Annotated in this window: 49 protein-coding genes (1 of these 49 running past the window's edge); 30 read left to right on the top strand and 19 right to left on the bottom strand. The window is 72.6% G+C overall.

Translation table 11 applies throughout. The features are described 5' to 3' along the window. Positions 1 to 262, bottom strand: the 5' portion of a protein-coding gene (locus tag ACTWP8_RS28180) for a CAP domain-containing protein (RefSeq protein ID WP_443324908.1). Its footprint begins 542 nt before the window's first position; the window shows 262 of its 804 coding nt (coding positions 1-262); the start codon lies at positions 260 to 262; its stop codon lies beyond the left edge, outside the window. 242 nt (positions 263 to 504) lie between these two features. Here ACTWP8_RS28180 and ACTWP8_RS28175 point away from each other — a divergent pair, with 242 nt between their 5' ends. Continuing rightward, the gene (locus tag ACTWP8_RS28175; protein ID WP_443324907.1) at positions 505 to 1965 is read left to right on the top strand and encodes an amino acid permease; all 1461 of its coding nucleotides are present in this window, start codon (positions 505 to 507) and stop codon (positions 1963 to 1965) included. Positions 1966 to 1995: 30 nt separating this feature from the next. Here the strand turns inward: ACTWP8_RS28175 and ACTWP8_RS28170 are convergent, their stop codons facing one another. Beyond that, entirely contained in the window at positions 1996 to 2865 is an 870-nt protein-coding gene (locus ACTWP8_RS28170) for an Fpg/Nei family DNA glycosylase (RefSeq protein WP_443324906.1), read from the bottom strand. 245 nt (positions 2866 to 3110) lie between these two features. Further along, entirely contained in the window at positions 3111 to 4421 is a 1311-nt protein-coding gene (locus ACTWP8_RS28165; protein ID WP_443324905.1) for an NAD(P)/FAD-dependent oxidoreductase, read from the bottom strand. Between the two features lie 285 nt (positions 4422 to 4706). Between ACTWP8_RS28165 and ACTWP8_RS28160 the strand changes: the two genes are divergently transcribed. Then, entirely contained in the window at positions 4707 to 7187 is a 2481-nt protein-coding gene (locus tag ACTWP8_RS28160) for a GH92 family glycosyl hydrolase (protein WP_443324904.1), read from the top strand. Positions 7188 to 7261: 74 nt separating this feature from the next. Here ACTWP8_RS28160 and ACTWP8_RS28155 read toward each other — a convergent pair whose 3' ends face one another. Further along, positions 7262 to 8404, bottom strand: a complete 1143-nt coding sequence (locus ACTWP8_RS28155) for a CapA family protein (protein ID WP_443324964.1) — start codon at positions 8402 to 8404, stop codon at positions 7262 to 7264. 89 nt (positions 8405 to 8493) lie between these two features. Then, positions 8494 to 10782, bottom strand: a complete 2289-nt coding sequence (locus ACTWP8_RS28150; RefSeq protein ID WP_443324903.1) for a hypothetical protein — start codon at positions 10780 to 10782, stop codon at positions 8494 to 8496. Positions 10783 to 11014: 232 nt separating this feature from the next. Between ACTWP8_RS28150 and ACTWP8_RS28145 the strand changes: the two genes are divergently transcribed. Next, positions 11015 to 11437, top strand: coding sequence for a DUF6343 family protein (locus ACTWP8_RS28145; protein ID WP_443324902.1), 423 nt, complete (start codon positions 11015 to 11017; stop codon positions 11435 to 11437). Positions 11438 to 11460: 23 nt separating this feature from the next. On the opposite strand, the gene ACTWP8_RS28140 is transcribed toward ACTWP8_RS28145, so the two are convergent. Further along, on the bottom strand, positions 11461 to 11931 hold the full coding sequence (locus ACTWP8_RS28140) for a DUF2267 domain-containing protein (protein ID WP_443324901.1): 471 nt from the start codon (positions 11929 to 11931) through the stop codon (positions 11461 to 11463). A gap of 158 nt (positions 11932 to 12089) precedes the next feature. On the opposite strand from ACTWP8_RS28140, the gene ACTWP8_RS28135 reads away from it, so the two are divergent. Beyond that, the gene (locus tag ACTWP8_RS28135; RefSeq protein WP_443324900.1) at positions 12090 to 12317 is read left to right on the top strand and encodes a DUF6480 family protein; all 228 of its coding nucleotides are present in this window, start codon (positions 12090 to 12092) and stop codon (positions 12315 to 12317) included. Positions 12318 to 12392: 75 nt separating this feature from the next. Here ACTWP8_RS28135 and ACTWP8_RS28130 read toward each other — a convergent pair whose 3' ends face one another. Next, complete coding sequence (locus tag ACTWP8_RS28130; protein WP_443324899.1) at positions 12393 to 14237, bottom strand: transketolase; 1845 nt, start codon at positions 14235 to 14237, stop codon at positions 12393 to 12395. 255 nt (positions 14238 to 14492) lie between these two features. On the opposite strand from ACTWP8_RS28130, the gene ACTWP8_RS28125 reads away from it, so the two are divergent. Genes ACTWP8_RS28125 through ACTWP8_RS28105 form a run of 5 tightly spaced genes read left to right on the top strand, consistent with a single transcriptional unit; the run spans position 14493 to position 18299 of the window. Then, a complete protein-coding gene (locus ACTWP8_RS28125) occupies positions 14493 to 16220 on the top strand; it encodes a sensor histidine kinase (protein ID WP_443324898.1) in 1728 nt (575 codons plus the stop codon). A 42-nt stretch (positions 16221 to 16262) separates the two neighbouring features. After that, positions 16263 to 16700 (top strand): roadblock/LC7 domain-containing protein, encoded by a 438-nt coding sequence (locus ACTWP8_RS28120; RefSeq protein ID WP_443314936.1) that lies wholly within the window; start codon positions 16263 to 16265, stop codon positions 16698 to 16700. Between the two features lie 2 nt (positions 16701 to 16702). After that, positions 16703 to 17077 (top strand): DUF742 domain-containing protein, encoded by a 375-nt coding sequence (locus tag ACTWP8_RS28115; RefSeq protein WP_443314937.1) that lies wholly within the window; start codon positions 16703 to 16705, stop codon positions 17075 to 17077. Next, the gene (locus ACTWP8_RS28110; RefSeq protein ID WP_443324897.1) at positions 17055 to 17657 is read left to right on the top strand and encodes a GTP-binding protein; all 603 of its coding nucleotides are present in this window, start codon (positions 17055 to 17057) and stop codon (positions 17655 to 17657) included. The genes ACTWP8_RS28115 and ACTWP8_RS28110 overlap by 23 nt, the downstream gene beginning before the upstream one ends. 45 nt (positions 17658 to 17702) lie before the next feature. After that, positions 17703 to 18299, top strand: a complete 597-nt coding sequence (locus ACTWP8_RS28105) for a GAF domain-containing protein (RefSeq protein WP_443324896.1) — start codon at positions 17703 to 17705, stop codon at positions 18297 to 18299. Between the two features lie 100 nt (positions 18300 to 18399). Here ACTWP8_RS28105 and ACTWP8_RS28100 read toward each other — a convergent pair whose 3' ends face one another. Continuing rightward, positions 18400 to 19635, bottom strand: coding sequence for an acyl-CoA dehydrogenase family protein (locus ACTWP8_RS28100; protein ID WP_443324895.1), 1236 nt, complete (start codon positions 19633 to 19635; stop codon positions 18400 to 18402). A gap of 607 nt (positions 19636 to 20242) precedes the next feature. On the opposite strand from ACTWP8_RS28100, the gene ACTWP8_RS28095 reads away from it, so the two are divergent. Then, a complete protein-coding gene (locus tag ACTWP8_RS28095) occupies positions 20243 to 22135 on the top strand; it encodes a hypothetical protein (RefSeq protein ID WP_443324894.1) in 1893 nt (630 codons plus the stop codon). A gap of 205 nt (positions 22136 to 22340) precedes the next feature. Continuing rightward, positions 22341 to 22832, top strand: a complete 492-nt coding sequence (locus tag ACTWP8_RS28090; protein WP_443324893.1) for a DUF6328 family protein — start codon at positions 22341 to 22343, stop codon at positions 22830 to 22832. Between the two features lie 30 nt (positions 22833 to 22862). Here the strand turns inward: ACTWP8_RS28090 and ACTWP8_RS28085 are convergent, their stop codons facing one another. Both ACTWP8_RS28085 and ACTWP8_RS28080 read right to left on the bottom strand, forming a co-directional pair. Beyond that, on the bottom strand, positions 22863 to 23660 hold the full coding sequence (locus tag ACTWP8_RS28085; protein WP_443324892.1) for a hypothetical protein: 798 nt from the start codon (positions 23658 to 23660) through the stop codon (positions 22863 to 22865). Positions 23661 to 23786: 126 nt separating this feature from the next. Continuing rightward, positions 23787 to 24566: a PaaX family transcriptional regulator C-terminal domain-containing protein gene (locus ACTWP8_RS28080; RefSeq protein ID WP_443324891.1), complete on the bottom strand. Its 780-nt coding sequence runs from the start codon at positions 24564 to 24566 to the stop codon at positions 23787 to 23789. Between the two features lie 104 nt (positions 24567 to 24670). On the opposite strand from ACTWP8_RS28080, the gene ACTWP8_RS28075 reads away from it, so the two are divergent. Next, a complete protein-coding gene (locus ACTWP8_RS28075; protein WP_443324890.1) occupies positions 24671 to 26317 on the top strand; it encodes an acyl-CoA dehydrogenase family protein in 1647 nt (548 codons plus the stop codon). Next, positions 26314 to 27159, top strand: a complete 846-nt coding sequence (locus ACTWP8_RS28070; protein WP_443324889.1) for a crotonase/enoyl-CoA hydratase family protein — start codon at positions 26314 to 26316, stop codon at positions 27157 to 27159. The genes ACTWP8_RS28075 and ACTWP8_RS28070 overlap by 4 nt, the downstream gene beginning before the upstream one ends. 165 nt (positions 27160 to 27324) lie before the next feature. On the opposite strand, the gene ACTWP8_RS28065 is transcribed toward ACTWP8_RS28070, so the two are convergent. Further along, positions 27325 to 27495 carry a hypothetical protein gene (locus ACTWP8_RS28065; protein WP_443314947.1) on the bottom strand — a complete coding sequence of 57 codons (171 nt, stop codon included), beginning with the start codon at positions 27493 to 27495 and terminating at the stop codon, positions 27325 to 27327. A gap of 412 nt (positions 27496 to 27907) precedes the next feature. Between ACTWP8_RS28065 and ACTWP8_RS28060 the strand changes: the two genes are divergently transcribed. The 8 genes from ACTWP8_RS28060 to ACTWP8_RS28025 all read left to right on the top strand — a co-directional run bounded on the left by ACTWP8_RS28060 (position 27908) and on the right by ACTWP8_RS28025 (position 35976). Beyond that, positions 27908 to 29485 (top strand): FAD-dependent oxidoreductase, encoded by a 1578-nt coding sequence (locus tag ACTWP8_RS28060; RefSeq protein ID WP_443324888.1) that lies wholly within the window; start codon positions 27908 to 27910, stop codon positions 29483 to 29485. A gap of 84 nt (positions 29486 to 29569) precedes the next feature. Next, on the top strand, positions 29570 to 30355 hold the full coding sequence (locus ACTWP8_RS28055; RefSeq protein ID WP_443324887.1) for a VOC family protein: 786 nt from the start codon (positions 29570 to 29572) through the stop codon (positions 30353 to 30355). An 84-nt stretch (positions 30356 to 30439) separates the two neighbouring features. After that, a complete protein-coding gene (locus ACTWP8_RS28050; RefSeq protein WP_443324886.1) occupies positions 30440 to 31906 on the top strand; it encodes an aminotransferase class I/II-fold pyridoxal phosphate-dependent enzyme in 1467 nt (488 codons plus the stop codon). Positions 31907 to 31943: 37 nt separating this feature from the next. Further along, complete coding sequence (locus ACTWP8_RS28045; protein ID WP_443324885.1) at positions 31944 to 32543, top strand: DUF1990 family protein; 600 nt, start codon at positions 31944 to 31946, stop codon at positions 32541 to 32543. A 10-nt stretch (positions 32544 to 32553) separates the two neighbouring features. Beyond that, positions 32554 to 33315 (top strand): DUF72 domain-containing protein, encoded by a 762-nt coding sequence (locus ACTWP8_RS28040; protein ID WP_443314952.1) that lies wholly within the window; start codon positions 32554 to 32556, stop codon positions 33313 to 33315. A gap of 23 nt (positions 33316 to 33338) precedes the next feature. After that, entirely contained in the window at positions 33339 to 33617 is a 279-nt protein-coding gene (locus ACTWP8_RS28035; protein ID WP_443324884.1) for an acylphosphatase, read from the top strand. A gap of 57 nt (positions 33618 to 33674) precedes the next feature. Then, positions 33675 to 35342, top strand: a complete 1668-nt coding sequence (locus ACTWP8_RS28030; RefSeq protein ID WP_443324883.1) for a Mut7-C RNAse domain-containing protein — start codon at positions 33675 to 33677, stop codon at positions 35340 to 35342. A 76-nt stretch (positions 35343 to 35418) separates the two neighbouring features. Then, positions 35419 to 35976 (top strand): glycoside hydrolase family 25 protein, encoded by a 558-nt coding sequence (locus ACTWP8_RS28025; protein ID WP_443324882.1) that lies wholly within the window; start codon positions 35419 to 35421, stop codon positions 35974 to 35976. Positions 35977 to 36049: 73 nt separating this feature from the next. On the opposite strand, the gene ACTWP8_RS28020 is transcribed toward ACTWP8_RS28025, so the two are convergent. Further along, on the bottom strand, positions 36050 to 36781 hold the full coding sequence (locus ACTWP8_RS28020) for a hypothetical protein (protein ID WP_443324881.1): 732 nt from the start codon (positions 36779 to 36781) through the stop codon (positions 36050 to 36052). Positions 36782 to 36994: 213 nt separating this feature from the next. Here ACTWP8_RS28020 and ACTWP8_RS28015 point away from each other — a divergent pair, with 213 nt between their 5' ends. The 3 genes from ACTWP8_RS28015 to ACTWP8_RS28005 all read left to right on the top strand — a co-directional run bounded on the left by ACTWP8_RS28015 (position 36995) and on the right by ACTWP8_RS28005 (position 41713). Next, positions 36995 to 39088, top strand: coding sequence for a SpoIIE family protein phosphatase (locus ACTWP8_RS28015; protein WP_443324880.1), 2094 nt, complete (start codon positions 36995 to 36997; stop codon positions 39086 to 39088). Between the two features lie 183 nt (positions 39089 to 39271). Then, positions 39272 to 40759, top strand: a complete 1488-nt coding sequence (locus tag ACTWP8_RS28010; RefSeq protein WP_443324879.1) for a glycoside hydrolase family 16 protein — start codon at positions 39272 to 39274, stop codon at positions 40757 to 40759. A gap of 15 nt (positions 40760 to 40774) precedes the next feature. Continuing rightward, positions 40775 to 41713: a DUF1996 domain-containing protein gene (locus ACTWP8_RS28005; protein ID WP_443324878.1), complete on the top strand. Its 939-nt coding sequence runs from the start codon at positions 40775 to 40777 to the stop codon at positions 41711 to 41713. 29 nt (positions 41714 to 41742) lie between these two features. Here the strand turns inward: ACTWP8_RS28005 and ACTWP8_RS28000 are convergent, their stop codons facing one another. From ACTWP8_RS28000 to ACTWP8_RS27970, 7 genes are all read right to left on the bottom strand, one after another. Beyond that, complete coding sequence (locus tag ACTWP8_RS28000; protein WP_443324877.1) at positions 41743 to 43143, bottom strand: NADP-dependent succinic semialdehyde dehydrogenase; 1401 nt, start codon at positions 43141 to 43143, stop codon at positions 41743 to 41745. Positions 43144 to 43226: 83 nt separating this feature from the next. Continuing rightward, complete coding sequence (locus ACTWP8_RS27995) at positions 43227 to 45365, bottom strand: aconitate hydratase (RefSeq protein ID WP_443324876.1); 2139 nt, start codon at positions 45363 to 45365, stop codon at positions 43227 to 43229. A gap of 15 nt (positions 45366 to 45380) precedes the next feature. Further along, positions 45381 to 46517 carry a baeRF2 domain-containing protein gene (locus ACTWP8_RS27990; protein WP_443324875.1) on the bottom strand — a complete coding sequence of 379 codons (1137 nt, stop codon included), beginning with the start codon at positions 46515 to 46517 and terminating at the stop codon, positions 45381 to 45383. Positions 46518 to 46556: 39 nt separating this feature from the next. Further along, on the bottom strand, positions 46557 to 48296 hold the full coding sequence (gene polX, locus ACTWP8_RS27985; protein ID WP_443324874.1) for a DNA polymerase/3'-5' exonuclease PolX: 1740 nt from the start codon (positions 48294 to 48296) through the stop codon (positions 46557 to 46559). 76 nt (positions 48297 to 48372) lie between these two features. Beyond that, the gene (locus ACTWP8_RS27980; RefSeq protein WP_443314962.1) at positions 48373 to 48642 is read right to left on the bottom strand and encodes a DUF1876 domain-containing protein; all 270 of its coding nucleotides are present in this window, start codon (positions 48640 to 48642) and stop codon (positions 48373 to 48375) included. 17 nt (positions 48643 to 48659) lie between these two features. Continuing rightward, on the bottom strand, positions 48660 to 50012 hold the full coding sequence (locus ACTWP8_RS27975) for a phosphoribosyltransferase family protein (protein WP_443324963.1): 1353 nt from the start codon (positions 50010 to 50012) through the stop codon (positions 48660 to 48662). A 123-nt stretch (positions 50013 to 50135) separates the two neighbouring features. Beyond that, on the bottom strand, positions 50136 to 50561 hold the full coding sequence (locus ACTWP8_RS27970) for an HIT family protein (protein WP_443324873.1): 426 nt from the start codon (positions 50559 to 50561) through the stop codon (positions 50136 to 50138). Between the two features lie 356 nt (positions 50562 to 50917). Here ACTWP8_RS27970 and ACTWP8_RS27965 point away from each other — a divergent pair, with 356 nt between their 5' ends. From ACTWP8_RS27965 to ACTWP8_RS27940, 6 genes are all read left to right on the top strand, one after another. Beyond that, positions 50918 to 51157: a hypothetical protein gene (locus ACTWP8_RS27965; RefSeq protein WP_443324872.1), complete on the top strand. Its 240-nt coding sequence runs from the start codon at positions 50918 to 50920 to the stop codon at positions 51155 to 51157. After that, the gene (locus ACTWP8_RS27960; RefSeq protein ID WP_443324871.1) at positions 51154 to 52536 is read left to right on the top strand and encodes a glutamine synthetase; all 1383 of its coding nucleotides are present in this window, start codon (positions 51154 to 51156) and stop codon (positions 52534 to 52536) included. The genes ACTWP8_RS27965 and ACTWP8_RS27960 overlap by 4 nt, the downstream gene beginning before the upstream one ends. A 105-nt stretch (positions 52537 to 52641) precedes the next feature. Then, complete coding sequence (locus ACTWP8_RS27955) at positions 52642 to 53775, top strand: amidohydrolase family protein (protein WP_443324962.1); 1134 nt, start codon at positions 52642 to 52644, stop codon at positions 53773 to 53775. 129 nt (positions 53776 to 53904) lie between these two features. Further along, positions 53905 to 54474, top strand: a complete 570-nt coding sequence (locus tag ACTWP8_RS27950; RefSeq protein ID WP_443324870.1) for a hypothetical protein — start codon at positions 53905 to 53907, stop codon at positions 54472 to 54474. Between the two features lie 91 nt (positions 54475 to 54565). Next, entirely contained in the window at positions 54566 to 55294 is a 729-nt protein-coding gene (locus ACTWP8_RS27945; protein ID WP_443324869.1) for a zf-HC2 domain-containing protein, read from the top strand. Between the two features lie 274 nt (positions 55295 to 55568). Further along, a complete protein-coding gene (locus ACTWP8_RS27940) occupies positions 55569 to 56183 on the top strand; it encodes a choice-of-anchor C family protein (RefSeq protein WP_443324868.1) in 615 nt (204 codons plus the stop codon). Positions 56184 to 56621: the final 438 nt, after the last annotated feature.

Raw genomic sequence — 56621 nt, 5'->3', positions numbered from 1 at the left:
TCGACTTCGACGGCGAAGCGGACGTGGTGCGGGGCACCGCCTCCTCGGCCATGGGGGACGCCGAGGAAGCGGCTCGATCCGCGGTGGTCCGTGCCTCGGCCACCGGCGCATCGCCGCCCGACTGCACGACCGCCACGCCCGTGCCGACCCCCGCGACGACCGTGAGAACTCCGGCCGTCAGGGCTATGCGGCGCACCGGCTGTCCCGCACGCGGGCGGCGGTGGGACGCCGTGCGCCGTCCATTGCCGTGCCGAGAGCTCATGGTGGTCGTCCTCCGTGGGGCTGTGGGGGTGCGGCGGTACCGGATCGTGTCCGGGCGCCGTCGCCGACCCTATGCGTCCCGATCGATTCCGATCATCATTCGGACGAGATCTTCAAGAACTCATAAGACTCAGCTCAGACATCGCTACGGATCACTGCCGCACAGAGCGAGCGCCGTCTTCCGTAGCCAGACGCGCTCCGCCATCATGAGCGGCCGTCAGCTGCCTACGGAGAGGACACATCATGGCCGGGCTTGGCGGTCCCCCCGGACGGAGTCCGGGGGAGGGACACGGCGTACTGCGCCGGAAACCGATCGAGCACATCGAAGAGGCGGAAGGCGCTCCGAGCGAGCGGCTCACCCGCACGCTGGGCCTGTGGCAGCTGACCGCCATCGGCATCGGGGGCATCATCGGCGCCGGCATCTTCGCTCTGGCCGGCACCGTCGCGAACGGCACGGCAGGGCCTGCCGTTCTGGTGTCGTTCCTCATCGCGGGCGTGGCGTCAGCGGCAGCCGCCTTCTCCTACGCGGAGTTCGCGGGCCTCATTCCGAAGGCCGGTTCCGCCTACACCTACGGTTACGCGGTACTGGGCGAGTTCGCGGGCTGGTTCATCGGCTGGGACCTCCTGCTGGAGTACACGGCCATCGTCGCGGTCGTCGCGATCGGTATCTCCGGGTACTTCAACTTCCTGCTGGGCGAGGTCGGTCTCGATCTACCGGCTTGGATGCTCGGCGCACCGGGCACGGGCGAGGGGCACCGCGTGGACCTCTTCGCCGTCGTTCTGTGCCTGTTCGTCGCCTATCTGCTGAACCTCGGCATCAAGAACGCCGCCCGCTTCGAGACCGTCGTCGTGTTCCTGAAGGTGCTGGTCGTCCTGCTGGTCATCGGCGTCGGCTTCTTCCACATCTCGACGGACAACTACAGCCCCTTCTTCCCGTACGGCATCGGGGGCGCGTTCACGGGAGCCGCGACGGTCTTCTTCGCGGTCTTCGGGTTCGACGCGATGAGCACCGCCGCCGAGGAGTCCAAGGACGCCCAGAAGCACATGCCCAAGGCGATCATCTACTCGCTCGCCATCTCGATGGTGCTGTATGTACTGGCCTGCCTGGTTCTGACGGGTATGCAGACCTTCACGGAGATCGACCCGGAGAGCGGCTTCTCGACCGCCTTCAAGTCGGTGGGGCTGAGCGGCATCGCGGACGTGATCGCGGTGGGCGCGATCATCGGCATCCTCACCGTGATGTTCACCTTCATGCTCGGCGTGACCCGGGTGTGGTTCTCGATGAGCCGCGACGGGCTGCTGCCGCACTGGTTCGCCAAGACGCACCCGACCCGGCACGTGCCGACGCGCGTGACCTGGATCGTCGGTGTGGCCTCCGCCGGGATCGCCGGGTTCGTGAAGATCGGGGAGGCGGCGGAGCTGACCAACATCGGCATCCTGCTCGCCTTCGCGGTCGTGTGCACCGCCGTGATCGTGCTCCGCCACCGGCGGCCCGATCTGCACCGCGAGTTCCGCTGCCCGTGGATGCCGTTCGTGCCCGCACTCGGTGTGGCCGCCTCCATCTGGCTGATCACCTACCTGCAGTGGCACACCTGGGTGCGCTTCGCGGTCTGGTTCGTGATCGGGCTCCTCATCTACTTCGGCTACTCCTACCGGAACTCCGAGCTCGCGAAGGCGGAGCGGGCCGGGACCGGGGCGGAATGACGAGAACGGCAGTTCTGAGCAGCAGAGGGACTATTTGAGCAGCCGGGACAGCCGGCGGTCCGCGAGCGGCTTCCCGCCGGTCTGGCAGGTGGGGCAGTACTGCAGCGACGAATCGCTGAAGGACACCTCGCGGATCGTGTCCCCGCAGACGGGGCAGGGCTGCCCGGTGCGCCCGTGCACCCGCAGCCCACTCTTCTTCTCGGCCTTCAGCTTGCCGGCCGCCAGCCCGCGCGACCGTTCGACGGCCTCCCGCAGCGTGCTCCCCACCGCCTCGTACAGCTGCGCCGTCTCCTCCTCCGTCAGGCTCGCGGCGAGTTTGAAAGGTGACATCTTCGCCGCGTGCAGGATCTCGTCCGAGTACGCGTTGCCGATTCCGGCGATCACGCTCTGGTCGCGGAGCACGCCCTTGATCTGACGGCGTTCACCGCCCAGCAGGCCCGCGAAGGCATCCAGGGTGAAGCCGACCGCCAGCGGGTCCGGGCCCAGCCGAGCGATGCCGGGCACCTCCGCGGGGTCCCGTACGAGATACACCGCGAGGCGCTTCTGGGTTCCCGCCTCGGTCAGGTCGAACCCTGTTCCTTGGGGCTCGGCGAGGTGCAGCCGCAGGGCCAGCGGGCCCTTGCCGGGCCGGGGCGGCGCCGAGGGAAGGTTCTCCTTCCACTGCAGCCATCCGGCGCGGGCGAGGTGGACGACGAAGTGCAGCCCGTCGTCGGCCGACAGATCGAGGAACTTGCCGTGCCGGCCGACCGCGGTGAACGTACTGCCGTCGAGCGCGCTGACCGGCGGGTCGTACGTCTTGAGGACGCTCACGGCGACCGGGTACACGCGCGCGACGGTCCTGCCGACCACGTGCTCGGACAGGAACCCGGTGAGTGCTTCGACCTCGGGCAGCTCCGGCATGCTCCCAGTCTGCCAGTGCCCTGCGCCGGGCGGCAGATTCGCCGGATGTGGCCGAGGCGAGTTCGGCACCGCGGGTCCGCGCAGACGGACGTCTCGCCGCCTGCGGCGGGAAGAACTGCCGCGGCGGCTGCGGGCAGCCACCAGGGCGGGTCACCGCCAAGATCTTTCCGCCGTCGGCGGCGAACAACCACCACGTTGGGGAGGGGCGGTGCCGAACCAGCCTCAGCCCATGGCGGCACTCCCCCTCAGCGCTGCCGCAGCACGGGCGTCTCCGGTGCCGTGTTCTCCAGCGGGACGGCGTCCGAGCGCACGAGTCCGAGCTGTACGGCCTGCCGCGGCAGCGCGGCGTCGAGCAGCCAGTCGGCCCCCACCCGCACCCGGTTCCCCGGCATGGCCACCAGGTGGTAGCCGCGCGTCACCGCCTTGGCGGCCGGCCCCGACAGGGGTACCCCCAGCGGATCCGCCGCCGCCTGGAAACCGCCGAGGTCGACGGCGAAGCCCAGGTCCCGGTGCTTGTACGCGCGGCGCTCGCCCTGCCCGAAGGAGGCGGCGAGGTTGTGCGCGGCCGTCCTGCCCTGGCGGGACGCGTGCTGTGCGGTCATCGACGTGATCTGCCCCGGCCTGGTCAGATCGGGAACCGCAGCGGCGTCGCCGCAGGCCAGCACATCCCGGAAGCCCGGCACGCCCAGGTACTCGTCGACGATCAGCCGCCCCTTCTCGGTGGGCAGGCCGAGGTCGTCGACGAGCGGGTCGGGCCGTACGCCGACGCACCAGATCAGCGAGCGGCTGGGGACGAACCGGCCGTCGGTGAGGTGCACGCCCTCCTTGACCGCCTCCTCCACGGACGTGCCGGTGGCCACCTCCACTCCCCGCCGGGCCAGTACGCGGGAGGCGGTTGCGGACATGTGCTCCGCGAGCTCGGGCAGGACGCGGGGGGCGATGTCCAGCAGCAGCCAGCGCGGCGGCTGCTCATCGCGCAGCACCGGGTGCTGCGCGGCCAGCCCGTCGGTGAACAGCTTTCCGTGGGTGGCGACTTCGGTACCGGTGTACCCGGCGCCGACGACCACGAAGGTGCAGCGGGCGGCCCGCTCCTGCGGGTCCTCGGCCGAGCCCGCCAGCTCGATCTGACGGGTGATGTGGTCGCGGAGGTAGAGCGCCTCGGGCATGCCGCGGAAGCCGTGGGCGTGCTCGGTGATACCGGGCACGGGCAGCAGTTTGTTGACGCTGCCCGCCGCGAGGACCAGCCGGTCGTAGGTGAGGTCCCGGCGGTTGCCCTCGGGGTCGGTCAGGCCGAGACGGCGCGCCTGGAGGTCGATCCAGTCCGCGGTGCCGAGGACGAGGCGGACGCGCGGCAGGGTGCCGGTGAGCGACACGGACACCCTGCGGGGTTCGAGGACGCCGGTCGCGACCTCGGGCAGCAGCGGCACGTACAGGAAGTAGTCGTTGGGGTTGACCAGCACGATCTCTGCGGCATCACGGGCGAGGCGGGACAGCGTACGGGCGGTCTGGTAGCCGGCGAAGCCGGCTCCGACGATCACGATGCGCGGTCGGCTCATGGTCCTTTCCTGACGGGTCGACAGTGCGGTGTGAGGTTTCGGAACGGTGTGAACGGTCCGCGCCCCGGGTTCCCCTTACGGTCGCGCCGAACCTGGCAGGGCGGATCCCGCGTGCCGCCCCGCCCGGCGTCCCCGTGTGCCCGAGCTCTCGGCGGCTCCTCCCCCACCCGGAACCGGAACAGGACGCGAACTCCCCGGGTGTCAACGGTCCTTGACTTGCCCTTCACGGGCGGCGAGCCTGGCACGGATCTTGGACAACGTTGTCACCCGTGTGGAGGCCGTTCAATGGCATGGATCGAACGCCGCGGGCGCCGCACGCGCGGCCCCGTACGGGTGGGAGCCGCCGTGGCTCTGCTCGCCGCCGTGCTCGGCGGCGGCCTCGCGCCCGCCGCCGCGGACGGCGCCGACGCCGCGGCAGCGGCCCGGACCGGCGCCGTCGAGGACGGCCGCGGCCCCCTGCCCCGGCCGGAGCCCGTGCCGACCGAGCGGCTCACCGACCTCGTCAACCCCTTCATCGGCACCCGCAACGAGGGCAACACGTTCCCGGGCGCCGCCGTCCCCTTCGGTATGGTCCAGCTCTCCCCCGACACCGGCCACAACACCGGCTACGACTGGGACGACTCCCACATCCGCGGCTTCTCCGCCGTCCACCTGGCCGGAGTCGGCTGCGCCATCGGCGGCGACCTGCCCGTCATGCCGACCACGGGCGACATCACCAGCAGCGACAACGCCGCGTACGCCTCCTCCTTCAGCCACGACCAGGAGACCGCCGCCCCCGGCCACTACAGAGTCCGCCTCGCCGACTACGGCGGGATCACCGCCGAGTTGAGCGCCACCCGGCACACCGGCCGCCAGCGCTACACCTTCCCGGCCACGGACAAGGCCAACGTCCTGCTCAACACGGGGCAGGCGCTGCACAAGGTGACCAGCAGTCAGGTGACCGTCCTCGACGACCGCACCGTCGCCGCATCGGTGACCGGCAGCGGCTTCTGCCAGCGGACCGACCGGAGCGAGCCGTACACCGTCCACACCATCACCCGGTTCGACCGCCCCTTCGCCTCCCACGGCACCTGGGAAGGCGACCGGGTCACCGCGGGCGGCGACGCGTCCGAGGGATCCGGCCGCCGCGGCGCGTACGTCCGCTTCGACACCACCGCCGGCGACCGGGACGTCGAGGCCGTCACCGCGATCAGCTACGTCGACCGGGCCGGCGCCGCCCGGAACCTCGACGCCGAGGGCCGGACCTCCTTCGACGCCACCGCGGCGGCAGCACAGCGGGCGTGGGAGGAGCGGCTCGGCCGGGTACGGGTGCAGGGCGGCGGAGACGCGCGGCGGCGCACGTTCTACTCGGCCCTCTACCGGGCCCTGCTGCACCCCAATGTGGGCCAGGACGTCGACGGCCGCTACACCGGCTGGGACCGGAAGGTCCACCGCGCAGAGGGCTTCACGTACTACCAGAACTGGTCTCTGTGGGACACCTACCGCACCCAGGCCCAGCTGCTCGCCCTCCTCGCGCCGGAGGAATCGCGGGACATGGCGCTGTCGCTGCTGAAGGTGGACCAGCAGGGCGGCTGGCTGCCCAAGTGGGGCTATGCCACGGCCGAGACGAACATCATGACCGGCGATCCGGTGACCCCGTTCCTCACGAACGCCTACCGGCAGGGCCTGCTGAAGGGCCATGAGGAGGAGGCGTACCGGGCGCTGAAGAAGAACGCGGACGGCGTGCCGCCCCCCGGTTCCCCGTACGCGGGCCGGGACGCCAACCGCGCGTACCTGGCGGAGGGATTCGTCCCCCACCAGCCGAACCGGCAGAAGGTCAAGCCCGGGGACTCCGACTTCCACCACGGGGGCTCGGCGACGCTCGAGTACGCGCTCGCGGACGCGGCACTCGCGGAGATGGCCCGGAAGCTGGGGCACACGGAGGACGCGGGGCGCTACGCCGCGCGCGGCCAGAGCTACCGCAACGTCTTCGACGCGTCGACGGGCTTCTTCCGGTCGCGGGACGCCGAGGGCGCGTTCACGGGCCCCGCCGACCCGGCGCGGAGCGAGGGCTTCCACGAGGGCACGGCGTGGCAGTACCAGTGGCTGGTCCCGCAGGACCTGCCGGGCCTGGTCTCGCTCATCGGCGGCCGGGAGGCCACCGAGCGGCGTCTGGACTCCTTCTTCGCCTACGACCGGCTCCGCTCGGACCCGGAGGGCACGGCGCGCGAGGTGTGGGTGGGCGGCCCGTACGACTACGACAACGCGGACACGTACAACCCGCAGAACGAGCCGGATCTCATCGCTCCGTACACCTACCTCGCGACCGGCAGCCCCGCCAAGACGACGGATGTGGTGCACGCGGCGCTGAGCCTGTTCACGGACGCGCCGGACGGCATTACGGGCAACGACGACCTGGGCACGATGTCGTCGTGGATGGTGCTGTCGTCGATCGGAGTGTTCCCGGTGTTCCCGGGCACGGACACCTGGGGTCTCTCGACGCCCGTGTTCGAGCGGGTGGAGCTCGTGCTGGACCGCCGCTGGTACCCGCGGGGCCGCTTCCTGATCACGGCGCCGGGCGCGGGCGCCGCCGGGCGCTACGTGCAGTCGGCCCGCCTCGGTGGCAAGGAGCTGCCCAGGACCTGGATCACGACGGAGGACATCAGGGCAGGGCGGGATCTGGCGTTCGCGGCCGGGCCCGGGCCGTCGACGTGGGGCACGGACCCACGGGACGCCCCACCGCCAGCACCTGACGCTCCGTCAGCGGCGCGGAGGGCGAGTCCGTAGGCGGAAGTCTGTGGGCGCAGAAGTCCGTAAGCGCGGAACGTCCGTAAGCGCGGACGTCCTGAGCCGCGGGGCGGTCAGCGGTCGGCCATGGTGAGGCCGTCGGCGGCCGCCCCGCGGCTCAGCACCGCCTTGCGGATGCCGTCCCGCACACGCCGGTAGTCGTCCCTGCCGGGGTCGCGGCGCAGCGCCTCGCCCAGATTCACCACCCGCCACGGCGGCCCGCGGTCCGTCATCTGCGGGATGAACTCGGCCTTCTTCACGGTCCACCGCTGCCCCTCCTCCCGCGGCGGCTCGAAGGTGAAGCGCGCTATGGAGCCATGGTTGCCGCGGGGGTCCTGCATCACGCCGGCGACCTGGTCGCCGAGGCCGTGGACGACCCAGGTGCCGTTGACCTTCTCGTACGCCTGCGGCACATGGTTGTGCGTGCCGATGACGAGGTCGATGTCGGGGCGGCCGCCGGACCGCGAGCGGGTCAGCCGGTCCGCCAGGTCCAGTTGCATCCGGTCCGGCTCCTCCTGCCACTCCGTGCCCCAGTGGACGCTCAGCACGACGACGTCGGCTCCGGCCCTGCGGGCCGCGCGGGCGTCCGCGAGGATCCGGTCCGGATCGATGCGGTTCACGGCCCAGGGCATGCCCTCGGGGAGGGGTATGCCGTTGGTTCCGTAGGTGTACGAGAGCTGGGCGACGGTGGCGCTGCCCGCGCGCAGCAGGGCGGGCTTCGACGCCTCCTGCGCCGAGCGTGCCGAGCCCACGTGGCGCAGCCGGGCCCTGTCCATGGTGTCGAGCGTGCGGCGTATCCCCGCGGCACCCGCGTCCAGGGTGTGGTTCGAGGCCGTCGAGCAGGAGTCGTAGCCCGTGTCCTTGAGGGCCTCCGCGACCTGGGGCGGCGAGACGAACGTCGGGTAGCCGGTGAACGGCCCGTCCGGCTCGCCGTAGGGAGTCTCCATGTGGCACAGCGCGATGTCCGCGGCCGAGACCACGGGTTGGACGCCCGCGAGGAGCTTGCGGAAGTCGTGGCCGCCGCCGTCCGCGTCCTGCTGTGCCTGCTTCATGATCGTCGGGTACGGGATGACGTCCCCGCTGGCCACGAGCGTGAAGCCGCGCTGCGGTCCGGACGGCCGCGCGGGCGCCGCCGTGCCGACGCCGGTGAGTGCCGACTTGGGTGGCGGGCCGCTGCACGCCGTGACGGCGGCGCCGAGCAGCGCACCGAGCGTCATCCATATGCCGTGGCGGCGCGTTCTGCGGCGCAGCGTCTTGTGGCACAGGGTCCTGTGGCGACTGGTCCGTTGGCTGCGTCGGTGCTTCCTCATCGGCCGGGCTCCCTGGTCTCGTTCCTGTTCCGGGACGAGCGGGCGGCGTTGAGGGCGTCCACGGCGCCCTTGGCGTCCCCGATCGTCGTGTAGTCGACGGCGACGAAGGTGACGGGCCTGCCGCGCTCCCGCTCACATGCGAGGGCGCGCTCCAGGACCCGGTCGCGGCTGTTGACCTCGCCGGCGTCCAGCCGGCTACCGCCGCCCGCGGTGACGAAGTGGTTGAGGAGGAACAGCCGCTTGTCCCGGCCGCCCCTGTTGGGCGCGCAGCTCATCTCCCGCGGGCTGCGGAAGGAGAACGGGGTCTCCATCGCGTACCGGTAGAAGTTCCGGTACCAGGGCGCGGGGCCGTCGGCCCGCTCGGCGAAGACCACCAGGCGCCGCCCGTCGCGGACCATCTCGCCGAGCGTCGGCCAGGGCCGCGCGGGGTCGTCGTCCGGCACGTACAGCAGGCGCTCGAGGCCGGCCTCGCGGAAGGCCCGTACGGTCTCGTCGCCGCCGACGCCGTCCTGCACGATCAGGGTGACGACCTCGGTCGGGTGGTCCTCCAGCCAGGCTCCGACCATCCGGAGCGTGGGCACGAGAGCGACCGCGCCGCCCCGGCACATGGCGTGGCACAGCCACAGCCCGCCGCGCGGCGGGCTGACCCGGGTGATGAACCGGGTGAGCCCTGCGCCCGTGCCGGAGAGACGGCCGTGGAGGCCGGAGCCCCTGACCCGGTCCGCCACCTCCTCGGGCGTCTCCCAGGTGTGCGTGTCGATGAGCAGCGCGCGCACTCCCGCGTCGAGCTGGGCTGTGATGCCGCGGTCCTGGAGCGGGCCGATGAACCGGTCCTCGGTGGAGGCCATGGCGTTGTGGGCGGCGAGCTGGGCCACCTCGTCGTAGCGCCGCTCGCAGAGGGCGGGCGAGCCCTGGCAGCGGCGGATCGCCGAGCCGCCGATCGCGGTGGGGGCGAGCGCCGCGCCCGCGGTGGCGAGCGCGGCGACGCCCGCGGTCACGGCCCACGCGCGCGTGGGCCGGGGCACCGGCGATCCGGCGGCGCGGCGCCTGCCCGCGGCCCGCCACAGCAGACCGGTCCCGGCCGTGAGGAGCCCGGCGGCCAGGGGCACGGCGGCGGCCAGCAGACCGGCCTCGAGCAGCCGGTCGGCGGCCGTGGTCTGCACATCCTCGACGAGCCGCGCGAGCGAGGGCGGCCAGGAGGCGGACGGCTCGGGCATGGCGTCCCCGGCGAAGAGCCGGCCGATGCCCGCGCCCGCGGCGGCGAGCGCCCCGCCGGTGGCCACGGCCGCGCCGGTGGCGGTCAGTCGGCGGGCGAGCGTGCCGGGCACGGCCGCCCAGAGCGCCAGGAGCCCGCTCGCCCCGAGGATCACGGCCAGTGTCTGGACAAGGCCCATGCCCAGCTGGGCGATGGAGCGCGCCTTGCGGACCAGGGCGATCCCGTCCGGGTCGCGGTCCTCGAGGTCGGCGACGACCTGCCAGCGCGTCCCCTCCCGCAGGAGGAGGAGTTCCCCGGCACCGGCCCGGTCACCGTCGCCGCCCTGCGGCGGCGGGCCCGCCGGCGTCCGGGCCGGCGGGCTGCCCCCGGTACCGAGCGCCGCGGCAATGCCGGAACGCAGGGTGTCGCGGGCCTCGGCGGGTACGGCCGACAGCAGGGCCTCGGTGACGGCGGGCAGGTCCGGGTGGGCGAGCACGCCTGGCGGCAGCGCGGCGGCCGCCCGCTGCCCCTCGGCCCCGGGCCCGAGGTCGTGGACCGCCCCGCGCAGGCCCGCCGCGATCGCGTCCACATCGTCCGCCGGCCACTCCTCCACCGCGGCGATCAGGTCGCCGAAGTAGATCCGGATCAGGTCCTCGAAGTTGGCCAGCACCGGCTTGAGGTCGGCGGTCAGCCGCAGCGCGGGCCGCTCCCCGCGCAGATACCCCACCGCGTTGCCGATCTGCTGGTCGGCCAGGGCCCGTACGGCCTCGGGCGGCAGGACGGTCTTGAGGTTGGAGGTGACGACGCCCTGCGGCACGGGGAGGCGGGCCAGCATCTCGCGGGTGACGGCGGAGGACTCCGGGTCCACCAGCACCTCGTCGTAGAGCCGGTCGTACGCCCTCTGCTCGTCCAGTACCCCTTGGTAGAAGGAGCGGTTGAGGGCGGTGCTGCGCGCGGTGCCGACGGCGACGAGGGCGACCGTCGAGATCACGACCGAGAGGAAGGCCACCCAGCAGGCCGCCCTGCGCCGCCACGGCCGGCGGGCGAGCGCCGTGCTGCCGGCCGGAGCCGGTATGTGCGTACGGCTCATGGTCCTCTCTTCGGTCGCTCCTCCTCTCCGACCCTGGGAGGTGCGCCACCGGGCGGCCAGCCGCGGGAGCCCAAGCGGGTGAAGGCGTTGGGGGCGGGCCAGGGCCGGGCGTGGGCAAGGGCATAGGGCCGGGTGCGAAGCGGTGCGGAGGCCGTGCGGAAGGCCGGGCGGAAGGCTGGGCGGCCTACTCTGGGAAGTGCAGATGGTGCGTGCCCCATGACGGGAGGACGCCATGCGCGACGACAGGCAGGAGCCGGGCCACGCCACCCCGGAGGTTCCGCCGGAGAGGCCGGATCTCCCGGCCTTCCCCGAGGACCCGAACGCTCCGGTCTCCCCCGACGACCCGAACGCCCCGGTCCCCCGGTCGCGCTCCGGCATGTACGGCCGCAGGCATCCACGGGCCGGCACCGAACCGGTCACGGCCCGCAGCGCGCTCGGGCTGCGGATGGTGCTGGCCGTGATCTACACGCCGGTCTTCCTGGCCGGTGCCGTGCTCTTCGCGATCTGGGGGGCCAGGTCCGACGCGGGCAGCTCACCCAGCTCGGGGGCGCTCGGGGCGATCGCGATCGTCTGCGCGGTGCTCTCGCTGCTGGCGCTGACGGACCTCTTGGTCGTGGAGCATCGCCTCAAGCGCGAACGGGGCCCGCGCCGCTGACCGTACGGCGGACAGCCGGGGGGTCAGCCGGACTCCGCGCCTTCCAGTCCTTCCAGGCCTTCACCGCGGGCAGCCCGCTCCTCGGGCAGCAGCGCCCGGATGTCGCCCGGCAGCGACTCGTACAGCTTCTCCATCAGCTCGGGGCTCACGGCCGAGTCCAGCACCTCGAAAAGGGCGGTCGCCTCGCGGATGGCCTCCTCCTCGTCGGTCCCCGCGCGCCAGGCGATCCGGCCCAGGAAGACGGTGAGGTCGAAGCGCTCGCCGTGGTTGCGCCGGTACGCCCGCTCCTCCGGCGAGCCCTCGTGGGAGGCGGCAACGCGGCGCAGGGCCTCCGCGGCCTCGCCCGGGAGCTGGGCCGCAAAGTGGTCGGCCAAGCCGTCGGGAACCCGCTCGGCGAGGGTCTCCAGGGTGGCCCGCACGGCCCGTTCCGCGGACTGCCGGTCCGGCAGCTGCGCCCGTGCCTGAACCTGGCCCGCCAGTTGGTCGTAGCGCATGATCAGCACCGCCTCGGATAAAAATGCCTCACGTCGGCGTCCCCCGTTCCCCTTCCCCGAGTGACCCGAGCGGGCCGCTCGACACCGCCTTGAGTGCTGCCGTAGGGATTCCGGGTCCCGGGAGGTGTGAAACGGCGGCGGCTGCCCACTCGGGGGCCATGAACAACAAGCATCCGGAACCCGGAACCCAGCCTGTTCCCGGCACCCCCGAGCCGGGCGGCGTCCCACCCGAGGAGACGCCGCAGGGAGAGGGCGGCCTCTCCGGCGCCGGGCCGCGGGAGACGTACAACCCGGCCAAGGGCTGGGGCGTGTGGCCGCTGATCGTCCTGATGGCCGTGGTCGTGCTCTTCGCGGTGTTCTTCATCGTCGGCTACGCCACCCGCTGAGCAGGTACGCCGGCATCGCGGGCCGAGCCAGTACGGGCGGCCAGGAGAAGCGCCTCAGCCCGCTGTGCCGGCGATTCAGCCCGGAGTGCCGACGATGTCGGCCAGCCTGCGGGCAGCCGCCACGATGGCATCCGCGTCGATGTCGGCGGCGTGCAACTGCTCCGCGGGCGTGCTGGACGCGGGCAGGGTGCGTACCGCCAGCCGGGCCAGCCGGGGTACGGGCCTGCCGTCCGCGAACGCCTCCGCCACCGCGTCGCCCAGGCCGCCCTCGGGGTGGTGGTCCTCGACCGTGAGCAGGCACCCGGTCGCGTCCGCCGCCGCGCGCAGCGCCTCGCCGTCCACAGGCTTGAGCGAGTAGAGGTCGATCACGCGCGTGTGGAGGCCCTCCCCGTCGAGCCGCTCCGCCGCCGCCAGCGCCTCATGGACCGTCACCCCGGCGGCGACCAGCGTGACCCGGTCCTCGTCCGAGGCGCGCAGCACCTTGCTGCCGCCGATCGGGAACTCTTCGTCGGGCCCGTAGAGGACCGGGGTGTCGCCGCGGGTGGTGCGCAGGTAGCCGATGCCGGGGCGGTCGGCGAGCGCGGCCACCAACTGGGCGGTCTGGTTGGCGTCGCACGGGTAGAGCACGGTGCTGCCGTGGAGGGAGCGGAAGAGCGCGAGGTCCTCGAGCCCCATCTGGGAGGGACCGTCCTCGCCGATGGAGACACCGGCGTGCGAGCCGGCCACGGCGAGGCGGGCGCGGCTCACCGAGGCCATGCGCAGGAAGTCGTGCGCGCGGGTGAGGAAGGCCGCGAAGGTGGCGACGTACGGGATCCAGCCGCGGGCCTGCATGCCGACCGCGGCGGCGACCATCTGCTGCTCGGCGATGTAGCACTCGAAGTACCGGTCGGGGTGGTCCTTGGCGAAGAACTCCGCCCGGGTCGAGTCGCCGACCTCGCCGTCGAGGGCGACCACGTCGGAGCGCGCCGCGCCGAGCGCCGCGAGGGCCTGCCCGTACGCGGTGCGGGTCGCCGCCTTCTCGCCGATGCCGTAGCGCGGCAGCTCCAGGGGGAACGCGGGGCGCTGCGGGTCGTGCACCTCGGGCGGGGCGTGCACCTCGACCCGCAGGTCGCGTACGCCGCCGAGCTCGGCCACGGCCTCCGCCGCGTCCGGCAGCGGCTTGCCGTGGAACCCCTCCCGGTCCTCAACGGCCGCCACGCCCCGGCCTTTCAGGGTGCGGGCGATGATCGCGGTGGGCCGCCTGGCCGTGACCCTGGCCTTTGCGTACGCGTCGTCGATCGCGGCGGTGTCGTGCCCGTCGATCTCGACCGTGTGCCAGCCGAAGGCCTGGATGCGGCGGGCGTACGCGTCGAGGTCCCACTCGTGGCGGGTCGGTCCGCGCTGCCCCAGCCGGTTGACGTCGACGACGGCCGTGAGGTTGTCGAGCCGCTCGTGTCCGGCGTGCTCGAACGCCTCCCACATCGAGCCCTCGGCCAGCTCGCTGTCGCCGCACAGCACCCAGACTCGGTACGGCAGCCGGTCGAGCCGCTTGCCCGCCAGGGCGAGGCCGACGCCGACCGGCAGGCCCTGCCCGAGCGAGCCGGTGGCCACCTCGACCCACGGCAGCTGCGGCGTCGGGTGCCCCTCGAGCCGGCTGCCGAGCCTGCGGAAGCTGAGCAGCTCGTCGTCGGGGACCGCGCCCGCCGCCTTGAACAGGGCGTAGAGCAGGGGCGAGGCATGGCCCTTCGAGAAGACCAGGTGATCGTTGCCGGGGTGTTCCGGCCGGTCGAAGGAGTACTGGAGGTGGTTCGCCAGCAGTACGGCCATGAGGTCCGCCGCGGACATCGACGACGTCGGATGGCCGGATCCGGCGGCGTCGGCGGCGCGGACGGCGTCGACGCGGAGCTGCTGCGCCAGCTCGTGCAGTTGTTCGTGATCCATGTCGGTCCTCCCCGCTCAGGACTGCGGGCGAGTACCCGGCTCCCGGGACACCACACGGAGAAACGCAGGCGGAATCGTTCCTGCAGGTCAACGAACCTGCATTCGACACCAACTGATCTCTGTGTGATTACGTACGCCGAATGAGGGTGGCGTAGGGTAGCGAAGCCACCAACTGTCCGATCGTGTACCCGCGTTGACGGTTAGCCTGACGTGCGCCTGCCGCGTGTCCCGTACTGGCTGATCGAGAGGACCCCGATGCCTGAACCTCCAACCTATGCCGCGCGCCCGGAATCCGGGCGGCCGATCGCGGCGGCCCCCACAGGTAAGAGGCACGGCAGGCCACCAGCCCATGAGACGGCGGCCGACTCCGCCACCCGGGCCCGCCTGGTGCGCCTCGCCGTGCTCCCCGCCGCCCTCGTCTCCGTACTCTCGGCGGCTGTCGTCATCTTCGTCCTGCGCTCCCAGGAGGGCTACGCGGACGCGGCGACCTGGGGCGTGCTGACCGGTGCCGCCGTCCTCGGCGCCGGCGTCCTGCTGGGCGGCGCCATCGCGGGCGACGCCGAGGCCCGTACCGTGTCCCGGCGGCTCTCCGCGCTGCGCCGGTCCGGCGCCCGAGCCCAGTCGGACCTGCAGGAGCTGCTGCAGCGGCTCGGCCGCGGCGAGCGGCTGCAGCAGCGCCCGTTCGCCCCGCTCCCCCGGCCGGAGGGCGACACCATCGACCTCCTCGCCCACGAACTGACCCTGGCCCAGCGCCAGGCGGAGGCGGCCGTCGTACAGGCGACGCAGCTGGTACGGGGCACCGCCGGCGGCAGCGAGGAGAAGGTCGAGGTCTTCGTCAACCTCGCCCGGCGGCTGCAGTCCCTGGTGCACCGCGAGATCGAGCTTCTGGACGAGCTGGAGAACGAGGTCGAGGACCCGGACCTGCTCAAGGGCCTCTTCCACGTCGACCACCTGGCGACCCGCATCCGGCGGCACGCCGAGAACCTCGCGGTGCTCGGCGGCGCCATCTCCCGCCGCCAGTGGAGCCGCCCGGTGACCATGACGGAGGTGCTGCGTTCCTCGATCGCCGAGGTCGAGCAGTACTCGCGGGTCAAGCTCGTGCCGCCGATCGAGGGCACGCTGCGCGGCCACGCGGTCGCGGACGTCATCCACCTGCTGGCCGAACTGGTCGAGAACGCCACGGTGTTCTCCGCCCCGCAGACCCAAGTCCTGCTGCGCGCCCAGAAGGTGACCGCCGGGCTCGCAGTCGAGGTCGAGGACCGGGGGCTCGGCATGCCGCGGGAGGAGCAGATGCGGATGAACGCGCTGCTCGCCGACCCGGACCACATCGACGTCGGCAAGCTGCTGCAGGACGGCCGGATCGGCCTGTTCGTGGTCTCCGCGCTGGCCCGCAGGCACGGCATCCTCGTGCAGTTGCAGAGCAACATCTACGGCGGTGTCCAGGCCGTTCTGGTGGTGCCGCAGGGCCTGCTGGGCGACGAGGCCTCGGAAGCGCACCAGGCCGCCGCGGACGGCGGCGCGCAGCCGGCCGCGCACCCGCCTGCCCACCAGGCCGCCGCGCCGGCCGCTCCCACCGCTCCCTCCGTGCAGCAGCCGGCTGCACAGCCGGCCGTGGCACCGTCGCCGCCCCTGGCGCATCCGCAGCCCGAGCCCCTGGCCATGCCCACTCCCATTCCGCAACAGCACGCCCGCGCCATGGAACCTGCCGCACCGCGCGACCGTGGTCCCGCCCTTCCGCATGACCGTGAGGGCACGGGCGGTGCCCCCAACACCGATGCCAGGGACGAGCGGCCGCAACTGCCGCGGCGTCGCAGGCAGGAACACCTCGTCCCGGAGCTCCGGGACACACCGACCGCTCGCTCAACGGGGGACGAGCGGGAGGCGGAGCACGACCCGGGCCTGATGGCCGCGTTCCGGCGGGGTTTCAGTCTCGCCGAGACTCCTGACGCTTCCGACGAGAGTCCCGCCGACAGCTCTCGTTAACCAGCAGGCTCCGCATTCACCCCCAAGGAGAAGAACGCCACCATGGTGAGCGACATGCGTACCGGCCAGACCACTGATCTCTCCTGGCTCCTGACCGGCCTCGTCCAGCGTGTACCACACACCCGTAACGCACTTCTGCTGTCCTCCGACGGACTGGTGAAGGCCGTCCACGGCCTGGAGACCGACGCCGCCGACCACATGGCCGCCCTGGCCTCAGGGCTCTACTCCCTCGCCCGCAGCGCCGGTATGCGGTTCGACAACGGCGGCGAGGTGCGCCAGGTGGTGGTGGAGCTCGACACCGCCCTGCTGTTCGTGTCCACCGCCGGCTCCGGTGCCTGCCTCGCCGTCATGGCCGAGAGAGAGGCCGACGCGGCCGTACTCGGCTACGAGATGGCGATGCTGGTCAAGAGCGTCCGACCGTATCTGGCCACGCCCGCCCGTCAGCCGGCCGGCAGCGCTCCGCGCGACGCGGGGCGCTGAGGATGGCCGAGGCGCAGGACGGGATGTGGCTGGACGATGAGGCCGGTCGCTTAGTCCGGCCGTACACCGTCAGCAATGGGCGCACCCGTCCGACTGCGCACTTCGACCTTCTCACCATGGTGATGGCCACCGGCTCCCAGCCGCAGAGCTACCTCGGCCCGGACCACGCCCAGGTCCTCGGGCTGTGCGGCGGCCCCATGTCGGTGGCCGAGGTGGCCGCCCACGTGCGGCTGCCCGCCGTCGTCACCAAAGTCCTGCTGTCCGACCTCGTGGACTGCGGGGCGCTCACCACCCGGGCGCCCCGTGCCCTCGAGACATCCCCGAGCGATAGAGACCTCCTGGAGGCGGTGCTGCATGGTCTACGCAAGCGGCTCTGACCCCTTTCCCACCGCCCTGAAGATCCTCATCGCGGGCGGCTTCGGGGTGGGGAAGACCACCTTCGTCGGAGCGGTGAGCGAGATCGAACCGCTGAGCACCGAGGAGTTGCTGACCCAGGTCAGCGCTCGCACGGACAGCCTGGAGGGGGTCGAGGAGAAGACGACCACCACCGTGGCGATGGACTTCGGCCGCATCACCCTCGACAGGGACCATGTGCTCTACCTGTTCGGCACGCCCGGACAGGAGCGGTTCTGGTTCATGTGGGACGAGCTGTCGAACGGCGCCCTCGGGGCCGTCGTGCTCGCCGACACCCGCAGACTGGACCACTGTTTCGCCGCCGTGGACTTCTTCGAGCGGCGCGGGATCGGCTTCATCGTGGCCGTGAACGAGTTCGACGGCGCGTATCGGTACGACGCGGACGAGGTCCGCGCGGCCATAGATCTCAAACCCGATGTGCCCGTCGTGATGTGCGACGCCCGGCAGTGCAACTCCAGCACCCGCGTGCTGGTGTCACTCGTACAGCACCTGCTCAGCTCCGCCGCCGGCTCGCCGGCGGCGGTGCCCGACCCGCTGCGCTGACCGTCCGGCAGGCGCAGCCGAATCCGCAGTCGAACGGAGCTCCCCATGTCCGCCCCCATCCCATACACCCAGCAGTACGACCCGACGAGCCATCTGCTCCTCACGCCCGAGGACGGCGAGGCGCCGGCCCGGGTGGCCAGGCTGCGCGATCTCGGGCTCGGCGACACCCCGGTCCCGGAGTTCGATGATTTCGCCCGGGAACTGGCCCGCATCACCGGGGCGCCATACGCGATGGTCAACTTCATCGACGAGCACCGGCAGTACTTCGCCGGGCTCTACACCCCGGCCGAGGGCCAGGCGGGGGTGGAGCTGGGGCCCGCACCGCAACAGGCCCAGCCGGGCCGGGTGATGGCGCGGGATCACGGCTACTGCCCGCACGTCGTCGTGCGGCGCAAGGCACTGGTGCTGGAGGACGTCTGCGACTACCCGCGGTTCGCCGGGAATCCGGTCGTGGACGAGATCGGCATCCGGTCGTATCTGGGTGCCCCGCTCATCGACCGTACGGGTATGGCGCTCGGCACGATCTGCGTCGTGGATCAGGAGCCGCGGCCGTGGGGGCGGCAGGGCCTGGAGACCATCAAGTCGATGGCGTCCCAGCTGGTCGAGCGGATTCACCGCCTGGAGGCTGGAGGCGAGATCTGAGCGAGGTGTGGGGGATTCGCCCGCACGGCGCTCTCCGCGCGCGGGCGCCTGAAACCGGGAGCCGCGGGCACAGCACTGTGTCCGTGGCTCCCTTCACGATTCACACCGCGTGCTCCGCGGTCCGCAGCTGCTCTTCCAGCTGCTCGATCTGCTCCAACTGCAGCATGTCCGCGAGCCGCTCGGACCACTGACCCTTCGCCGTGCCCAGTGCCAGCTCGCCGAGGCGCAGGAGCTGGATGTCAGAGGTGCCTGCCGGGGCGAAGATGTGGAAGGCGTCCCGCAGATAGCGCTCTATCGGGCGGTCGGTGAACAGACCGCAGGCGGCGTGGATCTCCATGGCGTTGCGGGCCGAGTCGAGTGCGTACTCGACGTTGAGGAGCTTGGCGTTCATCAGCTCCGCGTCACACGGCAGCCCGCTGTCGAGCAGGTGCACGGCGTGGTAGGCGGCCAGGCGTGCGGTCATCAGCCGGGACTGCATCTTCCCGAGCTTCAGCTTGATGTTGTTCAGCTCGCCGAGCGGCTTGCCGAAGCGCTCGCGCTCGATGCAGAAGGCAGTCGTCTCGTCCAGGATCGCCTGGTGGATGCCGAGGGATACGGCGGTGAGGTTGGGCCGCCCGTAGAGGATGCTGGATGAGTATGCGACGGCCAGGCCCTGTCCCTCATCCCCCAGCAGATTCGCTGCGGGGACACGGCAGTTGTCGAAGAGCAGCTCCCCGAAGCTGAAGCCGTGCAGGCCCATGGCGGGCTGCTGTTCGGCCAGGGAGAAGCCCGGGGCGTCGGCCTCGACGAGGAAGGCCGACAGCCCCTTGGAGCCGGGTCCTGTGCGGACGACGACGCCGTGCAGGTCGCCGACGTGGCTGTTGCCGACGAAGACCTTGCGGCCGTTGAGGATGTAGTCGTCACCGTCGCGTACGGCGGTGCTGCCCATCCCCAGAACGTGGCCGCCCGACTCGGGTTCTGTGACCGCGATGGTCGGCAGGCAGTCGCCCGACGCGATGCGGGGCAGCCAGGTCTTCTTCTGGATGTCGTTGCCGAAGTGGATGATCTTGGCGACGCCGAGTTGGGAGGCCTGGACCATGGCTCCCATCGCGCCGCTGACACGGGAGAGTTCCTCGATGATGATCGTCTTGGCCAGGTGTCCGGCGGCCATTCCCCCGTACGCCCCATCGATGGTGACTCCGATCCAGCCCTGACGGGCGATCAGCCGGGACAGTTCGTGGGAGACGGTGCGCGATGCCTCCATCCCGGCTATGCGGGGCCGTACTTCGCGCTCTGCGAATTCGTGTACGCGGTAGCGCAGATCCTGGTGGTAGCGATTGGTGAAATAGCGTTCCACGACGAGCCCTCCTCCGCGCTTCCCCCGCGTCCTGTGGGACGTGGAGGTCCTTCGTCGGGCAGTGGTTCCCCGTCCACCAGGCTGGCCGACTGCAATATCGTCTACAAGTCGACCTCAGGAGCCAAGATCGTTTGTTGGCTTTGGCTGAAACCGTGTGTGTTGCGTTCTGGGCTCAACTGTGCGATGGACACTCAAAGTTGTTCACTATCTGATACGCATTCGGCTGGTGATGTGCGGGTGCGAGCGTAACCGACGCGACCCCACCGCTGGCCTGCCCACCAGGCAATTGCCGGACGGGCAGGCGAGCGTGCACCGCTCGGGATCTGACACGGGAGCGTACCTGGCCAGCCACGCGAGGTTTGCCGCTCCGCCCTTCCTGGTTTCGGCCGTGACCGAAAGGAGCTCAGGGGCACTTTGGGGGCGCGCGCCTGCTTCCGCGCGCCCCCTTGACGGAGCCGGCAGCGGGCTCGCGGCGCCTCGCACTCATCCGGCGGCGTGGCAGGTAGGTGCCTCGCGCGCGGGTCCGAACCCCGGTGCCGCATGACGAACCGGGCGGCGGAGCAGGACCGTTACTGCACCCGGCCCCGCCTGCGGATACGGTGCTCTTGTGGCAGACAGCGGGGACGGGATCGAACAGGACGGGCGCGGGAGGGCGCCGGGGGCGGCGCTGCTCATGGCGGCGGCCCCCGTCGGCAAGGGCCGCCTGATGGACGCGGCGGCGGCGCTGCCCGCGCTGGCGGCCGTACCGCCGGGGGTGCTCACGGGGGCGGGGGGCGGGAGCGTGGTGGAGCTGGTCGACCCGGCGGACCCGCAGGTCGTCCTGACCCGCCTCCGTACGGCCGCGGCCTCCCCCGGGCCGCTGCTGATCCACCTCATCGGGCAGTTGACGCTCGACCGCAAGCAGCAGTTGCCGCATCTGGCGCTCGCGCGGACGACGGCGGCGACGGTCCGGTACACCGGGTTCCCCTGGCACTGGCTGGCCGTCGAGCTGGCGCACCGCCCGCCAGGCAGCACGGCGCTCTTCGCCGACCTGGTGGCCGACGCGGGCGCCTGGACCCGCCTCCGGGCCGAGCCCGGCCTGCTCCTGACGGCGGGCCTCCGGTTCTACGGCACGGTGTCCCCACCCCCGGACCGCCGGACTGTCGCATCCCCCGCCTACAGCCGTGCCGTCGCCGAACTCCTCCGCCCCGCGAACACCCGCCCGCCGCTGGCCGAGCTCCACCGCCTCGCGATGACCGTGGCGGGCGCCCACCCGGACGCCTGGCACCTGGAAGGCACGGACGCGGTCACCTCGCCGCCGACGGCGGGCCTGTCCACGCTGCCCCCGGGCATCGCCGCGGCCCCGGGACCGGGCGCGGCGGGACCGGGCGCCGCCGGACCGGGCGCCGCGGGACCGGGCGCCGCCGGACCGGGCGCCGCGGGCCCTTGGCACGGGGCGACCCGCGACGGCCGGGACGCCCAGCACCCAGGCGCTGCCGTACCGGGCCTGCCGCACGGAGGGGCGGGTACGCGGCCCGTCGGCGTGCCTCACCCGGAGCCGCACGCGCCAACCCCCGGTCCGGCTCACGAAGCCGCCAACAGCAGCGCCCCGCCCCAGCTCGCCGCGAGCGCCGACGGCTCCACCGCAGCGCCTGTTCCTGACCGCAACAGAGCCGGCGGTCGGTCCGACGGCCCGGACAACCACAGCGCGGCCCCCCAGCCCGCTGCGCACCACGACGCCGCCCACGCGCAGCCCACCCCCGGCTCCGGCGGTCCGGGCGCGCCGTCCGACGCCGCCCCAACGGCCCCGGCGCAGCAGACGACCAGCGAGCCGGCGCGGCCGCATGGCGAGCAACACCCGCCGTATCCGCCGGTCGACTCCGCCACCGCGGCTGCCCAGCGTGCCCCCGGCCACGACAGCCTCGGCGCGCAGCCGGACCCCGGTTCTGTCGGCACCGGTGCGCCGGGCGCGCTGCCGCCGGACGCACCGGAGGCGACGGCGGGCGTGCCGTACGGCGCCCCCGGCACGACGCCTGCCGCCCCTGCGACGCCCGCCGCATCGCCGTCCGTACCGCCACGCCCCGACGCCGTGCCGGATCCGCATCCTGCGATCTTGGCTGCGGCGCGGGAAGGGCGGCACGGGGAGGCGGCGGCCATGGCCGCCGCCTGGGAGCAGCAGGCGCTGCGGGCGCACGGGGCCGGTTCCGCCGAGGCCGTGCACTGGCTGGAGGTACGGGCCGACCTGGCGCGGCTCGCCGCCGACTTCGGGCGGTCCTGCGAGCTGTGGACGGCCGCGGCGACCGCCCGGCTGCGGCAGGGCGAGCCCGTGGACGCCCCCGATGTCGTGGCCGCGGTCGACCGCGCGCACCACTGCTGGGAGCAGCTCGGCGACGCGGCGGCGGCCCGGGGCCTGGCGGGCCACCTGATGGAGGTACGGCGCCGGGTGCCGGGGCCGCGTCCCGGCGCGGTGGAGGCGCTGGAGCGCCGGGTGGACGGGCTGAACGGCGTCGCGACCAGCTGAGCCGACCGAGGCGGACCCGGGACCGGCCGCGACGCTTCCCAGGCGGACCCGAGGAGATTCCACGGCGGAGACGAGGCGATTCCCAGGCGATTCCCGGGACGGATCCGAGATGGCTGAGCCCGGCCGTACGACCACCGGGCGGACCGAGCCGTAATCCCCCCTCCCCCGGGAACACGTTCGGTTGACGACGAAGGAGGCCCCCACCATGCGTGACGACTACCAACCCGCGCCGGGCCGCCACGAGACCCGGGAGCAGCGCGCCGACCGCAGGTGGGCCGAGCTGCTGCAGGAGGTGCGCGTCGCGCAGACCGGCGTGCAGATCCTGCTGGCGTTCCTGCTCACCGTCGCGTTCACGCCGCGTTTCGAGGATCTGGCCGACCCCGACCGGAACATCTACGTCGTGACCGTGCTGCTCGGTGCCGCGGCGACCGGGGCGCTGATCGCCCCGGTCTCCTTCCACCGGATCGTCTTCGGTCACCGACTGAAGCCGGAGACCGTGGTGTGGGCGTCCCGCTTCACGCTCGTGGGCCTCGTGCTGCTGCTCTGCACCTTGATCTCGGCGCTGCTGCTGATCCTTCGCGTGGTGATCTCGGACCAGCTCGCGGTCTGGCTGGTGTTCGGGGCCCTCGTATGGTTCGCGAGCTGCTGGTTCGTTCCCGCGGTCTGGGTGCGGCGCAGGACGCACAGGGACCGCTGACGGCCGTACCGCCGCGGCACGGCAACCGCCTCAACGGCGCTGCAGGCCAAGGTCCTTCCGGGTGTCCCTGACCGCCTTCCCGGCCGCGGGCAGCACCTTGGACCCGGTACGCATCGCGGGGCCCACGGGGAGCCGCTGCTCCTCGTCCTTCTGCGTCACGCCCACGTACGCCTGAGGCTCCCCCTTGGCCGCCGGCGAGGTCACCGAGGCGTCCGGCGCCTTGAGCTCCGGGAGCCCCGGCGTGCCGCTCCGGTCGGTGCTCGGGGCGCCCATCGGAAGGCCGAGGGACGCCTCCGGGCCTGAGGTGCCCAGCGGGGCCTGCGGCGTCTCGATCCGCGCGGCGCTCCGCCCGCCGCGCTCCTGGAGGGTCGGGACGGGGGCCTCGACGAACGCCGAGGGGGCACCCTGCGTCCGCAGCGGCGGAATGGTGGCACGAGGCTCCACCCCGCCGTCCCGCGTCATCTCCGGGGTCATGTCCTGCCTGGTCGGCGGCTTGACCGGCAGGGCGGGGAACGATCCGCCCACGGCGGGTGCGTCCAGCGGGAGGGATGTCTCCATGCTCTCCAGCGGCACGATCAGCGGAACACGCGGTTCGCCGCCGCTTCCTGTGGACAGGTCGCCCGCGGCAGTGCCGCCCATGGTGGCGCCGTCCGTCGCGGCGCCGTCCGTCGCAGCGCCGTCCATCGCGGCGCCATCTGTCGTGGTCGTGCCCGTACGGTCCGGGGCCGTCCCACCGGCCTGCTCGGCCGCGAGGGCGGGAGTCACCGACACCGCCGCGGACGCACACAGGGCGAGCGCAACAAAACCTCCACGCGAGGGGATCTTCATCTGGATTCCATCCCTTTCCGACACCTCGGACACACCGGCCGCCCTGCAAGAACGACCCGGACCGCGCTCGGTGTGCGGGACTACACCCCAATAGCCCAATACGGGCGGCCGCCGAGGACCTCCGTATCAGCGGGCGGCGTGCTCGCTCAAGAGGGCGCCGATGTCCTCGCGGAGCGCCTCGTAGCGCTGCCGCAGCGCCGCTCCCGGCCAGTCGCCCGGCAGGAGCGCGTCGGGCAGCAGCGGGTCGGCCGGCAGGTGCCGCAGGATCGCGGCCGCCGCGGTGAACTCCTCCGCGGGACCCGACGCCGCCTCGAGGGCGGCGCGGAGCGCGCGGGCCCTGCGCGCCCAGCCGTCCAGGTCCCAGAGCTCCGCCGCCAGGCGCGCCGGGTCGTCGTCCGGGGCCCCGGTCAGCAGGGTGCACTGCTCGGCCACGACGGGCGGGCGCTGCCGTACGAGATTGGCGGGGCGGAGCCAGGTGCCCTCGCGCAGCTCGGCCAGGCGCAGGGCGGTCATGGCCTGGCGGAGGGCGGAGCGGTCGGCGGCGGGGCGCCGCTCCGCGGTCACGACGGCGATCTCCCAGGCGCCGTCCCAGGGGCGGGTGCGCGGGCTCAGGCTGTCGTCCTGCCGTGCCTGGCGCTCCAGGAGGCGCGCGGTGAGCCCGTAGCCACCGTCGCGCGGTTCGAGGTCGCCCGCCGCGACCATGCGGGAGAGGGCGACGCGGACGGCGCCCTCTGCGATGCCGAAGATCTCGCCCGCCCGGACCAGGGAGCGTACGGGCAGGTGGGGCGGGTGGTGGCCGAGCAGGGTGCTGAGTACGACGGACCGGGCCGTGAGCGGCCGCAGCCCGAGGTCCTCGGTGCCGTGTGCAGTCCCGTGCGCGTTGCCGTCGTTCCCGTTGCCGTCCATCCGTCCGCACCCCTGCCCCTTACAATCTTCCACCACGCGTATGAGAAGTGTAATGTCAGTGCCGTGGACAAGGAGCCGACCGCGCCACTCCCCCGGAGGTTGCCGTGAGCGCCACGCATGAAGTCCTCAACCAGGCCCCGCTGTTGACCGGTTTCAGCACGGCGGACGATGCGGCGCTGCTGGAGGCGCTGCGGCGCGACGGCGCCGGCTGGGGCGAGCAGCGGGTCAGGGAACTCGGAGCGCTCGCGGGTTCGGCTGAGGTCCAGGAGTGGGCACGGCAGGCCGAGGAGCAGCCGCCGCGGCTGCGCACCCACGACCGGTACGGGCACCGCGTCGACGAGGTGGAGTTCCACCCGGCCTGGCACCGGCTGATGACCGTGGCCGTCGAGCACGGACTGCACGCCGCGCCCTGGGCCGAGGACCGCCCAGGCGCCCATCTGCTCCGCGCCGCCCAGTTCTACGTCTGGTCCCAGGCCGAGCCGGGCCACGGCTGCCCCGTCTCCATGACGTATGCCGCCGTCCCCGCCCTGCGCGCCCAGCCGGATCTGGCGGCCGCATACGAGCCGCTGCTCACCGCCCGGACGTACGACTACGGGCTGCGGCCGCCGCTCGGCAAGGCGGGCCTGATCGCCGGCATGTCGATGACGGAGAAGCAGGGCGGCTCGGACGTGCGGGCCAACACCACGCAGGCCGTCCCGGCGGGCGACGGCTCGTATCTGATCACGGGTCACAAGTGGTTCACCTCGGCGCCGATGAGCGATGTCTTCCTGGTGCTGGCCCAAGCGCCCGGAGGTCTTTCGTGCTTCCTGCTGCCGCGCGTGCTGCCCGACGGCACGCGCAACGCGATGCACCTCCAGCGGCTCAAGGACAAGCTGGGCAACCGCTCCAACGCCTCCGCCGAGATCGAGTACGACGAGGCTGTGGCCTGGCCGGTCGGCGAACCGGGCCGCGGGGTGCGGACCATCGTCGAGATGGTCAACATGACGCGCCTCGACTGCGTGCTCGGCACGGCCGCGGGCATGCGGGCCGGGCTGCGCCAGGCCCTGCACCACGCCGCGTACCGGCGCGCATTCGGGGCCGAGCTGATCGACCAGCCCCTCATGCGGAACGTCCTCGCCGACCTCGCGGTGGAGTCCGAGGCGGCGACGGTCCTGGCGATGCGGCTCGCGGCGGCCACGGACCGGGCCCAGGCCGGGGACGCGCAGGAGGCGGCGCTGCGCAGGCTGGGCCTGGCGGTCGGCAAGTACTGGGTGTGCAAGCGGGGCAGCGCGCATGCCGCCGAGGCCCTGGAGTGCCTGGGCGGCAACGGTTACGTCGAGGAGTCCGGTATGCCGCGGATCTACCGCGAGGCGCCGCTGCTGTCCATCTGGGAGGGCTCGGGGAACGTCGCGGCGCTGGACGTCCTGCGGGCCCTCGCCAAGGAGCCCGCGGGACTCGACGCCTTCCTCGCCGAAGTGGACGCGGCGGCCGGGGCCGACCGGCGGCTGGACGCGGCGGTCGCCCGGGTGCGCGCCGCGCTGCCCGCACTCGCCGAACCGGAGCGTGCGCAGCTGCGCGCCCGCCGCCTCGCCGAGGAGATGGCGCTGGTGCTGCAGGGCAGCCTGCTCGTACGGCACGGCCACCCGGCGGTCGCGGACGCCTTCTGCGCCTCCCGGCTCGGCGGCGACTGGGGGAACGCCTTCGGCACGCTCCCGGCGGGCACGGACCTCGGCCCCATCCTGGAGCGCGCCAGGCCGAAGGCACCGGCGTGAGCGGGCCAAGCGGTGCGGGCGGCACAAGCGGTGCCGGCGGTGCAGGCGGTGCCGGCGGTGCAGGCGGTGCAGGCGGTACGAGCGTCCGGGTCGAGCGGCAGGGCCCGGTCACCACGGTCGTGCTGTCACGGCCGGACGTCCGCAACGCCGTGGACGGGCCGGCGGCCGCGGCCCTCGCGGACGCCTTCCGCGCCTTCGAGGCCGACCCGGAGGCCGGGGTCGCGGTGCTGTGGGGCGAGGGCGGCACGTTCTGCGCGGGCGCGGACCTCAAGGCCATGGGCACCGAGCGCGGGAACCGCGTCGAGGCGGACGGCGACGGGCCGATGGGCCCGACCCGGCTGCGGCTGTCCAAGCCGGTGATCGCCGCGGTGAGCGGCCATGCCGTGGCGGGCGGGCTCGAACTGGCTCTCTGGTGCGACCTGCGGGTCGTCGAGGAGGACGCGGTGTTCGGCGTCTTCTGCCGCCGCTGGGGCGTGCCGCTGATCGACGGCGGTACGGTGCGGCTGCCCCGGCTCATCGGCACGGGGCGGGCGCTGGACCTGGTGCTCACCGGACGCCCCGTGGCGGCCGTCGAGGCGTACGGCATGGGGCTCGCGAGCCGTCTCGTACCGCCGGGGCAGGCCCGTACGGAGGCCGAGCGGCTGGCCGCGGAGATCGCCCGCTTCCCGCAGACCTGCCTGCGCGCCGACCGCGCCTCCGTCCTGGGCCAGGAGGGGCTGACCGAGGAGCATGCGATGGCGGACGAACTGCGCGGCGGTCTGGGCGCGTTGGCCGAAGGGCTCGCCGGGGCGGCCCGATTCGCCGCGGGCGCGGGGCGGCACGGCGACTTCACGGAGAACTGACAGACCTGGCCGCGCTGCGAGCGCCGCGATCCGGCCGGGCGCGGACGCCGGGACCCGGCTCCGGACGCCGGGGAAGCGGCTCGCCCGGCCCCAAGATGCCCGCACCCGCCCGGCCCTGGGAGGGACGGGCGGGTGCGAAGAAGCCGCCCGTTCGGCGGCTGGAGGTCAGTCGATGCCGCGGAGGATGTGCGACTCCGTTGGGTCGTCCTCGTATCCGGCGAGCCTGATCGGAGCGGATCTTGCCCAGACGTCGATGTTGCGGACGTCCTTCGTCCGCTTTCGCCGTTCCCTGCGCTCGGAATTGACCTGGTTTCGCTTTGTCTTCTCTGGTGTCACCGCGCACACTCCTTCGCGTCGGGTGAAACCGGACGTGCCGACCGCGGCCTCGACCGGGCGCCGGACCGCCCGGTTCGGGCTGCTGTGCAAGGGCAGTTCGGACGCGGTGGCGCCGCGTTGAGCCACCGGGAGCGGGCCGCGGTGGCCGGCCGGCTCCTCGGGACGGCCGAGGGTGTCGGTGCCTTCTCTCGAAGAGGCTGTCCGTCATCCACCAGCGTAGCGACCCCGGCCGTTCGGCGCGCGCGATAAATCGTCAACGGGAAGCCACGTTCCGTTTACCGCGCAGCTCGTGGGCCACTTCGCGCGCTCCGATCGCGTCACGGCCCGAAGCACGAGCCGGCGTTCGACACGGCGCGGAGCGGCAGGCGTACGCGCCCCGTTACGCGGCGCCCCGCCGGGGAACTCGGACCACATGTCCGATCAAGACCCCAGAGGCCCGACGCACGAGTCGTACTGGATGGCGTCCTCGGAGAGCACCGCTCTCCCCCCGCTCGACGCCGATCTCGAGGTCGACGCCGTCGTGATCGGTGGCGGCATCGCGGGCCTGTGCACCGCGTGGGAGCTGCAGCGCGCCGGTGTCGGGGTCGCCCTGCTGGAGGCGGACCGCATCGGCACCGGCGTGACCGGCTACACCACGGCCAAGCTGACCGCGCTCCACACCCTGATCTACGCCTGGCTGCGGGAGGAGCACGGCCCCGAGGGAGCCAGGCTGTACGCGCAGTCGCACCTGGAGGCGATCGAGCACGCGGCCGGTCTGTGCGCCGAACTGGGCGCCGACGCGGACCTGGAGCGGGTGCCCGCGTACACCTACGTGGAGTCGGCACGGCGGGTCGAGGAGATCCGCGCCGAGGCCGAGGCCGCCCGCGAAGCGGGCCTTCCGGCCTCTTTCGTCAAGGAGACCGGGCTGCCCTACCCCGTCGCGGGAGCAGTGCGCGTCGAGGACCAACTCCAGTTCCACCCGCGGAAGTTCCTGCTCGCGCTGGCCCGCGGGCTGACCGAACGGGGCGGGCGGATCTTCGAACACACCCGCGCGGTAGGCCTGCACGACGGCACCCGGTGCCGGGTCACCACCGAGAGCGGTGCGGTGGTCGTGGCACGCGATGCCGTAGTGGCGACCCACTATCCGGTCTTCGACCGGTCCATGCTCTTCGCCCGGCTGAAGCCGCGCCGTGAACTGGTCGCCGCAGCGGCGGTCCCCGCGGAGCGGGCCCCTGCCGGGATGTACATCACGCCCGAGCAGCACACCCGCTCGGTGCGCAGCGCGCCCCTGCCCGGCGGCGGGCAGCGACTGCTGATCGTCACCGGCGAGTCCTTCGAGCCGGGCACGGGCAGCGTGGAGGAGCGGTACTCGCTGCTGACCGCGTGGATCCGCGGCCGGTTCCCGGAGGCCGAGATCACCTACCGGTGGGCGGCGCAGGACAACGACACCACCGACCGGCTGCCGTACGTGGGCCACTTCCACCCCGGCACCCAGCACGTGTACGTGGCCACCGGCTTCGGCGGCTGGGGCATGAGCGGCGGGGTGATGTCGGGCAGGCTGCTCGCCTCGCACATCGCGGGCGGCCCGCGCCCGGCCTGGACCGAGCTCTACGACCCCCGGCGGCTGCCACGCGTACGGGATGCGGGGCCTCTGCTCAAGCAGCAGGCGTTCGTCGCCAAGCACTTCGTGGGCGACCGGCTGCACACCTCGCATGTCGACTCGGCCGCGGACATCCCGCCGGGCAGCGGCGCCGTCGTGAGGGCGGGCGGGCACCACTGCGCCGCGTACCGGGACGACTCCGGAGCGGTCACGGCCGTGGACGCCCGCTGCACGCACCTGGGCTGCCTGGTCCACTTCGACGACGCCGAGCAGGTCTGGGAGTGCCCTTGCCACGGCTCGCGGTTCGCCACGGACGGCTCGGTCCTGCACGGCCCGGCCACCCGTCCCCTGGAGGCGCGCGAGATCCCCGAGAGCCCGCAGGACCGGGAGAACCCGGCGGACCAGGACTGAAGCGGCCCAGAAGGGGTGGCGGAGCGGCGCGCCGGGGCGGAGGGTGGAGGCAGGGAGCGACTGCGCGGAACGAGGTGAGCAGCCGTGCCGGTCACGACGCGGGCGACCCAGGGTGCGCCGTGCTGGGTGAGCCTGATGGCGCACGACCTGAAGACCTCGCAGGACTTCTACGCCTCCGTGCTCGGGTGGCACTACAAGCCGGGCTTCCAGGGCCAGGGCCACTACTCGGTCGCCCTCGCGCAAGGAGCGCCCGTGGCCGGGCTCGGCGCCGGGGGCCGGGGCGCGGGATACCCGGTGTCCTGGACCGCGTACTTCGCCGCCGACAGCGCGGACCTGGCGGCCGAGCGCGTCCGGGAGCGCAGCGCCACGGTCGCGGTCGGGCCCATCGAGTTCGGCAAGGGGCGGGTGGTGGTGGCCGCGGACCCCGAGGACGCGGTGTTCGGCATCTGGGAGGGCGAGGTCGACCCGGACTGGCGGGTCGGCCGCAGCTCCGGGGCGCCCGCGCGGCTCGAGTTGCGCACCCGGGACCCCTTCGCCTCGGCCCTCTTCTACGGAGGGGTGTTCGACTGGGACGCGCCGGGCGCGGAGCACATCGACGTCCGGTACGAGAACGACCGCGTGGTCCTGCGGATCGCCGGGCACCCCGTGGCCGATCTGCGCGGCGGCGGCGAGGAGGCCGCGCCCGATCCGCACATGCGGCCGCAGTGGCACGTCTACTTCTGCGTGCCCGACGTGGGTACCGCGGCGCTGAAGGTGCTCGACGCGGGCGGGACGGTCGTATGCCCGCCGTGCGACTCGCACTTCGGCCCCGTCGCGACGCTGCGGGACCCCGAGGGCGGCCTGTTCCACGTCACGCAGGCCGACGACTGACCGCCCGGCGCGCCACGGGCGGCAGCAACGGGCAGCAGCAACGGCCGTACTTTTGGGGCGGGGTGACGCGGGAACCCGTGCCGCATGGATCAGACGGAGGTACCCGTTCTCGACGCTCTCGCCCGCTATCACGCGCGCGGCGAACTCGGCTTCACCCCTCCCGGGCACAAGCAGGCCCGGGGCGCCGATCCCCCGGTACGGAAGGAGCTGGGCGACGCGGTCTTCCAGTCCGACGTCCTGGCCTTCGGCGGCCTCGACGACCGGCGCGCCACGGACCGCGTCCTGGAGCGGGCCGAGCAGCTCATGGCGGAGGCGGTGCACGCGGCGCACACCTTCTTCTCCACCTGCGGCAGCTCCCTGTCGGTGAAGGCCGCGATGCTGTCGGTCGCCGGGCCGCACGAGACTTTGCTGATCGGCAGGGATGCGCACAAGTCGGTGGTCTCCGGGCTGATCCTCTCCGGCGTGCGGCCGGTCTGGGTGGAGCCGCAGTGGGACGACGGGCGCGCGCTGGCCCACGCCCCGTCGCCGGAGGCCTTCGAAGCCGCCTTCGCGGACCATCCGGACGCGCGGGGCGCCCTGGTCACCAGCCCCACCCCGTACGGCTCCTGCGCGGACCTGACCCGGATCGCCGAGATCTGCCACCGGCGGGGGCGGCCACTGATCGTCGACGAGGCGTGGGGAGCCCACCTGCCGTTCTGCGCCGAGCTGCCCACCTGGGCGATGGACGCAGGCGCGGACGTCTGCGTGACCAGCATCCACAAGATGGGCAGCGGCCTGGAGCAGGGGTCGGTGTTCCATCTGCAAGGGGATCTCATCGATCCCGCCGTGCTCGGCTCCCGGGCCGGCCTGCTGGGCACGACCAGCCCGTCGGTCCTCATCTACGCCGGGCTCGACGGCTGGCGGCGGCAGATGGCCCTGCACGGGCAGGAACTGCTCCGCGGCGCGCTGCGCCTGGCCGGCGCGGTGCGGAAGGAGATCGAGGACATCGAGGGCCTGCATGTGGACGGACTGGCGGAGTACGTGGATTCCGGCCTCGCCGCGGACCTCGACCCCCTGCCGGTCGTCATCGACCTCGCCGCGCTCGGGATCACCGGATACGGGGCCGCCGACTGGCTGCGGCAGCACCACCGCATCGACGTCCACCTCGCCGATCACCGCAGGATCAGCACCCAGCTGACCCACGCGGACGACGAGTCCACCACGGCCGCGCTGCTGGCGGCCCTCCGCGACCTGTCGGCCCACGCGCCGGACCTGCGGCCTGCTCCGCGGGTCGCCGTGCCGCGGCCGGGCGAGCTGCGGCTGGAGCAGACGTGCCTGCCCAGGGACGCGTACTTCGGCCCGTTCGAGGACGTGGCCGGGGAGCGCGCGGCGGGGCGTGTCGTGGCCGAGATGCTGACGCCGTATCCGCCCGGCATCCCGGCCGCGCTGCCCGGCGAGCGGCTCACGGAGCCGGTGCTGCACTACCTCCGGACGGGCGTGGCGGCGGGCATGTACCTGCCGGACGCGGCCGACGCGGCCCTCGGCACGGTCCGGGTCCTCCGCGAGGAATGACCTTCGCGCCGCGGCTCCGGCTCCGTAGGTTGTCCGTATGGCCGAACACCGGACCGGGGATCTCGACCGGCGCTACCGCAGGGCATGCGAGCAGCAGCCGACGTATCCGGAGTCGCTGGCCGGGGCCACGCTCGGCGGCCCGCTGCCCTCCGGATACGCGCATGTGCGGCGGCGCGTGCGGCTCGGCGAGGGCCCCGGGGTTTTCGCGCGGGCCGCGGCGTACGTGATGGGCTGGGGCGCCCAGCGCGGCGCCGGCTTCGCGGTGTACCCGCAGTCACCTCCGGTGACCGGGGCCACCGCGCTGGTCGTCGTACGCCCGCCCGGACCGCGACTTCCCGGGCTGCGGCTGCCGCGGCTGGTGGTGCCCTGCCGGGTCGTGGCGGTGGTGGCCGGGGAGGACCGCGCCGGCTTTGCGTACGGGACGCTGCCGGGCCACCCGGAGTGCGGCGAGGAGGCGTTCACCGTCGTACGCGACGGGCAGGGCACGGTGTGGTTCGAGGTGACGGCCTTCTCCCGGCCCGCCACCTGGTACACGCGGCTCGGCGGCCCCGCGGGCCGCCTGATCCAGCGGGCCGCGGTCACCCGCTACCTCTGGGCGGTCGCGGCTGCGGTGGGCGCCGCGGGCGGCGGCCGCTGATACTGCTGGCATGACCGTCCTCGTCGGAACCTCCGGGTGGCAGTACAAGGACTGGCGCGCCGTGCTCTACCCGCCCGACGTGCCGCAGCGGCTGTGGCTCGAGGAGTACGCGCGGCACTTCGCCACGGTCGAGAGCAACAACGCCTTCTACCGGCTGCCCACCGAGGAGAACTTCGCGGCCTGGCGGGACCGGACCCCCGAAGGGTTCGTGATGGCGGTCAAGGCCAGCCGCTATCTGACGCACATCAAGCGGCTGCGCGACCCCGAGGAGCCGGTGCGGCGGCTGATGTCGCACGCCGCAGGCCTCGGGCCCCGCCTCGGCCCCGTACTGCTGCAGCTGCCGCCCACGCTGCGCGCGGACGCCGGCGCGCTGGACGCCTGCATCGGCTGCTTCCCCTCCGGCACGCGGGTGGCCGTCGAGCCGCGGCACGACTCGTGGTGGACCGACGAGATCCGGTCGGTGCTGGAGAACCGCGGGGCCGCGCTGTGCTGGACGGACTGGGGGTCCCGGCCCGCCACGCCCCTGTGGCGGACCACGGACTGGGGGTATCTCCGCCTCCACCAGGGCCGCGCGGAGCCGTGGCCGCGCTACGGCCGCCAGGCGCTCGCCGCCTGGGCGCGGCGGATCGCGGACACCTGGCCCGACCGGGCCGACGTGCACGTGTACTTCAACAACGACCCCGGCGGAGCGGCCGTGCTCGACGCCGTCACCTTCGCGCGGGCGGCCGCGGATGCGGGCCGGACGGTGACCCGGACGCCGGACGCCGGATGACGACGGGACGGGGTGAGGCGGGCGTGGCACGCAAGCGGGTCGTGATCTCGGGGGACGTGCAGGGCGTCTTCTTCCGCGACACGTGCCGCCGCGAGGCGGCGGTGCAGGGGGTGGCCGGCTGGGTGCGGAACCTGCCGGACGGGACGGTCGAGGCGGTGTTCGAGGGGGAACCCGGGCGCGTGGAGAAGATGGTCGACTGGGCGCACGAGGGCCCGCCCACGGCGATCGTCGACGAGGTGTCCGTCCACGACGAGCAGCCGCAGGGGCTCGTGGGCTTCGAGATCCGGCCGACACCGTTCTGAGCGAAAGGCACCGCCGCGCTGCGAGCTCAACCCGCCCATCGGTGGCATCCTGAATGTGTGGACGAACCGGCGCTGCGCCTTCGTTTCCCCGCCGAGCTGCGGCTGTTCCTGCCGTCCCGCCACCGGTCGCACGGTGAGGTCACGGTGGCGGTCGACGGCACGTCCTCGCTGGGCCACGTGGTCGAGTCGGTGGGCGTACCGCTGCCGGAGGTCGGCTCCCTCGAGATCGGCGGAAGGCCGGTCCCCGCCTCGTACCGGCCCCGCGCGGGCGACCGCGTCGAGGTGCGTGCGGTGACGCGGCCGCAGCAGCCGCGCCCCGAGCCGCTGCGGTTCGTCCTCGACGTCCATCTCGGCGCGCTGGCACGGCAGCTGCGACTGGTCGGCGTGGACGCCGCGTACGGCAACGACATGGACGACGACGCATTGATCGCGCAGGCGAACGCCGAGCGCCGGGTGCTGCTGACCCAGGACCGGGGGCTGCTGCGCCGCAGGTCACTGTGGCTGGGCGCGTTCGTGCGCGGCGCGCGTCCCGACCGCCAACTCGCCGATGTGCTGGAGCGGTTCGAGCCGCGGCTGGCCCCGTGGACCCGGTGCATGGCGTGCAACGGGCTGCTGGAGCCGGTCGAGAAGGGCGAGGTCGAGCACCTGCTACGGCCGGGGACGCGCCGCACGTACGACACGTTCATGCGCTGCGAGGACTGCGGGCGCGTCTACTGGCGCGGTGCGCACAGCGGGAGGCTGGAGCGCATCGTGTCGGCGGCCAGGCGCATCGCGGTCGTCGGGGTGGCGGCCGCGGTCATGGCCTTCGGCCTCGCCGGGTGCACCGACTCCGGCGGCGGCAACGGCACGGCGCCGCCCAGGGATTCCCAGGGGCGGATGCTGTCGCCGTTCACGGGCCTGCCCGCCGAGCCCGCCCCCGTACTGGCCGTCAAGATCGACAATGTCGGGCCCTCGCGGCCGCACACCGGTCTCGGGGCGGCGGATCTCCTCTACGTGGAGCAGGTCGAGGCCGGGCAGACCCGGATAATGGCGGTGCTGTCGTCCAAGCTGCCCGAGAAGCTCGGCCCGGTGCGCAGCGCGCGCGAGTCGGACCTCGAGCTGCTGCGTCAGTTCGGGCAGCCCGCGCTCGCCTACTCGGGGGCCCAGTCGAAGCTGAACCCGCTGATCATGGGCGCTCCGGTGTACGCGCTGCCGCCGGGGAAGGCGCCCGAGGCGTACTTCCGGGACAGCGGGCGGGCCGCGCCGTACAACCTCTATCTGCGGCCGGAGCGGCTGCTGGACGCGGCGCCCGACGCGGACGACTCCGCGGACATCGGCTTCCGGTTCGGGTCCGCGCCGGGTGGCGGGCGGCAGGTGACGGAGGAGGTCGTCCACTTCCCCGCGGCGCGGTTCGCCTTCACCTGGTCGCCGGATGAACGCCGGTGGCGGGTGTCGATGGACGGGACGCCGATGACCACGACGGACGGTGGGCGGCTGAAGGCGGCGACCGTGGTCGTGCAGCACGTCACCGTGCGTGCCTCGGAGTTCAGCGACCGGTGGGGCAGCGTCTCGCCGTACAGCGAGACCGTGGGTTCCGGTACGGCCGAGGTGCTGCGCGACGGCAAGGGCTACGACGCTCGGTGGAGCCGTCAGGACGCTAAGGACGGCACGGAGTTCACCACGCCGTCCGGGGAGCCGATGAACTTCGCGGAGGGCCCGGTCTGGGTGCTGCTGACCGGGCGCTGACCGGATGGGTGCGCCGGAGGCGGGTGCAGCGTGCGCGCATGCTTTGGCCTACGACTGCAGCGGGTAATCAACCGGTATGACGGTCAAGGGCGTTGATGTGGCTTCTTATCAGCCGACGGACTACAGCACGAAGGGGCTCGACTTCGTGTTCATCAAGATCACGGAGGGCAGGTCCTACACCAATCCGAAGTGGGTCGCGCAGCGGAAGACCGCGCGCGACGCCGGTCTGGTCACCGGCTTCTACCACTTCGGGCGGCCCGGCAGCATGAGCGCGCAGGCCGACTACTTCATCTCGAAGATCAATCTGGTACGGGGGGACATGCTGGTCCTCGACTGGGAGGACCCCGGCATATCGAACGCCCAGAAGGATGCGTGGATCAAGTACGTGCAGCGGAAGCGGCCGCACACCAGGGTGCTGCTGTACTGCAACCGCGACTTCTGGCTGAACCGGGACACGACTTCGTTCGCCGGGGACGGCCTGTGGATCGCCAACCACAACGGCAAGCCGGGCCAGCCGGGCATCAAGCACCCGTGGCGCTTCCACCAGTACAAGACCTCTCCGCTGGACACGAACATCGGCAGGTTCGACGACCGCGACGCCCTGCGCGCGTGGGCCCGCTCCAAGTCCGGATGACCTGGAGCGGGCCGACGGGCGTCCGAGCGGGCCCGGGACTGGGACGGGATCCCGGACCGGCTGCGGGGCCTGGCTAGCCGACCTGCTCGATCCGCGCATTGCGGATCAGGTTCTTGCCGGGCTCACGGACCTCCTCGAAGGCCGCGTTGTTCAGGAGCGCACAGCTCCCGGAGACCGAGGTCACCTCCACCGTGGTCGACTTGTTGTTGTCGAGGTTGGTGACCTTGACCTGGCTCCCGACCGGGAGCTCGTTGCTGGAGGCTGCGGGGGCACCGCCCTCGCCGGAGAGCGTCACGGTCGACCCCTCGCAGACCACATCGCCTGCTGCCTGGTCGCCTTCCGCCTGGCCGGCTCCGGCTTCCTCACCGGCGCCCGCCTCTTCACCGGCTCCGGCCTCCTCACCGGCGCCCGCCTCTTCACCGGCCCCGGCCTCCTGACCGGCGCCCGCCTCCTGACCGGCTCCGGCCTCCTCACCGGCCCCGGCCTCCTCGCCTGCGGCAGCGTCGCCGCCTCCTGCACAGCCAGCCGCCTCCTGCTGCAGCTGGATCTGCTTGATCACTTGTTGTCGGTTGGCGATCCGCGCGGCGGAGCCGGCATCGGCGTTCGCCTCCTGGTCGGCGATGAACTTCTCGTTGTTGCTCAGCGCCTTGGCCAGGCCGTCACAGACGACCGAAGACTGGCCGGATGCGGACTGGCCGGCCTGGCTGGTGCCGGTCGCCACGATGGCGGCGGTACCGACCAACGCGGCCGCGCTCACCGCCACGGCGATCTTCTTCTGCCGACTGACTGTTCTCTTCCGGGACACGCGCAACTCTCCTGTCCTCGATCGCGAACCACGGTCGGGGGGTCGAACCGTGTTGCCATGAAGAACGTGACCGAGCCGTAACATGCTCAGAATCGACAAAGAGATGAATCGATCCGATCGGATTCCGTTACGTTCGACTGCGCATCCCGCATATCCAAGGGACCATGGATGCAGTGCGGCGATGAGGATGGGCTGCCTAGAGAGGTGCCCGGGATGAGACAGACCGATCCTCGGAGGGCCGGGCTCCGCCGGAGCGCTCCGATTGCTGCCCCGGAGCCTTCGGCGCCCGGGGGGCTGCTCGACGTCCTGGGCGTCGCCGCCGTCGTCCTGGACTCCGAGGGCAGGATCGCGCTGTGGAGCCCCGCCGCCGAGCAGCTGTTCGGCTACACCTCGGACGAGGCCCTTGGCCGCTCCGCCGCCAAGCTGCTGGTGCAACCGGAACACGTACCGCTGGTCAAGGAGCTCTTCCAGCAGGTGCTGGCGGGCGCGAGCTGGGCGGGCGGATTCCCGATCCGGGTCAAGGACGGCAGCATCCGGATGTTCGAGTTCCGGAACATGCGGATGCAGGACCAGCAGCGGAACGTCTACGCGCTGGGCATCGCCACCGACCAGGAGGCCCTGCGGACGGTCGAGACCGATGTGGCGCTGTCCATGCGGCTGATCTCCCAGTCGCCGATCGGCCTCGCGGTGCTGGACACCGACCTGCGGTACGCGCTGGTCAACCCCGCCCTGGAGCGCATCAACGGACTGCCGGCCTCCGAACACCTCGGCCGGCACGTGGCGGAGGCCCTGCCGTTCCTCGACATCGCGGCCATCGAGTCGGCCTCGCGCCAGGTGCTCGACACCGGCGAGCCCCTGCTGGACCAGTTCGCGATCGGCCGCACCCCCGGGGACCCCGGACAGGACCGCGCCTGGTCGGTGTCCTACTTCCGGCTCGAGGACACCGGCGGCAAGGTGCTGGGCATCGCGATCTCGGTGATCGATGTCACAGAGAGGCACCAGGCCACCGCCGAGATGATCCGGGCGCGGCGGCGGCTCGCCATGATCGCCGACGCGGGCGTCCGCATCGGCACCACGCTCGATCTGCCGCACACCGCCCGCGAGCTGGCCGGGATCGTCGTGCCCGACCTCGCCGATCTGGCCGCAGTGGACGTGCTGGACGCCATCCTCGACGAGCGGCAGACGGGCGCGGTTCCGGCCAACGGGGGCGGGCCCGCGGTCTTCCGCGCACTCGCGGTGAAGGCCGCCTACCGCACCGAGGCCTCGCGCGCACCCGACCCGGCGGGCAACGTCGCGCGCTACGCCCCCGACCGCCTGATCACCCAGGTCGTTAACACCGGGCGCCCGATCCTCGTGCCGCGCGTGGACGACGAGGCGCTGCGCCGTATCGCGCGGGACGACGACGCCGCCGCGCTGCTCGCCCGCGCCGGAGCGCACTCGTACCTGGGGGTGCCGCTGACCGCGCGGGGCAGCGTGATCGGCACGCTGAGCCTGATACGGGCCCGTACCCAGGCGCCCTTCGACGAGGACGACCAGCTCCTCGCCTCCGAGCTGGCCGCCCGGGCGGCCATCAGCATCGACAACGCCCGGCTGTACCGGAGCGAGCGCCGCAGCGTCCTCGCCCTGCAGCGCAGCCTGCTGCCCCAGCGACCACCGCGCCAGCCCGGCCTGGAGATCGCCTACCGCTACCAGCCCGCAGGGTCGACGCACGAGGTCGGCGGTGACTGGTTCGACGTACTGCCGCTGTCCGGGGACAAGACGGCGCTGGTGGTCGGCGATGTGATGGGCAGCGGCATCACGGCCGCGGCGACCATGGGCCAGCTGCGTACGGCGACCCGGACCCTGACCGCCCTCGACCTGGAGCCTGAGGCGGTGATCAGCCACCTCGACGACGTCGCCACCGGCTTCGAGCAGACCTTCGCCACCTGCCTCTACGCCAGCTTCGACCCGCACACGAGCCGCTGCCGGATCTCCAACGCGGGGCATCTGCCGCCGATCGTGGTCTTCCCGGACGGCAAGGCCCACCTCCTGGACATCCCGACCGGAGTGCCGCTGGGCGTCGGCGGCGTCCCCTTCACGACCGCCGACATCGATCTGACCCCCGGCAGCCGTGTGGTTCTCTACACGGACGGCCTGGTCGAGACGCGGGACGAGCCGATAGACGAGCGCCTGAGCGCCCTGCTGCGGATGCTCAGCGGGCCGCGGCGCTCGCTGGAGCGGACCTGCGACCTGCTGCTGCACTCGCTGCGCGACCCCGACGGGCACGACGACGTCGCCCTGCTCGTCGCCGAGGTCAAGCCAGACTGAGCCTCGCCGCTCCAACCGCGTTCAGGTCTTACGGGCCCCTGCGCCCTGCCCTGCGGAAGCAGGTGCGCCATCCCTTCAAGAAATTGACGTGCTCAACTCATTGACGGCGATTCCGTCTTCACTTAAACCATTCTGAGAGCGCTCTCAAAATCCCCACTCCTCCCCTCTCAGGAGGCAACCCCCATGAGCACGAGCAGCGTCACCGCGGCGCAACCCCTCACGCCGCGCCGCAAGCGCAGAGCCGTACTCGCCGCCCTGTCCGCCGCCGCCCTCGCAGTCGCCGGGCTCGCCACGGGCCTCACGGCGGCACCGGCGTACGGCGACGTACCGCCCGCGCCCGGCTGGAACCTGCAGTGGAGCGACGACTTCACCGGTCCGAACCGGTCCCTGCCCTCGTCCGCGAACTGGCAGATCGACACCGGGCATTCGTACCCCGGCGGCCCCGCCAACTGGGGCACGGGCGAGATCCAGAACTACACCTCGTCCCCGGACAACGTCAGCCTCGACGGCTCGGGCAACCTCCGCATCACCCCGCTCCGCGACGGCGCGGGCAACTGGACCTCGTCCCGGATCGAGACCCGGCGCGCCGACTTCAAGGCGCCCGCGGGCGGCACCCTGCGGATCGAGGGCCGCATCCAGATGCCGAACGTCACCGGCGACGCGGCCCTCGGCTACTGGCCCGCCTTCTGGGCCCTGGGCTCCCCCTACCGGGGCAACTACTGGAACTGGCCGGGCGTCGGCGAGTTCGACATCATGGAGAACGTCAACGGGATCAACTCCGTCTGGGGCGTGCTGCACTGCGGCGTCAACCCGGGCGGCCCGTGCAACGAGACCAGCGGCATCGCCAACAACCGGACCTGCCCCGGGGCAAGTTGCCAGTCGGCGTTCCACACCTACCGCTTCGAGTGGGACCGCAGCGTCACGCCGAACGTGCTGCGCTGGTACGTGGACGACCAGCTCTTCCACAGCGTCGACCAGAACCGCGTCGGCGCCGAGGCCTGGGCCAACATGACGGACCACGCGGGCTACTTCATTCTGCTCAACGTCGCCATCGGCGGTGCCTTCCCGGACGCTCTCGCCGGCAAGACGCCGACCCCGGACACGGTCCCGGGGCGCCCCATGCTCGTCGACTACGTCGCCGTCTGGACGCGCGGCGGAGGCGGCAACCCGACGGACCCGCCCACCGACCCGCCCGGTGGCGGCTCGTCCACGCTCAATCTCCGCTCCGGCGGCACGCTCGGCACGGCGGACGGCTCCGCGTCGTCGGTGACGCTCGCCTCCGCGGGCGGCGCCAATTACGACGGGACTCCGCACAACCCGCAGACCTTCACCTCCTCCGGGATCACCAGGAAGTACGACGGCGGCTCCACGCAGTTCGACCTGTTCGTGGACGCCGGGACGACCGTCGCCAACGGGCAGCAGGTCAGGGTCAGTTACGACCGTACGGGCGACGGAACCTGGGACCGGACGGAGACGTACCACTACTTCGCCACCGATCCGGTCTCCGGATACGAGCACTACACGCAGGCGAAGGGCCTGAAGTCGGCCACCGGATCGCACGGCGACCTGGTGAACGGCAAGGTCCGGGTCGAGGTCTGGAGCGCCATCGGCAGCGGCTCCAGCACGCTCGGCACCGGCAACCAGTCCGTCGTCGGCATCCCGTACGCCTGACGGGAGGGAGGGCCGATGCGACGTATCCTCGCGGCGGTCTCGGCCGTCGGCTTAACTCTGGTCGCGGGGGCCGCCGACAGTGGCACCGCGGCCGGCCGGGCCGGGCACGCGGCCGCCCACGCCGGGCACGCCTACCACTTCACCACCGCCCAGAAGGCGGCCATCGCCAGGCAGGCGGCCGCTCCGCTGCGCGGCAGCGAGTTCCGCGCCGACTGCTTCTCCAGCCACCGCCGGGGCGACGACCCGATCGTCTTCCCCGGGCAGGCGGGCCGGTCCCACATCCACGAGTTCTACGGCAACCACACCGCAGGCGCGTCCTCCACGCTGGAGTCGCTGAGCTCGGGCACCACCAACTGCACCCCGAAGACCGATCTGTCCTCGTACTGGACCCCGACCCTCTACCAGAACGGAGTACCCGTGGCCCCCGAGCGGGTCACCGTGTACTACCAGGGCATCACCGACCACACCCGCGCCGTCCCGCACCCGCGCGGCCTGCGCTACGTCGTCGGCAACGCCCTCGCCGCGAGCCCCGACGACAATCCGGCCGCCCGCTGGTCCTGCGTGGGCCGGCCCGAGTCGAGCCGGGACTTCATGACCTGTCCGCCCGGCACGAAACTGGAGAACTACCTGGACTTCCCGACCTGTTGGGACGGCAAGAACCTGGACAGCCCCAACCACCGCGACCACATGGCGTACGCCACGGGGCAGACCTGCCCCTCGAGCCATCCCGTCGCCGTACCGCGCCTCGAGCTGCTGATCACCTGGCCGGTCAGCGGCGGCGGGCTGACCCTGGCGGGCACCCGTGACGGCGCGAACGTGACCACGGCGCCGGGCTACACCTTCCACGGCGACTTCTTCAACGCGTGGGACGCCGCGGAGCTCGGCCGCCGGGTCACGGACTGCATCAACGCCGGCTACATCTGCGGCACCGACGGCAGACCGATCGAGCAGTAGCACCGGCACCGACCGAACAGGAGAGGAGGTCAGGGCGCGGGGGCGCCGTGCCAGATCGTCGTCGCGTTGCAGAACTCGCGGATGCCGTGGCCGGCCAGCTCGCGCCCGTAGCCCGACCGCTTCACACCCCCGAACGGGAACCCGGGGTGTGAGGCGGTCATGCCGTTGAAGTAGACGCCTCCGGCCTCCAGGTCCCGCGCGCAGCGCTCCTGCTCGGCCGCGTCCCGGGTCCAGACGTTGGAGCTCAGGCCGAACGGGGTGTCGTTGGCGACCTGGACCGCCTCGTCCAGGTCCGCGACCCGGTAGAGCGTGGCCACGGGCCCGAACGCCTCCTCGTAGTGGATGCGCATCTGAGGGGTGACGTCGGCCAGCACCGTGGGTTCGTAGAACCAGCCCGCGGTCCGCTCCTCCGGCCGGTCGCCGCCGCACAGGACCGTGGCGCCGCGCCCCCGGGCGTCGTCGACCAGCTCCTCCAGGGAGCGCCGGCCCTGCTCGCTGGAGAGCGGTCCCACGTCGGTGGACTCCTCCATCGGGTCGCCGACCGCCAGTGCTGACATGGACTGGACGAAGCGCGAGGCGAAGGCGTCGTAGATGTCGGTGTGCACGATGAAGCGCTTGGCGGCGATGCAGGACTGCCCGTTGTTCTGTACGCGGGCGGTGACGGCGGTCGGCACGGCCCGGTCGAGGTCGGCCGAGGGCAGGACCAGGAACGGGTCGCTGCCGCCCAGCTCGAGGACGGTCTTCTTGATCACATCGCCCGCGATGGAGGCGACGGCGCGGCCCGCCGGCTCGCTGCCGGTGAGGGTGGCGGCGGCGACCCGGGGATCGCGCAGGATGTCCGCGACCGCGTCGGAGCCGACCAGCAGCGTCTGGAAGCAGCCCTCGGGGTAGCCCGCCCTGCGGAACAGGTCCTCCAGGTAGAGCGCGGTCTGCGGGACGTTCGAGGCGTGCTTGAGGAGCCCGACGTTCCCGGCCATCAGCGCGGGCGCGGCGAACCGTACGACCTGCCAGAGCGGGAAGTTCCACGGCATGATCGCGAGGACCGGTCCGATGGGGCGGTAGCGCACGATGGCCTGGGAGCCGCCGGAGTCCTCGACGTCGGCGGACCGCGGGCGCTCGTCGGCGAGCTGTTCCTCGGCGTGGTCCGCGTACCAGCGCATGGCCTTCACGCACTTGGCGGCCTCGGCGCGCGCCGCTTTCAGGGTCTTGCCCATTTCGAGGGTCATGGTGCGGGCGATGTCGTCCCGGTCCGCCTCGAGCAGTTCCGCCGCGTCGCGCATCAGCTCGGCCCGGCGGGCGAATGACGTCACCCGGTGCTCGCGGAACGCCCGCTGGGCGCGGTCCAGCCGGGTGTCGATCTCCTCGCTGCCGAGTGCGTCGAAGGTCTTGAGCGTTTCCCCGGTGGTGGGGTTGACAGTCGCGATCGGCACGGGAATCCCTCCTCGGCAGGCGTGACGGCAGCCGGGTACGACAGCGGTGTGCTCAACGCAGCGGGTGACCCGCTCATTCGTTTCTACTCCCGCGCCGGGGGTTCCGCTTCCGCAGCGGGTTCCGCTTCCGCGGCGGATTCCGCTTCCGCGGCGGATTCCGCTTCCGCGGCGGATTCCGCTTCCGCGGCGAGCCTGGGGATGATGCCGCCCGCGAGCACCGTCTCTCGCTGGCGCGGCGAGAGCCGGTGGTGCACGGCGTAGTCCTCGCCCCTGGTGGTGTTGTGCACCCGCAGGGCGGGCGCGGCGTCCGGGGCGAGTGCGGTGCGCAGGCCGTCCAGGCGCAGCAGGTCCCCGGCCGCGATCCGGTCCCAGTCGCCGGGGTCGTCGAATTCCAGGGCCAGGACGCCGAAGTTCGCGAGGTTCTGCCAGTGGATGCGGGCGAAGGACTTGGCGATGACGGCCCGCAGGCCCAGATGGCGCGGGGTGATCGCGGCGTGCTCCCGGGAGGAGCCCTGCCCGTAGTTGTCGCCGCCGACGACGAAGTGTGCGGCGCCCTTCCCCGTCCCGGCGGCCCGCCGTGGGTATTCGGGGTCGAGCCGGGTGAAGGTGAACTCGGCGAGTTTCGGGATGTTGGAGCGGTACGGGAGCGCCTTGGCGCCCGCGGGGGAGATCTCGTCGGTGGAGACGTTGTCGCCGGCCTTCAGCAGGACGGGGCCTTCGAGGGCGTCGGGCAGGGGGTCCAGGGCGGGGAGTGCGGAGATGTTGGGGCCGCGCTCGAGCGGGAGGCCGGAGGCCACCTCCGGTGGCGGGGGCGGCTCGAGGGATGCCGTGTTGACCGCGGCCTCCTCGGGAAGGGCGAGCTCGGGAGGTTTCACGCCCTCGCGGGCGGCCCATTCGCGAGGGTCGGTGATCACGCCGGTCAGCGCGGAGGCCGCGGCGGTCTCCGGGGAGCACAGCCAGACGGCGTCCTCCTCGGTGCCGGAGCGGCCGGGGAAGTTGCGCGGGAAGGTGCGCAGCGAGTTGCGACCCGCGGCGGGCGCCTGGCCCATGCCGATGCAGCCCAGGCACCCGGCCTGGTGAATCCGGGCGCCAGCGGCGATCAGGTCGAAAGTGGCGCCCATCCGGGTCAGGTCCTGGAGGATCTCCCGGGAGGTCGGGTTGACGTCGAAGCTCACCCCCGGGGCCGTCTGGCGCCCTTTGACCATGGCGGCGGTGATCGCGAAATCGCGCAGGCCGGGGTTGGCCGAGGACCCGACGACGGCCTGGGACACCGGCTCGCCGGCCACGTCCCGTACGGGCACGACGTTGCCGGGCGAGCTGGGCCTGGCGATCAGCGGCTCCAGGGCGGAGAGGTCGATCTCCTCGTCCAGGTCGTAGCGGGCGCCCGGCTCCGCGGTGATCTCGGTGAAGTCCTCCTCCCGGCCTTCGGCACGCAGGAAGGCCCGTACGGCGTCGTCGGCGGGGAAGACGGTGGCGGTGGCGCCGAGCTCGGCGCCCATGTTGGCGATGACGTGCCGGTCCATGGCCGTGAGGCTCGCCAGGCCCGGGCCGTGGTACTCCAGGATCCGGTCGACGGCGCCCTTCACGCCGTGCCGCCGCAGCATCTCCAGGATGACGTCCTTGGCGCTGACGTAAGGGGGCAGCTCGCCCGTGAGCCGGACCCCCCAGATGTGCGGCATCCGCAGGTGGAGGGGGCGTCCGGCCATGGCGAGCGCCACTTCGAGGCCGCCGACGCCGACGGCGAGCATGCCGAGCGAGCCGGCGGCGCAGGTGTGGGAGTCGGAGCCGGCGAGGGTCTTGCCGGGGATGCCGAAGCGCTGCATGTGGGTGGGGTGCGAGACGCCGTTGCCGGGCTTGGAGTACCAGAGCCCGAAGCGCCGGGCGCCGGACCTGAGGAAGATGTGGTCCTCGGCGTTGCGCTCGTCGGCCTGCAGGATGTTGTGGTCGACGTACTGGACGCTCACCTCGGTCCGCACCCGGTCCAGGCCCAGCGCCTCCAGCTCCTGCATGACCAGGGTGCCGGTGGCGTCCTGGGTGAGGGTCTGGTCGACGCGCAGCCCGATCTCCTCGCCCGGCTCCATCCGGCCGGCCACGAGGTGGGCGGCGATGAGCCGGTGCGCCACGGAGCCGGCAGTGCGGAGGCCGTCCGCCTCCGCGCTGCGCCCCGTACCGGGCCTGTCGCCGCTATCCGTGTCAGCGCTATCCGTGTCAGCGCGCGCCATACACCGCCTCCGCGGTCAGAAGGTCCAGCGCAGGACGGCACCGAGCCCGCCCGCGGGCCCCGGCATCCCCTCCGGGACCAGCAGCAGCTCGGCGTCGGCCACCGCGGCCGATCGCATCAGCGCGTCGTCCGCGCGCGCCCGCTCGGGCTTGGCGACGCCCATCGCCTGGGTTTCGGAGCGCTGCACCGCGATCTGGTCGGGCTCGGGCCCGATCCACACGTCGCGGCCCGCGTCCGAAGCGGCCTGGGCCAGCAGCAGCGTGGCCACCTGGTGGGAGCGGGCCGCGTTCACCACGGCAGGGACTCCCTCCGCGGCCTCTCCGGGGCCGGTGTCGACGGGCCCGGCCCTGTGCTCGCCCGGACGGCCGCGGCCGATGCGGAAGCGCTCCAGGGCGCCTTCCAGACGTGTGCGCGCCTGCTTCTCGCGGACCTCGGCGATCCGCCGGTCGAGCTGGCCGTCGGCGGAGGACCTGTTGCCGCGCTCGACCTCGACGGCGACCGCCTGGACCTGCTCGGGCAGCTCGTTGTGCACGGCCCTGCGCTCGCGCGGGTCGCCGACCAGCACGAGCACCTCCGCGCCGCTCTCCGGCCAGCGCCGGGCGATCTCGGCGGCGATGAACTCGGCGTTCTCGTTCCAGATGTTCTCGGTCTTGTTCCGGTAGTGCCACTCGTACCGGTCCTCGGGGAGGCTGCGGTGGTTGCGCCACTCCCTGCCCTCCGCACGGCCCACGGGCTCGCGCCGGTAGGCGTCGCGGAACTCCAGATCCGCGCCGGTGCGGTCGACGTACGCGACCAGGCACGGCGGCAGGTCGTCGACGAGACCCGGCAGCGGTGCGATGTGCGGCAGAGTCGACCAGGTGGCCTCGCCGACGATCGGGGAACGGGCGAGCGGGATGTCGAGGACGACCTCGGCGCCCGCTGCGAAGAGCGCCCGGCCCGGGGGCGACCCGGCCACGGGCTCGTCGGCGAGCCTCTTCATCACCGCCCGGGTGGTGTAGGCGTCGGCGCCGGTGTCGATGAGCTGGCCGGCGATGGCACGCTCGCGGAGCCTTTGCTGTGCCGGCGCGTCCTCGGTCGCGCGCGTGGTGTCGATGTACACCGAGGCCCATGGGCCCGGACGGTCGAAGAGCGGCTTGAGAAAACCGAGTTCCATGATCTCCCCCAGGCTCGGGGACAAATGAGTACTACCAGACTAGGACGATGCGCCCGCAGTGCCGCCCTTGCGGAGAAAACGCCGCAACCGTTCCAGCGGCCAGGTGTTGATCACATCCTCCGCGGTGAGCCAGCCCCGCTGCGCCGTGCCCACCCCGTAGCGCAGGTACTCCAGGTGCAGCGGCGAGTGGGCGTCGGTGTTCACGGCGAACTTCACGCCGTGCCGCTTGGCGCGCAGGATGTGCTCGTCGGACAGGTCGAGGCGGTCGGGGTGGGCGTTAATCTCCAGTGCCGTCCCGGTGCGGGCGCAGGCGGCGAACACCGCGTCGAGGTCCACGTCGAGGCCGGGGCGCTTGCCGATGATCCGGGTGGTGGGGTGGCCGATGATGTTGACCGCGGGATTCTCGCAGGCGGTGAGGAACCGCCGGGTGAGGGCGCCCCGGCTCTGGTTGAAGTGCGAGTGGACGGACGCCACGCAGAGGTCGAAGTCCTGGAGGAACTCCTGCGGCCAGTCAACCTTTCCCTCCGGGTCGATGTTGAGCTCGGTACCGTGCAGCAGGCGCATCTTCCGGTGCCTGCCGTCGAGTTCGCGTACCCGTGTCCGCTGGGCCAACACCTTCTCGTCGGTCATCCGCTGCATGTAGAGGTTGGGGGCGTGGTCGGTGATCGCGTAGTAGCGCAGGCCCCGCCGCGCGGCCGCCTCGACCATCTCGTCCAGCGTCGCGAGGCCGTCGGTGAGGCTGGTGTGAGTGTGCAGGTCGCCCCGGATGTCCGCCTCGGTCACCAGGTCCGGCAGCTCGCCGCGCAGTCCCGCGGCGACCTCGCCGCGGTCCTCGCGCAGCGTCGGCGGGATCCAGGGCAGGCCGAGCCGGGCGTAGACCTCCTCCTCGGTCTCGGAGACGATCTTCTTTCCGCTCTTGGCGTGGAAGAGGCCGTACTCGGAGAGTTTGAGCTTGTTGTGCACCGCCATCTCGCGGGTGCGGATGTTGTGCGCCTTGGAGCCGGTGAAGTACTGCAGGCCCGCTCCCCAGGAGTCGGGCGGCACGACCCGCAGGTCGACCTGGAGGCCCTTGGTGGTGCGGACGGAGGTCTTCTTCGCGCCGTGGGCGATGACCTCGGCGGTGTCCCGCAGCCGGGTGAAGGCGTCCATGAACGGCTCGGAGCGGCCCGCCGCGACGAGGATGTCCACGTCCCCGATGGTCTCGCGCATCCGGCGGAGAGAACCGGCGTACGTACAGCTCTCGCAGCCGGCGATCTCCGACAGCTCGGCCACGATCTCCTCGGCGACCTCCATCGCGGCGTTGATCGGCACCCGGTCGCCCGCGGCCTGCATCAGCCCGATGCCGTGCAGGATGTTCTCCTCGGTCCGCGGGCCGAAGCCCTTGAGGTCGCGCAGCCGCTCCTCGTGGATGGCGTCGAGGAGCTCGGGCACCGAGGAGATGTGCAGGTCCTCGTAGAGGGTCATGGCCTTCTTGGGGCCGAGGGTGGGGATGGCCATGAGCTGGCGTACGCCCGCGGGGATACGGGACCTGACTTCCTCGACGGCGGGCATCGTGCCGGTGTGCAGGTACTCGATCACCTTGTCCGCGATGGACTTTCCGACGTTGGGGATCTCGCGGAGTCCTTCGGCGTCGAGCTTCGAGACGTCGGCGTGGTAGCCGCCGATGGCGCGTGCCGCCTTCTCGTAGGCGCGGGCCTTGAACGCGTCTCCGCCGGTGATCAGGACGAGGTCCGCGTACTCCTGAAGCAGCGCCTCGACCTCTTCATTGCGCCGGACCACACCACCATTTTAGTTCGGGCCCGCGCCGCGGGCTCTCCCGCGGCGCGGGCCCGGACCCCGGGTCCCGCACGGCACCTCACATGGCCAGGTGCGCCCGGAGGTGCGTGACCTCCTCGATCTCCACGCCCGCTTTCGCCAGCAGCTGGCGCGCCAGGTCGTTCAGCGCCCTCGCGGCCGCGATCTCCTCGCCGACCCGTGGCTGTTCCGGGTCGTCGGGGTGCTTGTTGGCCCGCCCGTGCGCCCGCAGTTCCGTACCGTCCTGGAGTCTCAGAAGGGCGGCAGCCTCGGTCTTCGTGTCGACCTCGCGGAACTCCATGTCGACGTGCCATCCGACCGTGGTTTCCATGGCTTTCACCTCCAGCGTCACCTTCCAGAATGCGCCTTGAAATGGTCGAGGAACCAGTCCCGTGCGAGGTCGGAGACGGCGTCCAGCGCCCCGGGTTCCTCGAAGAGATGGGTGGCTCCCGGGATGACCGCGAGCCGGTTCTCACACGTCATCCGGGACTGCGCCTGGCGGTTGAGGTCGACCACGGTCTCGTCCCGGCCGCCGACGATGAGCAGCGTGGGGGCCCGTACGTCGCCGAGCTTCGGCCCGGCGAGGTCGGGCCTGCCGCCCCGGGAGACCACGGCGGCGATGCCGTTGCCCTCGGCGCTGCCTTCCGCTGCGGCCCAGAGCGCCGCGGCCGCGCCCGTGCTCGCCCCGAAGTAGCCCACCAGGACGTGCTGCTCGCGGCGCAGCACGCGGGTCGCCTCCGCCAGCCTGCGGGCCAGCGTCTCGACGTCGAAGACGTTGGCCCGGTCGAGCTCCTCGTCGGGGGTGAGCAGGTCGAAGAGGAGGGTTCCGAGGCCCGCCTCGTTCAGCGCCGTCGCGACGGCGCGGTTGCGCGGGCTGTGCCGGCTGCTGCCGCTGCCGTGCGCGAAGGCGACGACACCCGGCGCGCCCGCGGGGACGCGGAGGTCGCCCGGCAGCCGGACCCGGTCCGACGGCACGGGAATCTCCACTTCCCTCCGCATCTCGGTCTCCGGGGGGTCGGCAGGGTCGGAGGGGTACGCGGGCTCCACCGGGTCGTGGGGCGGGGCCGGGACGGTGTTCTGGGCCAGCAGGTCGACGACTTCCGAGTCCGGCGTCTGCGAGAAGTCCTCGTACCACTCCCCCACCGCGAAGAACGCCGCGGGCGTGGACAGGCACACCAGCTCGTCCACCTCGACGCGCAGGGCGGCCGCGGCGTCGGGCGGCGCCACGGGTACGGCGAGCACGACCTTGGCCGCCCCCTGGGCCCGCGCCACCCGGCAGGCCACGGACGCGGTCGCGCCGGTCGCGATGCCGTCGTCCACCACGATGGCCGTACGGCCTTCGACCGGGACCCGCTCGCGGCCGCGGCGGAACCGCTCGGCCTGCCGCCGGAGTTCCGCCTCCTCGGTGTGCTCGACCGCCGCGAGCGCCGCGTCGTCGGCTCTGCTCATCGCGACGATGTGCTCGTGCACGAGCCGCACCCCGCCTTCGCCGATGGCGCCGAAGCCGAGCTCCCGGTGGGAGGGGACGCCGAGCTTGCGGACCAGGATGACGTCCAGCGGGGCGCCGAGGGCCCGGGCGACCTGATGCGCCACGGGGACTCCGCCGCGCGGCAGTCCGAGGACGACGGGATTCTCGTTCCTGAGGTGCTCCAGTTGCGCGGCCAGCAGGCGGCCCGCCTCGGCACGGTCGGCGAACATGATCCACCCCCAGCCCGGGGAGACGAGGAAACCCCGCAGGACTGGCTACATCCCTGACACTCCGACTCCATCCCAAAACGACCGAACATGCAAACGGCTGCCGATGCCGTCGGACAGCGGGCCGGATCAGGCGTCCAGCGCCGCCCGCACCCGGGCCGCGACCTCCTCCGCCTGCGCCTCGTCGGCGTAGCGGGTGCGCGGCCAGAAGAAGCCGCGCAGCCCGTCCTTGCGGTTGCGCGGTACGACGTGCACGTGGAAGTGCGGTACGGACTGGCTGACCCGGTTGTTCGCGGCCACGAAGGACCCGGCGGCCTCCATGGCCCGCTCCACGGCTCCCGCGATCCGCTGCACCCGGCTGAAGAACGGCCCCACGTCGGACGCCGGGAGATCGGCGAGCGTCTCGAAGTGCCGCCGTGGCACCACCAGCACATGGCCGGGGAACAGCGGCCGCGCGTCGAGGAACGCCACCACCGTCCCGTCCTCGAAGACCCGGTGGCTCGCCACCTCGCTGGCGACGATCGCGCAGAACCGGCAGTTCTCTGCTCCATTCACCCCTGTCACCCCTCCAGTCAACTATCCGCCGGTCCGCGGCGCCGCCAGGCCCTGTCCGGGCGATCACGGGCGGACCAGGCGTCGTCCGGTGCCGGAGTACCTCCCAGCGGTAGCTGGGGGAGCATCGCAAGGCGTTGGGGGCACCCCCGGACGGAGTCTGGGGGAGATCGTCCTCGTACTGGGCGCTGCGTCGATGTGCCGCTGGCGCGGCGTGGCGGACGACTCCGACAACGCAGCTGGGGGCATCTTCCAGGCGAAGCTCTGGGGAAGCCGTACCGGGCGGCGAAGGGGCCCTTCGTGATCGCCCGGACAGGGCCTGGCTAGCCGGAAGGACCGCCGCGGAGCACCCTGGAGGCATGGAGAACGCCCCGAACACGCCCGAGCCGGACTTCCCGGTCGTCGTGGCCCCGTTCGAGACCGACAGCCGGTACCGCCTCGTCCATCTGCAGGGTCTCGGCTGGGAGCCCCTGGAGCGCGAGGAGTTCGAACCGCGGGTGCGGCAGGTCTTCCCCGGTCTCGACCTGGACGACCCGGAGCAGGTCTACTGGGCCGACCGGCCCGGCGAGTGGCCGGCCTGGCACCCGGGCGAGGCGTGAGCGGCCCCCCGGGAGCCGCCGACCGGGAGCGCGCCCGGGAACGGGCCCGGCAGGAGGCCGGGGAGCTGTCCGCGGAGGGGGTCCGCCGTATCGCCCTCACCTGGGTGGACAACGCGGGCATCACCCGTACCAAGGCCCTGCCCACCGCGCGGCTCGCGCAGGCGGCCCGCTGGGGCATCGGGATGTCCCCGGTCTTCGACGTCTATCTCGTCGACGACTCCGCGACGACCAGCCGCCACATCGGCGGCCCCGGGGGCGACCTGCGGCTCTTCCCCGACCTCGACCGGCTGACCCCGCTGGCCGGGCAGCCCGGCTGGGCCTGGGCCCCGGTCGACCGGTACGACCAGCAGGGCGTCCCGCACCCGGGGTGCCAGCGGCTCTTCGCGCGGCGCATGGCAGGCCTGGCTTCGGCGCGCGGGCTGGAGCTGCGCATGGGCTTCGAGACGGAGTGGGTCATCGCGCTCGGCGAGACCGCGGGCGCAGGGGCGGGAGCGGAGCTGCGCTACCCGACCGGCGGCCCGGCCTATGGCATGACCCGCATCGTCGAGCTCTCCGAGTACGTCGGCGGCGTCCTGGACGCTCTCGTCGCGCAGCGCATCGAGGTGATGCAGATCCACCCCGAGTACGCGCCGGGGCAGTTCGAGGTGTCCGTCGTGCCCGCGGACCCGGTCGGCGCGGCCGATCTCGCCGTGCTGGTACGGGAGACGGTCCGCGCGGTGTCCGTACGGCACGGGCTCGCCGCCTCGTTCGCCCCGGCCGTGGAGCCCGGCATGGTCGGCAACGGCGGCCATCTGCACCTGAGTCTGTGGCAGGAGGGCCGGAACCTGTGCCGCGGCGGCGAGGGCCCGTACGGGATGACGCCGGTCGCCGAGGCGTTCCTCGCCGGGGTGCTCCGCGAGCTGCCCGCACTGCTCGCCGTCGGCGCGCCCTCCCCCGCGAGCTATCTGCGGCTCGAACCCTCGCGCTGGGCCGGGGTGTTCCAGTGCTGGGGCCTGGAGAACCGCGAGGCCGCGATCCGCTTCATCACCGGCGCCCCGGACGACCCCGGGGGCGCGAACGCGGAGGTCAAGTGCTTCGATGCGGCCGCCAACCCGTATCTGGTCACGGGCGCGGTGATCGCCGCGGGGCTGGCAGGTCTGGAAGCGGGGCTCTCGCTGCCGCCGCCCGTGGCGGGCGACCCGGCGCACGAGGGCAGGGAGGCCCGGCTGCCCACCTCGCTGCCGGAGGCGCTGCGGCACTTCGAGGGTTCCGCGGTGCTGCGCGAGGCGCTGGGCGATCCGCTCTTCGAGGCCGTCGCAGCGGTGCGGCGGGCGGAGGCGGCGCTGTTCGAGGGGGCCGGTCCGCAGGACATCGCGGCCGCCACCCGGTGGAGGTACTGAGCGGTGGACGGGGCGGGTGAGACCGCTGGGGCGCGGGCGCACTCGGCGGGGGCGTCGCGCTCGGCGGGGGCGGCCCGTGAGTCCGCGGGGGCAGCGGCACCGCCGCTGCCGCCCCTGGTGGATCACCACTGCCACGGCGTGGCCCGCTCCGCCCTGGACGCCGCCGCCTTCGAGTCCTTCCTCACGGAGTCCGACGCTCCCGCGGCACCCGGCACGACCTCCTTCGACACCCAGCTGGGCTTCGCGGTGCGCCGCTGGTGCCCGCCGCTGCTCGGCCTCGAACCGCACTGCCCGCCCGCGCACTATCTCGCCCGGCGGCGCGAGCTGGGCCCGGCCGAGGTCACCCGGCGGCTGCTGCGGGCCACCGGGATCGCCGCCTATCTGGTGGACACGGGACCGCGCGGCGGGCCGGGTAAAGGTCCCGGTCCCGGCCCGGGTGATCTGACGCCCGCTCAGGATCTTGCCGCGCTGGGCGGCGCCACGGCGCGCGAGATCGTACGCCTGGAGCTGCTGGCCGAGGACGCCGCCGACGCCGCCCGTACGGCCGAGTCCTTCCTCGACGGCCTGGCGGAGGCGGTGCGCGGTGCCGCGCGGACGGCCGCGGGCTTCAAGTCGGTGATCGCGTACCGGTACGGGCTGGACTTCGCGCCGGGCCCGCCGGGCCCCGGCGAGGTGCGCGAGGCGGCCCGGCGCTGGCTCGCAGGACGCGCGCCGGGCGGGCGGCTGACCGACCCCGTCCTGCTGCGCCACCTCCTGTGGTCGGCCGCCGGGACCGGGCTGCCGCTCCAGCTCCACACCGGCTTCGGCGACCCGGACGTGACCCTGCACCGCGCCGATCCGCTGCTGCTGACCGACTTCGTCCGCGCCGTACGCCCCACCGGCTGCCCGCTGATCCTGCTGCACGGCTACCCGTACCACCGGGGCGCCGCGTACCTGGCGAGCGCCTACCCGCATGTGTACGCCGATGTGGGCCTCGCGCTGAGCCATGCCGGAGCGCGGGCCGGGGCCGTCCTCGCCGAGGTGCTCGAGCTGGTCCCCTTCGGCAAGCTGCTGTTCTCCACCGACGCCTACGGCCTGCCCGAGTTGTACGTGGTGGGCGCGCGGCTCTTCCGCGAGGCGCTGACCGGGCTGCTGGCCGGCTGGACCGCCGCGGGCGCCTGGTCACACGGGGACGCGGCGCGGGTGGCGGCCATGATCTGCGCGGACAACGCCCGCCGCGTGTACCGGCTGGAAATGTGACGGACGGCATTACCCCTCATGGGCATTGAGCAAACCTCGCACGCCGCGCGTGTGTGAGGGTGAAGAATCAGCGCTCGGGGGACCCCCTCGACCGCACGTGAGCTAGAGCCCGGAAGAAGGTGTTGCGGGATGCGCCCCGATCGCTCGAACGGCACCAGCGGTGGTGAGTTGGCAGTACCCATGGCATGGATGTACGCCGAGTACATCGCCGACGAGCTGCTGCGGACCGGCGATCTCATGCCCCCGACCACCTTCGAGTTCCGGGCCGGCCGGGACGCCCTGGCTCTGACGATCTTCCTCTCCGACACCGAGGGCGAGCTGGGCGGCATCCGCGTCATCTCGCAGCTGGAGCACTGGCGTTCACTGACGGCCCACGACCAGCCGTGGGAGGAGTGGGTCCGCGAGCGCCTGGAGCGCCTCGAGGAGGAGGACCGCGGGTCGGGCGGTTCCGCCGGTCCGGGCAGCTCCGACGGTGCGGGCGGTTCCGGCGGCACCGGTGGCCGGAGCCCCGACCTGGCGCTGGCCAAGGCCGCGTGGCAGTGGCTGGACGAGACCGAGCTGCTCGCCGCCGACCTCGACGCGCCCGGCCCGTGGAGCGACGCCGGGCTCGACGAGGCCGAGGAGGACGCGCCGAAGGTCTGGACCCCCGCCTGGCAGCTGGGGCTTCCCCTCGGCCACCTGGCCATCCACCTCTTCTGACGATTCCGGCGAAACCTCCTCCGTTCGCCCCGCTCGGCGTTGAGCCGATCGCCGTTCCCCTCCGTACCTGATAGGGAACAAGGAGCGATGGATGACAACGCAGCAGCATCTCGCCACAGGCGCCTATGCGCTCGGCGTCATGGAGCCGGCCGACGCCTGGCACTTCGAGGCGCACTTGGACGAGTGCGCCGCCTGCGTCGCACAGCTGCGCGAGTTCGCGCGCCTCGAATCGCTGCTGGCCGGGCTCGCGGCGACGTGGCCGCCGGGCGAGACCTGGGTGCCGCAGCCGAGCCCGGGGCTGATCGACCGGATGACGCGCGAGGTCACCGCGGTCCGGCGGGCGGGCCGTAAGCGCCGGACATACCTTCTCGCGGCCGCCGCCGCGCTCGTCCTCGGCAGCTCGGTCGTGGCCGGCCTCGGCCGGTCGGGGGCGGCGCCCGGGGCGCCCACCAGCGCGAAGGAGCAGGTGCTGGCGCTCGACGAGAAGGTCAGGCACAGGGACCCGGACAGCGGGGTGGCCGCCATGGTCGGCATGGAGAAGCGGGACTGGGGCACGGACGTCGGACTCGAAGTCAAGAACGTTCGGGGCCCGTTGACCTGCCGGCTGCTCGCAGTCGGCCGGAACGGTGACGAGCAGACCGTCGCGACATGGTCCGTCCCGCCGGGCGGCTACGGCGTTCCGGGCACGGCGAGCCAGAACGAATTCCTGTGGGCCCAGGGCGCGGCGGCCATGGACCGGGCGGACATCGACCGGTTCGAGGTGCGGACGCTCGACGGTACGCGCCTGGTCGCGGTCAAGGCCCAGCCGGGGGCGCCGTGAGCAGGGTGCGGGCCGCGCTTACGTATCGCTGCCGGGGCCGCCGGGACCGTCTGGGCCGTCTGGGCCGCCGGGGCCGATGATCTCCGGGGGCAGCTGGTCGAACCACTCCAGAGCGACCACCATGACGCCACGTCACCCGAGAAAACATCACAGAGCATCTCAATTGTCGATGAAATGACTTCTTCACCCACTCGGCCCAACTGTAGCCATTCAACCCAAAAGCGCATGCCGGCCTATGAGGGAATTTCACCGATACCCCTCAAGGAGGACCGTCATGCTCTTCATACGGGCATCCGCTGCCGCCGCCGCATCCCTCGCTCTGCTCTCCGGGACCGCTACCGCCGTGGAAACCCACGTCCCCAACAAGATGAGCGGCTCACCCCCATCGGTCAGGGACATCACCGGAGGCAGCTTCGAAAGCCCTGCCGTCCCCTCCGAGGTCAACTGGTTGAGTTTCAGGGAAGGTGAAAGCCTCGACGGGTGGCATGTGTCCGGACCCGTGGACCTCGTCGGACAGCGCTGGCAGGCCGCAGATGGCACCCAGTCGGTAGACCTGAACGGATGGGGGCGAGGAGCACTGTCCCAGACCTTCCCGACGAACCCCGGGGCCGAATACGTGGTGTCGTACTCGCTCGCCGGCAACCCCGAAAGCGGGGGTCCAGAGCTGAGGACTGGCCAGGTACTCGTCAACGGGCAGAGCATCCAGGACTTCTCCTTCGACACCACCGGAAACACACCCAGCCTCATGGGTTGGGTAACCGAGACCGTCTCTTTTCAGGCCACCAGCGCCTCCACCACCCTGGCGTTCACCAGCACCAACGACGGCCCCTACGGGCCGGCGATCGACAACGTCGAGGTCCAAGGCTGTGGCGGTACCTGCGGCACCTGAGAGACCTCAGAGGCTCAACGGCCAACCGATGAAATCCTTGAGCGTCGGGCGGCTGAACAGGCGGGGAAGGCGCAGGCCATCCCGGTTGAAGAGCTCCGGGAGCCGGCGGACAGCTTGGGCAACCACCTGGGCGAGGGATGTGAATGGGAGGGGCCCCACCGGGATGTGCCGGGTAGGGGCCTCTCGCCATGGGTCGGCTGGGCCGGCAAGACGACCTGCTACCGGGCGATGGGGTAGGGGCGCTCCGGCGTTCCAGCGGCATGGTTGCCCGGGGGTGTTCTGAGCGTGCTACGGCGTGTCCGGCGCTTCATGAGCGGAGCCGGAGTCGGATGGCTGCGACGGTGACCGTGCCCGCGGGTAGGAAACTCGCGCCGGAGGCGCGAGGCGGTTCCGGGATGGGGGGCCGAACCCCTGGGTGTGGGCGCAGCCCCCATGAAG

This window comes from Streptomyces sp. 7N604, from assembly GCF_052245475.1.
GTDB lineage: Bacteria > Actinomycetota > Actinomycetes > Streptomycetales > Streptomycetaceae > Streptomyces.
The sequence above is the reverse complement of the archived record's forward strand: the minus strand, read 5'-3'. Positions and strand labels throughout refer to the sequence as shown.

What these genes read in the sequence shown, in the direction of transcription:
- ACTWP8_RS28130 (WP_443324899.1), bottom strand. Translation starts at nt 14,237, where the DNA reads ATGGATCACGAACAACTGCACGAGCTGGCGCAGCAGCTCCGCGTCGAC.
- ACTWP8_RS27990 (WP_443324875.1), bottom strand. Translation starts at nt 46,517, where the DNA reads ATGGAACTCGGTTTTCTCAAGCCGCTCTTCGACCGTCCGGGCCCATGG.
- ACTWP8_RS28165 (WP_443324905.1), bottom strand. Translation starts at nt 4,421, where the DNA reads ATGAGCCGACCGCGCATCGTGATCGTCGGAGCCGGCTTCGCCGGCTAC.
- ACTWP8_RS27980 (WP_443314962.1), bottom strand. Translation starts at nt 48,642, where the DNA reads ATGGAAACCACGGTCGGATGGCACGTCGACATGGAGTTCCGCGAGGTC.
- ACTWP8_RS28025 (WP_443324882.1), top strand. Translation starts at nt 35,419, where the DNA reads ATGACGGTCAAGGGCGTTGATGTGGCTTCTTATCAGCCGACGGACTAC.
- ACTWP8_RS27965 (WP_443324872.1), top strand. Translation starts at nt 50,918, where the DNA reads ATGGAGAACGCCCCGAACACGCCCGAGCCGGACTTCCCGGTCGTCGTG.
- ACTWP8_RS28090 (WP_443324893.1), top strand. Translation starts at nt 22,341, where the DNA reads ATGCGTGACGACTACCAACCCGCGCCGGGCCGCCACGAGACCCGGGAG.
- ACTWP8_RS28170 (WP_443324906.1), bottom strand. Translation starts at nt 2,865, where the DNA reads ATGCCGGAGCTGCCCGAGGTCGAAGCACTCACCGGGTTCCTGTCCGAG.
- ACTWP8_RS28015 (WP_443324880.1), top strand. Translation starts at nt 36,995, where the DNA reads ATGAGACAGACCGATCCTCGGAGGGCCGGGCTCCGCCGGAGCGCTCCG.
- ACTWP8_RS28005 (WP_443324878.1), top strand. Translation starts at nt 40,775, where the DNA reads ATGCGACGTATCCTCGCGGCGGTCTCGGCCGTCGGCTTAACTCTGGTC.
- ACTWP8_RS28010 (WP_443324879.1), top strand. Translation starts at nt 39,272, where the DNA reads ATGAGCACGAGCAGCGTCACCGCGGCGCAACCCCTCACGCCGCGCCGC.
- ACTWP8_RS28060 (WP_443324888.1), top strand. Translation starts at nt 27,908, where the DNA reads ATGTCCGATCAAGACCCCAGAGGCCCGACGCACGAGTCGTACTGGATG.
- ACTWP8_RS28045 (WP_443324885.1), top strand. Translation starts at nt 31,944, where the DNA reads ATGGCCGAACACCGGACCGGGGATCTCGACCGGCGCTACCGCAGGGCA.
- ACTWP8_RS28145 (WP_443324902.1), top strand. Translation starts at nt 11,015, where the DNA reads ATGCGCGACGACAGGCAGGAGCCGGGCCACGCCACCCCGGAGGTTCCG.
- ACTWP8_RS28140 (WP_443324901.1), bottom strand. Translation starts at nt 11,931, where the DNA reads ATGCGCTACGACCAACTGGCGGGCCAGGTTCAGGCACGGGCGCAGCTG.
- ACTWP8_RS28175 (WP_443324907.1), top strand. Translation starts at nt 505, where the DNA reads ATGGCCGGGCTTGGCGGTCCCCCCGGACGGAGTCCGGGGGAGGGACAC.
- ACTWP8_RS28050 (WP_443324886.1), top strand. Translation starts at nt 30,440, where the DNA reads ATGGATCAGACGGAGGTACCCGTTCTCGACGCTCTCGCCCGCTATCAC.
- ACTWP8_RS28125 (WP_443324898.1), top strand. Translation starts at nt 14,493, where the DNA reads ATGCCTGAACCTCCAACCTATGCCGCGCGCCCGGAATCCGGGCGGCCG.
- ACTWP8_RS27940 (WP_443324868.1), top strand. Translation starts at nt 55,569, where the DNA reads ATGCTCTTCATACGGGCATCCGCTGCCGCCGCCGCATCCCTCGCTCTG.
- ACTWP8_RS28085 (WP_443324892.1), bottom strand. Translation starts at nt 23,660, where the DNA reads ATGAAGATCCCCTCGCGTGGAGGTTTTGTTGCGCTCGCCCTGTGTGCG.
- ACTWP8_RS28080 (WP_443324891.1), bottom strand. Translation starts at nt 24,566, where the DNA reads ATGGACGGCAACGGGAACGACGGCAACGCGCACGGGACTGCACACGGC.
- ACTWP8_RS27995 (WP_443324876.1), bottom strand. Translation starts at nt 45,365, where the DNA reads ATGGCGCGCGCTGACACGGATAGCGCTGACACGGATAGCGGCGACAGG.
- ACTWP8_RS28160 (WP_443324904.1), top strand. Translation starts at nt 4,707, where the DNA reads ATGGCATGGATCGAACGCCGCGGGCGCCGCACGCGCGGCCCCGTACGG.
- ACTWP8_RS28115 (WP_443314937.1), top strand. Translation starts at nt 16,703, where the DNA reads ATGGCCGAGGCGCAGGACGGGATGTGGCTGGACGATGAGGCCGGTCGC.
- ACTWP8_RS28040 (WP_443314952.1), top strand. Translation starts at nt 32,554, where the DNA reads ATGACCGTCCTCGTCGGAACCTCCGGGTGGCAGTACAAGGACTGGCGC.
- ACTWP8_RS27945 (WP_443324869.1), top strand. Translation starts at nt 54,566, where the DNA reads ATGACAACGCAGCAGCATCTCGCCACAGGCGCCTATGCGCTCGGCGTC.
- ACTWP8_RS28110 (WP_443324897.1), top strand. Translation starts at nt 17,055, where the DNA reads ATGGTCTACGCAAGCGGCTCTGACCCCTTTCCCACCGCCCTGAAGATC.
- ACTWP8_RS28105 (WP_443324896.1), top strand. Translation starts at nt 17,703, where the DNA reads ATGTCCGCCCCCATCCCATACACCCAGCAGTACGACCCGACGAGCCAT.
- ACTWP8_RS28150 (WP_443324903.1), bottom strand. Translation starts at nt 10,782, where the DNA reads ATGAGCCGTACGCACATACCGGCTCCGGCCGGCAGCACGGCGCTCGCC.
- ACTWP8_RS28155 (WP_443324964.1), bottom strand. Translation starts at nt 8,404, where the DNA reads ATGACGCTCGGTGCGCTGCTCGGCGCCGCCGTCACGGCGTGCAGCGGC.
- ACTWP8_RS28135 (WP_443324900.1), top strand. Translation starts at nt 12,090, where the DNA reads ATGAACAACAAGCATCCGGAACCCGGAACCCAGCCTGTTCCCGGCACC.
- ACTWP8_RS27950 (WP_443324870.1), top strand. Translation starts at nt 53,905, where the DNA reads ATGCGCCCCGATCGCTCGAACGGCACCAGCGGTGGTGAGTTGGCAGTA.
- ACTWP8_RS28120 (WP_443314936.1), top strand. Translation starts at nt 16,263, where the DNA reads ATGGTGAGCGACATGCGTACCGGCCAGACCACTGATCTCTCCTGGCTC.